At 69.2% G+C, this 57,671-nt stretch carries 50 protein-coding genes and 1 other RNA gene (2 of these 51 cut by a window edge); 40 read left to right on the top strand and 11 right to left on the bottom strand.

Going from position 1 to position 57,671, the window contains the following annotated elements:
• Positions 1–3,739, top strand: partial view of a DEAD/DEAH box helicase gene (locus LVB77_RS12875; RefSeq protein WP_232906506.1) — the 3' portion only. The gene continues 677 nt to the left of window position 1, outside the view; the window shows 3,739 of its 4,416 coding nt (coding positions 678–4,416); its start codon lies beyond the left edge, outside the window; it ends in the stop codon at positions 3,737–3,739.
• A 687-nt stretch (positions 3,740–4,426) separates the two neighbouring features.
• Here the strand turns inward: LVB77_RS12875 and LVB77_RS12870 are convergent.
• Complete coding sequence (locus LVB77_RS12870; protein ID WP_232906505.1) at positions 4,427–5,467, bottom strand: nitronate monooxygenase; 1,041 nt, start codon at positions 5,465–5,467, stop codon at positions 4,427–4,429.
• A 189-nt stretch (positions 5,468–5,656) separates the two neighbouring features.
• Here LVB77_RS12870 and ssrA point away from each other — a divergent pair.
• The 4 genes from ssrA to LVB77_RS12850 all read left to right on the top strand — a co-directional run bounded on the left by ssrA (position 5,657) and on the right by LVB77_RS12850 (position 7,528).
• Positions 5,657–6,010: a transfer-messenger RNA gene (gene ssrA / locus LVB77_RS12865) on the top strand.
• A 169-nt stretch (positions 6,011–6,179) separates the two neighbouring features.
• A complete protein-coding gene (locus tag LVB77_RS12860; protein ID WP_232906504.1) occupies positions 6,180–6,371 on the top strand; it encodes a hypothetical protein in 192 nt (63 codons plus the stop codon).
• A 305-nt stretch (positions 6,372–6,676) separates the two neighbouring features.
• On the top strand, positions 6,677–7,162 hold the full coding sequence (locus tag LVB77_RS12855; protein ID WP_232906503.1) for a pyridoxamine 5'-phosphate oxidase family protein: 486 nt from the start codon (positions 6,677–6,679) through the stop codon (positions 7,160–7,162).
• 54 nt (positions 7,163–7,216) lie between these two features.
• On the top strand, positions 7,217–7,528 hold the full coding sequence (locus LVB77_RS12850; RefSeq protein ID WP_232906502.1) for a hypothetical protein: 312 nt from the start codon (positions 7,217–7,219) through the stop codon (positions 7,526–7,528).
• A gap of 146 nt (positions 7,529–7,674) precedes the next feature.
• Here LVB77_RS12850 and LVB77_RS12845 read toward each other — a convergent pair whose 3' ends face one another.
• Complete coding sequence (locus LVB77_RS12845; protein WP_232906501.1) at positions 7,675–8,466, bottom strand: enhanced serine sensitivity protein SseB C-terminal domain-containing protein; 792 nt, start codon at positions 8,464–8,466, stop codon at positions 7,675–7,677.
• 306 nt (positions 8,467–8,772) lie between these two features.
• Positions 8,773–9,144 (bottom strand): helix-turn-helix domain-containing protein, encoded by a 372-nt coding sequence (locus tag LVB77_RS12840; protein WP_232906500.1) that lies wholly within the window; start codon positions 9,142–9,144, stop codon positions 8,773–8,775.
• A gap of 184 nt (positions 9,145–9,328) precedes the next feature.
• Here LVB77_RS12840 and LVB77_RS12835 point away from each other — a divergent pair, with 184 nt between their 5' ends.
• The 3 genes from LVB77_RS12835 to LVB77_RS12825 are packed head-to-tail and all read left to right on the top strand — an operon-like array spanning position 9,329 to position 12,277.
• Entirely contained in the window at positions 9,329–9,595 is a 267-nt protein-coding gene (locus LVB77_RS12835) for a hypothetical protein (protein ID WP_232906499.1), read from the top strand.
• Positions 9,595–10,035: a hypothetical protein gene (locus tag LVB77_RS12830; RefSeq protein ID WP_232906498.1), complete on the top strand. Its 441-nt coding sequence runs from the start codon at positions 9,595–9,597 to the stop codon at positions 10,033–10,035. Before LVB77_RS12835 ends, LVB77_RS12830 begins: the two co-directional genes overlap by 1 nt.
• A gap of 52 nt (positions 10,036–10,087) precedes the next feature.
• Positions 10,088–12,277, top strand: coding sequence for a CHASE domain-containing protein (locus LVB77_RS12825; RefSeq protein ID WP_232906497.1), 2,190 nt, complete (start codon positions 10,088–10,090; stop codon positions 12,275–12,277).
• A 550-nt stretch (positions 12,278–12,827) separates the two neighbouring features.
• Here LVB77_RS12825 and smpB read toward each other — a convergent pair.
• A complete protein-coding gene (gene smpB, locus LVB77_RS12820; protein WP_232906496.1) occupies positions 12,828–13,340 on the bottom strand; it encodes an SsrA-binding protein SmpB in 513 nt (170 codons plus the stop codon).
• Positions 13,341–13,382: 42 nt separating this feature from the next.
• On the opposite strand from smpB, the gene LVB77_RS12815 reads away from it, so the two are divergent.
• Both LVB77_RS12815 and LVB77_RS12810 read left to right on the top strand, forming a co-directional pair.
• The gene (locus LVB77_RS12815; RefSeq protein WP_232906495.1) at positions 13,383–13,817 is read left to right on the top strand and encodes a type II toxin-antitoxin system RatA family toxin; all 435 of its coding nucleotides are present in this window, start codon (positions 13,383–13,385) and stop codon (positions 13,815–13,817) included.
• Positions 13,814–14,095 (top strand): RnfH family protein, encoded by a 282-nt coding sequence (locus LVB77_RS12810; RefSeq protein WP_232906494.1) that lies wholly within the window; start codon positions 13,814–13,816, stop codon positions 14,093–14,095. Before LVB77_RS12815 ends, LVB77_RS12810 begins: the two co-directional genes overlap by 4 nt.
• 57 nt (positions 14,096–14,152) lie before the next feature.
• Here the strand turns inward: LVB77_RS12810 and bamE are convergent, their stop codons facing one another.
• Positions 14,153–14,548 carry an outer membrane protein assembly factor BamE gene (bamE, locus tag LVB77_RS12805; protein ID WP_232906493.1) on the bottom strand — a complete coding sequence of 132 codons (396 nt, stop codon included), beginning with the start codon at positions 14,546–14,548 and terminating at the stop codon, positions 14,153–14,155.
• 189 nt (positions 14,549–14,737) lie between these two features.
• Here bamE and fur point away from each other — a divergent pair, with 189 nt between their 5' ends.
• On the top strand, positions 14,738–15,139 hold the full coding sequence (gene fur / locus LVB77_RS12800; RefSeq protein ID WP_056174976.1) for a ferric iron uptake transcriptional regulator: 402 nt from the start codon (positions 14,738–14,740) through the stop codon (positions 15,137–15,139).
• 7 nt (positions 15,140–15,146) lie between these two features.
• Positions 15,147–15,659: a DUF2199 domain-containing protein gene (locus LVB77_RS12795; protein WP_232906492.1), complete on the top strand. Its 513-nt coding sequence runs from the start codon at positions 15,147–15,149 to the stop codon at positions 15,657–15,659.
• 88 nt (positions 15,660–15,747) lie between these two features.
• On the opposite strand, the gene LVB77_RS12790 is transcribed toward LVB77_RS12795, so the two are convergent.
• Positions 15,748–16,131: a hypothetical protein gene (locus LVB77_RS12790; protein WP_232906491.1), complete on the bottom strand. Its 384-nt coding sequence runs from the start codon at positions 16,129–16,131 to the stop codon at positions 15,748–15,750.
• Positions 16,132–16,181: 50 nt separating this feature from the next.
• On the bottom strand, positions 16,182–17,849 hold the full coding sequence (gene recN / locus LVB77_RS12785; RefSeq protein WP_232906490.1) for a DNA repair protein RecN: 1,668 nt from the start codon (positions 17,847–17,849) through the stop codon (positions 16,182–16,184).
• A gap of 316 nt (positions 17,850–18,165) precedes the next feature.
• On the opposite strand from recN, the gene hrcA reads away from it, so the two are divergent.
• The 23 genes from hrcA (at position 18,166) to LVB77_RS12670 (ending at position 44,812) form a co-directional block, all read left to right on the top strand.
• Complete coding sequence (hrcA, locus tag LVB77_RS12780) at positions 18,166–19,215, top strand: heat-inducible transcriptional repressor HrcA (protein ID WP_232906489.1); 1,050 nt, start codon at positions 18,166–18,168, stop codon at positions 19,213–19,215.
• Between the two features lie 546 nt (positions 19,216–19,761).
• The gene (grpE, locus tag LVB77_RS12775) at positions 19,762–20,277 is read left to right on the top strand and encodes a nucleotide exchange factor GrpE (RefSeq protein WP_232906488.1); all 516 of its coding nucleotides are present in this window, start codon (positions 19,762–19,764) and stop codon (positions 20,275–20,277) included.
• 144 nt (positions 20,278–20,421) lie between these two features.
• Positions 20,422–22,335 (top strand): molecular chaperone DnaK, encoded by a 1,914-nt coding sequence (gene dnaK / locus LVB77_RS12770; protein ID WP_232906487.1) that lies wholly within the window; start codon positions 20,422–20,424, stop codon positions 22,333–22,335.
• A gap of 126 nt (positions 22,336–22,461) precedes the next feature.
• Entirely contained in the window at positions 22,462–23,586 is a 1,125-nt protein-coding gene (gene dnaJ / locus LVB77_RS12765) for a molecular chaperone DnaJ (protein WP_232906486.1), read from the top strand.
• A 172-nt stretch (positions 23,587–23,758) separates the two neighbouring features.
• Positions 23,759–24,079, top strand: a complete 321-nt coding sequence (locus LVB77_RS12760; RefSeq protein ID WP_232906485.1) for a hypothetical protein — start codon at positions 23,759–23,761, stop codon at positions 24,077–24,079.
• Positions 24,076–24,678, top strand: coding sequence for a hypothetical protein (locus LVB77_RS12755; RefSeq protein WP_232906484.1), 603 nt, complete (start codon positions 24,076–24,078; stop codon positions 24,676–24,678). The genes LVB77_RS12760 and LVB77_RS12755 overlap by 4 nt, the downstream gene beginning before the upstream one ends.
• A gap of 37 nt (positions 24,679–24,715) precedes the next feature.
• Complete coding sequence (locus LVB77_RS12750; RefSeq protein WP_232906483.1) at positions 24,716–25,528, top strand: ankyrin repeat domain-containing protein; 813 nt, start codon at positions 24,716–24,718, stop codon at positions 25,526–25,528.
• 13 nt (positions 25,529–25,541) lie between these two features.
• Entirely contained in the window at positions 25,542–26,039 is a 498-nt protein-coding gene (locus LVB77_RS12745) for a hypothetical protein (protein ID WP_232906482.1), read from the top strand.
• Positions 26,040–26,341: 302 nt separating this feature from the next.
• Complete coding sequence (gene dapB, locus LVB77_RS12740; RefSeq protein ID WP_232906481.1) at positions 26,342–27,067, top strand: 4-hydroxy-tetrahydrodipicolinate reductase; 726 nt, start codon at positions 26,342–26,344, stop codon at positions 27,065–27,067.
• Positions 27,068–27,181: 114 nt separating this feature from the next.
• Entirely contained in the window at positions 27,182–28,141 is a 960-nt protein-coding gene (locus LVB77_RS12735) for a zinc metalloprotease (RefSeq protein WP_232906480.1), read from the top strand.
• Between the two features lie 286 nt (positions 28,142–28,427).
• The gene (gene carA, locus LVB77_RS12730) at positions 28,428–29,555 is read left to right on the top strand and encodes a glutamine-hydrolyzing carbamoyl-phosphate synthase small subunit (RefSeq protein WP_232906479.1); all 1,128 of its coding nucleotides are present in this window, start codon (positions 28,428–28,430) and stop codon (positions 29,553–29,555) included.
• The gene (locus tag LVB77_RS12725) at positions 29,552–30,133 is read left to right on the top strand and encodes a hypothetical protein (protein WP_232906478.1); all 582 of its coding nucleotides are present in this window, start codon (positions 29,552–29,554) and stop codon (positions 30,131–30,133) included. The genes carA and LVB77_RS12725 overlap by 4 nt, the downstream gene beginning before the upstream one ends.
• A complete protein-coding gene (locus LVB77_RS12720; RefSeq protein ID WP_232906477.1) occupies positions 30,133–30,576 on the top strand; it encodes a hypothetical protein in 444 nt (147 codons plus the stop codon). The genes LVB77_RS12725 and LVB77_RS12720 overlap by 1 nt, the downstream gene beginning before the upstream one ends.
• Positions 30,577–30,625: 49 nt before the next feature.
• Positions 30,626–31,276 (top strand): hypothetical protein, encoded by a 651-nt coding sequence (locus LVB77_RS12715; RefSeq protein WP_232906476.1) that lies wholly within the window; start codon positions 30,626–30,628, stop codon positions 31,274–31,276.
• A 4-nt stretch (positions 31,277–31,280) separates the two neighbouring features.
• Entirely contained in the window at positions 31,281–34,529 is a 3,249-nt protein-coding gene (carB, locus tag LVB77_RS12710) for a carbamoyl-phosphate synthase large subunit (RefSeq protein WP_232906475.1), read from the top strand.
• 181 nt (positions 34,530–34,710) lie between these two features.
• Entirely contained in the window at positions 34,711–35,187 is a 477-nt protein-coding gene (greA, locus tag LVB77_RS12705; protein ID WP_232906474.1) for a transcription elongation factor GreA, read from the top strand.
• Positions 35,188–35,212: 25 nt separating this feature from the next.
• Positions 35,213–36,160, top strand: a complete 948-nt coding sequence (locus LVB77_RS12700) for a phosphoglycerate mutase (RefSeq protein ID WP_232906473.1) — start codon at positions 35,213–35,215, stop codon at positions 36,158–36,160.
• Between the two features lie 10 nt (positions 36,161–36,170).
• Positions 36,171–37,886: a single-stranded-DNA-specific exonuclease RecJ gene (gene recJ, locus LVB77_RS12695; RefSeq protein ID WP_232906472.1), complete on the top strand. Its 1,716-nt coding sequence runs from the start codon at positions 36,171–36,173 to the stop codon at positions 37,884–37,886.
• Between the two features lie 95 nt (positions 37,887–37,981).
• Positions 37,982–38,785, top strand: coding sequence for a TSUP family transporter (locus tag LVB77_RS12690; RefSeq protein ID WP_232906471.1), 804 nt, complete (start codon positions 37,982–37,984; stop codon positions 38,783–38,785).
• Between the two features lie 187 nt (positions 38,786–38,972).
• Entirely contained in the window at positions 38,973–39,359 is a 387-nt protein-coding gene (locus LVB77_RS12685) for a CopL family metal-binding regulatory protein (protein WP_232906470.1), read from the top strand.
• Between the two features lie 120 nt (positions 39,360–39,479).
• The gene (locus tag LVB77_RS12680) at positions 39,480–42,209 is read left to right on the top strand and encodes a TonB-dependent receptor (RefSeq protein ID WP_232906469.1); all 2,730 of its coding nucleotides are present in this window, start codon (positions 39,480–39,482) and stop codon (positions 42,207–42,209) included.
• 78 nt (positions 42,210–42,287) lie between these two features.
• Positions 42,288–42,980 (top strand): PepSY domain-containing protein, encoded by a 693-nt coding sequence (locus tag LVB77_RS12675; protein WP_232906468.1) that lies wholly within the window; start codon positions 42,288–42,290, stop codon positions 42,978–42,980.
• An 8-nt stretch (positions 42,981–42,988) separates the two neighbouring features.
• On the top strand, positions 42,989–44,812 hold the full coding sequence (locus tag LVB77_RS12670) for a 2Fe-2S iron-sulfur cluster-binding protein (RefSeq protein ID WP_232906467.1): 1,824 nt from the start codon (positions 42,989–42,991) through the stop codon (positions 44,810–44,812).
• Positions 44,813–44,872: 60 nt separating this feature from the next.
• On the opposite strand, the gene LVB77_RS12665 is transcribed toward LVB77_RS12670, so the two are convergent.
• Entirely contained in the window at positions 44,873–46,243 is a 1,371-nt protein-coding gene (locus LVB77_RS12665) for a serine protease (RefSeq protein ID WP_232906466.1), read from the bottom strand.
• 377 nt (positions 46,244–46,620) lie between these two features.
• Here LVB77_RS12665 and LVB77_RS12660 point away from each other — a divergent pair, with 377 nt between their 5' ends.
• Both LVB77_RS12660 and prfB read left to right on the top strand, forming a co-directional pair.
• Complete coding sequence (locus tag LVB77_RS12660; RefSeq protein WP_232906465.1) at positions 46,621–49,575, top strand: VIT domain-containing protein; 2,955 nt, start codon at positions 46,621–46,623, stop codon at positions 49,573–49,575.
• A gap of 147 nt (positions 49,576–49,722) precedes the next feature.
• Positions 49,723–50,851 (top strand): peptide chain release factor 2 gene (gene prfB, locus LVB77_RS12655; RefSeq protein WP_232906464.1). Its coding sequence is split into 2 segments (ribosomal slippage): positions 49,723–49,797 and positions 49,799–50,851, totalling 1,128 coding nucleotides; the frame shifts between segments, so codons are not numbered across the junction.
• Between the two features lie 54 nt (positions 50,852–50,905).
• Here prfB and LVB77_RS12650 read toward each other — a convergent pair.
• Positions 50,906–51,055 carry a hypothetical protein gene (locus LVB77_RS12650; protein ID WP_232906463.1) on the bottom strand — a complete coding sequence of 50 codons (150 nt, stop codon included), beginning with the start codon at positions 51,053–51,055 and terminating at the stop codon, positions 50,906–50,908.
• Between the two features lie 197 nt (positions 51,056–51,252).
• Between LVB77_RS12650 and lysS the strand changes: the two genes are divergently transcribed.
• The 3 genes from lysS to LVB77_RS12635 all read left to right on the top strand — a co-directional run bounded on the left by lysS (position 51,253) and on the right by LVB77_RS12635 (position 56,220).
• Entirely contained in the window at positions 51,253–52,767 is a 1,515-nt protein-coding gene (gene lysS, locus LVB77_RS12645) for a lysine--tRNA ligase (RefSeq protein ID WP_232906462.1), read from the top strand.
• Between the two features lie 267 nt (positions 52,768–53,034).
• Positions 53,035–54,051 (top strand): two-component system response regulator, encoded by a 1,017-nt coding sequence (locus tag LVB77_RS12640; protein WP_232910284.1) that lies wholly within the window; start codon positions 53,035–53,037, stop codon positions 54,049–54,051.
• A 3-nt stretch (positions 54,052–54,054) separates the two neighbouring features.
• Entirely contained in the window at positions 54,055–56,220 is a 2,166-nt protein-coding gene (locus LVB77_RS12635) for a response regulator (protein WP_232906461.1), read from the top strand.
• 69 nt (positions 56,221–56,289) lie between these two features.
• Here LVB77_RS12635 and LVB77_RS12630 read toward each other — a convergent pair whose 3' ends face one another.
• Positions 56,290–57,183: a crotonase/enoyl-CoA hydratase family protein gene (locus LVB77_RS12630; RefSeq protein ID WP_232906460.1), complete on the bottom strand. Its 894-nt coding sequence runs from the start codon at positions 57,181–57,183 to the stop codon at positions 56,290–56,292.
• Between the two features lie 287 nt (positions 57,184–57,470).
• On the bottom strand, positions 57,471–57,671 hold the 3' portion of the coding sequence (locus tag LVB77_RS12625) for a long-chain fatty acid--CoA ligase (protein ID WP_232906459.1). Its footprint extends 1,473 nt past the window's final position; only the last 201 of its 1,674 coding nucleotides appear in the window; its start codon lies beyond the right edge, outside the window; the stop codon is at positions 57,471–57,473.

Raw genomic sequence — 57,671 nt, 5'->3', positions numbered from 1 at the left:
AAACGCCGATTGCCAGATCGTCGACATCGGCTACGACAAGCGCCGCGATCTGGCCCTGGAATTGCCGCCGTCGCCGCTGAGCGCGGTGATGTCGCACGAGCAATGGGATCAGGTGTATGCGCGCCTGGCCGAACTGGTCGGCGAGCACCGCACCACCCTGGTGTTCGTCAACACCCGGCGCATGGCCGAACGCGCCGCGCGCCATCTCGGCGAACGCCTGGGCAAGGACGCCGTCGCCGCCCATCACGGCAGCCTGTCGCGCGAGTTGCGCCTGGACGCCGAACAGCGCCTCAAGCGCGGCGAACTGCGCGTACTGGTGGCGACCGCCTCGCTGGAACTGGGTATCGACATCGGCGATGTCGACCTGGTCTGCCAGCTCGGTTCGCCGCGCGCGATCGCCGCCTTCCTGCAGCGCGTCGGCCGTGCCGGCCACCATGTCGGCGGCGTGCCCAAGGGGCGCCTGTTTCCGCAGTCGCGCGACGATCTGGTCGAATGCGCGGCCTTGCTGGGCTGCGTGCGCCGCGGCGAGCTGGATGCGTTGGAGGTGCCGGTGGCGCCGCTGGACGTGTTGGCGCAGCAGATCGTCGCCGAGGTCGCCTCGCGCGAGTGGGAAGAAGACGCGCTGTACGCCTGCCTGACCCGGGCCTGGCCGTACGCGCGCCTGGCGCGAGCCGACTACGACGCGGTGGTGCGCATGCTCGCCGAGGGCTTCACCACCCGTCGCGGTCCGCGTGCGGGTTACCTGCACCGCGACGCCGTGCATCGGCGCCTGCGCGCGCGCCGCGGCGGCGCGCTGACCGCCGTGACCTCCGGCGGCACCATACCCGACACCGGCGACTACGCGGTGGTGCTGGAACCGCAGGCGACCACGATCGGCAACGTCAACGAGGATTTCGCGATCGAAAGCCTGGCCGGCGATGTGTTCCAGCTGGGCAACGCCAGCTACCGCATCCTGCGCGTCGAGGCCGGCCGCGTCCGCGTCGAGGACGCGCAAGGCCAGCCGCCGAACATCCCGTTCTGGCTGGGCGAGGCGCCCGGCCGCAGCGACGAGCTGTCGCTGGGCGTATCGCGCCTGCGCGGCGCGGTCGATGCGCAGCTGGCGGCCTTCGGCGAGCCCGATCCGGCCCGCGTGGCGCAGGTGCACGCGCAGGTCGCGGCCACGCTGGCGCGCGATCTGAACCTGGGCGAGGACGCCGCCGCGCAGCTGGTCGACTACCTGGCGCGTACGCGCTACGCCCTGGGCGCGGTGCCGACCCAGGACACGCTGGTGCTGGAGCGCTTCTTCGACGAATCCGGCGGCACCCAGCTGGTGATCCACACGCCCTACGGCAGCCGCGTCAACCGCGCCTGGGGGCTGGCGCTGCGCAAGCGCTTCTGCCGCAAGTTCAACTTCGAACTGCAGGCCGCGGCCACCGAGGACGCGATCGTGCTGTCGCTGTCGACCAGCCACAGCTTCCCGCTGATCGAGGTGTCGCGTTACCTGCACAGCGCCAGCGCGCTGGACGTGCTGATCCAGGCGCTGCTGGACGCGCCGCTGTTCGGCGTGCGCTGGCGCTGGAACGCGACCACCTCGCTGGCGCTGCCGCGCTACGTCGGCGGGCGCAAGGTGGCGCCGCAGCTGCAGCGTATGAAGAGCGAGGATCTGCTGGCGACCGTGTTCCCGGACCAGGTCGCCTGCGCCGAGAACCTGGTCGGCGAACGCGAGGTGCCCGACCATCCGCTGGTCGCGCAGACCTTGCACGATTGCCTGTACGAGGCCATGGACGCCGGCGGCTGGCTGCAGTTGCTGGGCCGGTTGGAGCGTGGCGAGGTGCAGGTGATCGCGCGCGACGTCACCGGTCCGTCGCCGATCGCCGCCGAAGCAATCAACGCGCGGCCATACGCCTTCCTCGACGACGCGCCGCTGGAAGAGCGTCGCACCCAGGCGGTGATGAGCCGGCGTTACGCCGACCCGGACAGCGCCGACGATCTCGGCCGGCTCGATCCCGATGCCATCGCCGCGGTGCGCGCCGAAGCCTGGCCGGAGGTGCGCAGCGCCGACGAAATGCACGAGGCGCTGATCGGCCTGGCCTATGTCGAGGCGCGTGAGGTGCGTACGCATGGCTGGCTGGATTGGCTGCAGTCGCTGGCCGACAGCGGGCGCGCGACGCGCCTGCTGCCCGTGGCCGGCCAGGACGAGGCGGGCGCGTTGTGGCTGGCCACCGAGACCTTGCCGCAGGCACGCGCCTTGTTCCCGGAGGCGACCTGGTCGCCCGAGGTGAGCGTTCCTGCCGAGTACCAAGAGGCCGCGTGGGACGCCGACGGCGTGCTGGCCGAATGGCTGCGTTCGCGTCTGACCGGCCTGGGCCCGGCGACCGTGGCCGAACTGGCGGCGTCGCTGCACCAGCCGGCCGTGGCGGTGGACATCGCGCTGGCGCGGCTGGAGGGCGAGGGCTATGTGATGCGCGGCCGCTTCAGCCGACAGAGCAGCCAGGGCGGCGCCGAGGAATGGTGCGAACGCCATCTGCTGGCGCGCATCCACCGCTACACCGTCGGTCGCCTGCGGCGCGAGATCGAGCCGGTGTCGCCGCGCGATTTCGTGCGTTTCCTGTTCGACTGGCAGCGGGTGTCCGCGGCCACGCGCATGAGCGGCCGCGATGCGGTCGAGGCGGTGCTGGCGCAGTTGCAAGGCTTCGAAGCGCCCGCGGCCGTGTGGGAAAGCGAACTGCTGAGCGCGCGCATCGCCGACTACGCACCGGTCTGGCTGGACGATCTGTGCGGCGCCGGGCGCGTGAGCTGGGCGCGCCTGCGGCCGACGCGGGTGGAGGCGGGCAGCGCCGCCGCGCCGTCGGTGCGGCAGACCCCGATCGTGTTGCTGCCGCGCCGCGACCTGGCGGTGTGGTCCTCGCTGACCGCCGCGCGCGCCGACGATGCGCCGCTGTCCTCGCGCGCCACGCGCGTGGTCGATTGCCTACGCGTGCGCGGCGCCTCGTTTTTCGACGAACTCGAACGCGGCGCGCACTTGCTCAAGACCGAGCTGGAGGAAGCCCTGGGCGAATTGGTGGCGCGCGGGCGTGTGACCTGCGACAGCTATGCCGGCCTGCGCGCGCTGCTGGTGCCGCCGTCCAAGCGCGACGGCGGCCGCGGCGGGCGTACCCGGCGCGCACCGCTGTTCGGCATCCAGGACGCCGGCCGTTGGTCGCTGACGCCGCGCCAAGCCGAGGATGCGCCCGCGGCCGCGATCGACAGCGACACCGTCGAGCACGCCGCGCGCAGTCTGCTGGACCGCTACGGCGTGGTGTTCTGGCGCCTGATCGAACGCGAGGCCCAGTGGCTGCCGCCCTGGCGCGAACTGCTGCGCGTGTATCGGCGGTGGGAAGCGCGTGGCGAGATCCGCGGCGGCCGTTTCGTCAGCGGCATGTCCGGCGAGCAGTTCGCGCTGCCCGACGCGATCGGCGCGCTACGCCGTGTACGCCAGCGCGCCGATAGCGGCGAGCTGGTCTGCGTCTGCGCGATGGATCCGTTGAACCTGGCAGGCACCGTGCTGGCCGGCGAACGCGTGGCGCGCCTGCCGGGCGCGCGCGTGCTGTTCCGCGACGGCGTGCCGATCGCCAGCCTGATCGCGGGAAAGGTCGAGCTGATCGAGGAGGGCATGGCGCCCGCTGACGCCGAGCGCGCACGCCAGGCCCTGGTTCGTCGCCGTGGCAACGCGCCTGAGCCCGCATCGGATATCTACGCGCGGCTAGCGCCGCAGAGCTAGCCGCCGCCTCGCAATAGACGCAGCGCTTCGTCAGCACCGTCGTGAAGCGCAGGCAACCCACGTAGCCAAAGCCACTCTCAATCCGTCATTCCCGCGAACGCGGGAATCCAGTGACTTCAGCGCTACCCCCACAATCCGTCATTCCCGCGAACGCGGGAATCCAGCGACTTCAGCGCCATCCCCCAATCCGTCATTCCCGCGAACGCGGGAATCCAGCGACTTCAGCGCCCCCCCCAATCCGTCATTCCCGCGAACGCGAGAATCCAGCGACTTCAGCGCCATCCCCCAATCCGTCATTCCCGCGAACGCGGGAATACAGTGACTTCAGCGCCACCCCCACAATCCGTCATTCCCGCGAACGCGGGAATCCAGCGACTTCAGCGCCATCCCCCAATCCGTCATTCCCGCGAACGCGGGAATCCAGCGACTTCAGCGCCATCCCCCAATCCGTCATTCCCGCGAACGCGGGAATCCAGCGACTTCAGCGTCACCCACAATCCGTCATTCCCGCGAACGCGGGAATCCAGTGACTTCAGCGTCACCCACAATCCGTCATTCCCGCGAACGCGGGAATCCAGTGACTTCAGCACCATCCCCAATCCGTCATTCCCGCGAACGCGGGCTCCGCTCTAATTCGGCAGAGCCGAACATCCAGCGACTTCAGCGCGTTCCATCAGCGCCTCAACCCTAACCCTCGAACCCCCGAGCCAGCTCCCGCGTCAACTCGCCCGCCGGAATTTCCCGACACCCCTGCGCATTCTGCCCAGCCCACAACGGCGAAAACTCGCCGCTGCCGCGCGCCTCAGCCGCCGCACGTACCAGCGTCAATGCGCCGCCCGCCAAGGGAAACGTCGGCGCCAACTCACTGATCGGCCCGCGCTCGCGCATGAACCGATTGACGATGCCGCGCGCCGGCCGCCCGCTGAACACATTGGTGAGCGCGGTGTGCCCGCGGTGCGCGCCCTTGAGCGCGGCGCGATGCACCGCGCTGGTCGTGGCCTCGGGGCACAGCAGATAAGCGGTGCCGATCTGCACCGCCGCCGCGCCCAACCGCATCGCCGCCGCCACACCGGCCGCATCGGCGATCCCGCCCGCGGCGATCACCGGCACCCGCACCGCCTGCGCGACCTGCCGCAGCAAGGCGAAGGTGCCGGATTGCCGGCTCAGGTCCGGGTCGAGGAAGTGCCCGCGATGCCCGCCCGCTTCCAGTCCCTGCGCGATCACCGCGTCGACACCGCGCGCCTCCAGCCAACGCGCCTCCTCGACGGTGGTGGCCGAGGCCAACACCTTCGCGCCCCAGGCCCGCACGCGTTCCAACAAGGCGGGCGAGGGCAGACCGAAGTGGAAACTGACCACGCGCGGCCGGAACGCGGCCACCAGTTCGGCAATCTGCGCATCGAACGGACGCCGTCCGGCGCCGGCGGCGATCGTCGCCGGATCGATGCCGAACTCGTCGTAGTAGGGCGCCAACGCCGCGCGCCACGCCGCCTCGACCTCAGCATCGGCTTCGGGCGGCGTATGGCAGAAGAAATTGACGTTGTAGGGGCGATCGGTCTGCGCCGCGATCGCCGCCAGTTCCTCGCCCAACTGCTGTGGGCTCAGCATTGCCGCCGGCAACGATCCCAGCCCGCCCGCCTGGCAGACCGCGACCGCCAGCGCGCTGCCTTGCGAGCCGGCCATGGGCGCCTGGATCAGCGGAAAGTCGGTACCGAGCAGGGCGTGCGGCATGGGCGTTCCATCGATGGCGACGGTGTGCGCGATTATCGCTCCATCGCGTCGGCGCCGGACCGCGCGTGGACGGACGAGCCAGCGCACGGCGGCACCGCTGTGCCGGCGCGACATGAACCGCCGTCGCCGCCCCCGCTTGTGAATGCGCCCGCCGCCCCTATACTGATCGGGTCAGCGTGAGCTGTCCCCGGGGGTGCACTGGCTTCGACGGGGGTTGCGAAATCGCCTGGCGCATGCCGAGGGGGTAGCTTTCCTCGTAAATCCAGCTGCAAACTTTTAGTTGCCAACGACGACAACTACGCTCTCGCCGCTTAAGGCGTAAGCCCCGAAACTGCTTGTGTCCGTGTTCGCAGCGTAGGGTCACTATCACGGAATCGCCAGGGGTGGCCGCCTGTCAGCCCCCGGTTAACCCAAAGCAGGCTGGTTCCCGGATGCGCTTTGCGCGCCGTGCTGTCCGGGGGCGAGATCTAACGGAGCGCTAAGCATGTAGTGCCGGGGATGGAGTGCCTTCGGACGGCGGTTCGATTCCGCCCACCTCCACCAATACGCCGTCTAGGACGGATCGAACAGGGTCGGCAAGCCGCGAGGCTGCCGGCCCTGTCCGTTTGGGGCGGGCCTGTTCGCGCGTACGCAGGCCGCTCGGGCGTCGTCACCTGCAGATCGGCTCCGCGCGCGCACACTGCGCCTGCTCACCAAGCCTGGGAGATGCGGGATGACGCCACTGGACAAGCCGCTGCGGCGCGAACTGAGCATCGGCGATCAGCGCTACACGCTCACCATCGATCCGGAACGGCTCAAGCTGGTCGAGAAGGGGCGGCGCAAAGGCTTGGAGCTGCGCTGGAGCGAGCTGGTCTCGGGCGATGCGGCCTTGGCGGTGGCGTTGCAGGCCTCGCTGGAGAACTGAGGCGCGTTGCGCGCACCGGCTCGCGCCGGCTGCGTTCCGGTGCCGGCGCGATGGCGCCAGGGCGCGGACACGAGGCGCGTCTTGCGCTGCAAGCGGCTTTGAAACGTGCGCTGCCAGGATCGTTGCTTCGGGGCGCGGCCAGAGCGTGCTTTTGCCGAAAGCTGTGGAGTGAGCTTCGCCGCTGGTCGCTTATTCACGCATCAAGATCGGGTGACGAGCGCGTACGCCGCGCTTCACGCATGGCGTACGCCGGCATAGGTAGCGTGCAGTGGCCACACGTCGCTGGCGAAATGACACGGTGGGTTATGCACGACGCCGCGGATCTCAAAGAAAAACTATGGAAGGCGCTGCGTTCGGATCGCACGTTGATGCTGGGCCTGGACGGCGTGGAGCGCGGTCACACGCGGCCCATGACCGCCATGACCGAGGACGATCGCAGTCCGATCTGGTTCTTCACCTCGACCGACAACGCGCTGGTGCCGCACTTGGCCACCGGCCGCGCGGCGATCGCGGCCTTCTCGTCGAAGGGGCACGATCTGTTCGCCAGCATCAGCGGCACGCTGGTGCGCGATCAGGACCGCGCGGCGATCGAGCGTTTGTGGAATCCCTTCATCGCGGCCTGGTTCGAGGGCGGCAAGGACGATCCCAAGTTGGCCCTGCTGCGTTTCGACGCGGCCGAGGCCGAGGTCTGGCTCAACGAGAACAGCCTGCTGGCGGGCGTCAAGATGCTGCTGGGCGTCGATCCGAAGAAGGATTACCAGGACAAGGTCGGCGAGGTGAAGCTGGGCTAGACGGGCAGGGCGCGGCCCACGCCGGGCTTGCGGATTGGCGCCTACAATGGGCGCATGGATCAGCAACTCGTCATCAAGTTCTGGCGCAAGTCGCTCACGGACGAGGCCTTCCTGGGTTCGTTGGAAAGCGAGCTCAAGCAGGCTCTGGGCGACAGCGTCGAGCTGGAGGGCTACGACGTCAGCCCGAAAGAGATCAATCTGTTCATGAACACCGCCGATCCGCGCCAGTCGTTCCGGCGCGCGCGCGAGGTGCTGGAACGATTGGGCGTGACCAACGGCGTGTCGGCCGCCTATCGCCTGATCGGCGGCGCGCGTTTCACCTCGGTCTGGCCCTTGCGTGCGATGCGGAAGTTCACGTTGCCGTGAGCGTGTAAAAGCGGGCGCGGCTAGCGGTGTCGCGCATCGGGATGGACGGTGGCGGAGTGGGGCGGTGTAACGCCTGCGTTGCCAATGTTCGGCGTGACGTTTCGTCTCCCGGGCGCGCTATCGAGCCATCCCCGCGGTCGCGTTCCTCAGCGTCGCTCGCCCGAAAACCAGCCGCGCAGCGTAGCGCCCAGCGAACGCCGGTAGAACGGTTCGACCTCGCGTAGCAAATAGTCGCTCAAGCCGTTGTCGCCTCGTTGGATCAGCACGACGTCGACGCCCGGTGCATGATCGGCGGTGTCGGCCGCCACCGCGCCGACGTCCTGCACCGTCCGCGTCAGATCGCCGTCGCCGTCCAGGCCGATCAGCAGCACCGGCGCGGGCGTGACGGCGGGATCGTGCATCTGCGCCAGGTAGGCGGCGCGGACTTGCCCGTGTTTCGACAACAGGCTGCGCAGGCTGGCCAGCATGCGCTGTGGCGTGTGCTGCGGCTGCCCCAGCAAGACTTCGCTGCTGCGCGCGACGACGCGCGGGCTGGCGGCGTGGACGGACCCGGTGTCCAGCAGGGCGGCGATTTCCCCGGGATCGAACTCCCTGCCGTACTGCGAGCTGGGGTTAAGCACTAGACGCGCGCCGCGCGTGATCTGGAAGAACTCCCGCGCGGTCACGCCGATCACCGCCACTTCGGCATCGATCTCGCGCTGCAGCGCCTGCAGGCTGGTGAAGAAGGGCAGATAGAGCGTGCCGTCGTCCTTCTGCCATTGCATCACCGCCAGCTTGTTACGGCCGGCGTTGGGGTCGTCGCTGGCCTCGGGCGTGCGAGTGTGGCCGATTACGTAGATCTGCGAATCCAGCAGCAGACGGTAGAACGCCGGCCGCGCGGCCGGGTCGGCGGCGGCTTGGGCCAGGGCGGTGTCCAGAGGGGTGGGTGTCGAATCCATGCGCGTTGCGAACGTGAGGGCGGCGGCATACGGGCCGCGCGATCGGCGGATGCTCGGTGCCGCCGGCTGCGGCGTCAATCGACGGCGCGCGTCACGGCCGGATCTTGCGTTGAACCGGTGCTGCGGGCCCGCCGTAGCGCCGGCTTGCGCAGGTGCACGCGGTGCGCAGCCTCGGCGAGTCGTGCGATGCCGCAGCCAGTCTCATCGCCTGCGACGTCCATCGCCTAACCTGATACCGGGCACAGGACGTGCCGGCGACAGGAGGTGCGATGGCAGCGGCGCGGCCCCTGTACGGGCGCGACGACCTCAGTGACCGTCGAGCAGCTCGATCAGGGCGCGTCGTTTCTTGCGCGACAGTTTGCGCATCAGGCCCATCAGGCGCAGCTCGTCGGGATCGCTGTACTTGGTGGTCTGGTCGCGCACCGACAGCGATTTGCCTTCGATGGTGCCGCGGCCCGTGGCCAGCCACTCGAAACTCACGTGCTGCTGCACGGCGATCGAGAGCATGCGTTCCAGCTCGGGCAGGGCCAGGCCGATCAGCCATTTGCGCGCGGTCTCGCGGCTCACCCCGTAATACGAGGCGAGCGCGCCGGTACGGGCGCGGCCCTTGGCGAAGCCCGAGAAATCCAGCGCCTGGTGCAGGCGGCGGGCGAATTCGTCGTGCGGCGTGCTGCTCATGCGGTACCGCCTGTGCATCCTGCCAGGCTCAATCGGTTATCCGTCACCGGGGTCCACTCGTTCTTGCGCGGGAGAGCGCAACTCATTCTTGCGCATCTTGTGGAAATGAATCACACTTTTTAGGTGTTGTATTTCGCTACTTGCAGTTGTATATTTTGTTTGCGTAGACGACGATAGGGATGTCGTGGCCGATACAGTTCGTGCCGCCGCGCTTGCGATGGCGAAAAGCGGAAACTCCCGCGAAAACCCGATCCAGCGTTATGTCGCGTGCTTCGCGACGGTCGGATCGGCGGCTCAGGCCGCCGGTGTGTCCACAGAAATGCTGCGTCAAATGCGCATCAAAGGCTTCGTTTCCACGCGCAACCGCGCTTTGCGCATGGCCGACGCCTGCGCCGGACGGGTCAGCGCGATCGAGCTGTTGGCCCTGCCACCGCGCACGGTGCGGCGTTGATGGCGGGGCGTGCCTGCGCCTTGCTCGCCGATGCCGCCGGTCGCGCATCGGGCGGCGTCGCCAGGCTCGCGAGCGGCGTCGCCGAGTCGGCCTTGTCGCCCTGGGCGGGCAGCGGCCTGTCGCCGGTGGCGGCCGGCTTCGCCGCGGCGCTGGCCCTGCTGGTCGCGGTCGCGGCCTGCGCGTTGGCCTTGTGGCTGTGGCGGCAGCATGCGCGACCCGACCTGGCCGCGCGCGAGAGCCGCAATGGCGACGCGCTGCTGCTGTTGGCGCGCGAGATCGATCTGCATGTCGCGCAATTGGAGCGCGCGGGCCGCAGCGCCAACGAGCAACGGCGCTGGGCGCGCCTGTGCCGCCGCATCGCCGGCGAGCACTTGGATTGCGTGAACCTGCTGATGCTGGAGGGTCTGCGCCGCGAGGCCCGGCGATCGCCGCGGCCTTAGCTGCGCAGTGCCGGAAAGGTGCCGGCATGCGTGCTCGCGGTATGCTGCCCGCATGAGCCCAGCCGACCTGGACGATTCCGCCGCCACCCAACTGTCCGGCCTGGTACCGCGCCGCAGCTATCTGCTCGCGCTGCTGGTGCTGATCGGCGCCCTGATCTTCGTGTTCACGGCCTGGACCGTGGCGCGCGATCGCGAGCTGCGCTCAGCCGAGTCCGAGTTCCGCGCCCAGAGCGAGAACGTCACCGATCTGGTGCGGCAGCGCCTGGTCTACTACGAACTGGTCGCCGGCGGCGGCGTGTCTTTGTTCGCCTCGGTCGCGCGGCCTACGCCGCAGCAGTGGCGGGCGTATGTCGACGGCATGGATCTGAACCGGCGGTTCTCGGCCATGCTGGGCCTGGGCTTTGGCGGCTACGTGCGCAGCTCACGCCTGCCGGACCTGCAGACCGAGTGGCGCGAGTCCGGCTACGGCATGCTCGAAGTGCGTCCGCGCGGCATACGCCGCGACTACGGCCCGATCCTGTACCTGGAACCCAAGACCGCGGCCAACGTGGCGGCGATCGGTTACGACATGTACTCCGAGCCGACCCGCGCCGAAGCGATGCTGGCGGCGCTGGAGTCGGGGCAGCCGCAGCTGACAGGGCCGGTGCACCTGATCCAGGACGGTGCCGAACAGCACGTCGGCCTGGTGCTGTACCTGCCGGTGTACCGCGGCGGCGACCGGCCGGCGAGCCTGGACGCGCGCCGCAGCTCGATGCAGGGCTGGGTGTACGTGCCGTTCCGCATGCAGCGCTTCGTCGAGAATTCCTTGAACAACTCGTTCAAGGACGTGCGTTTCCGCGTCTACGACATCGATAGCGGGCCGAACGCCTTGCTGTATTCCAGTCCTGGTGAGCGCGACAAGGCGGAACCGGCGTTCCGCCATTCGACCCTGTTGAACGTGTACGGCCGGCACTGGCGACTGGATTTCGAATCCGCGCCGCAGGCGCAGTCGGCGCCGCGCCTGGCCAGCCTGCAGAACATGCTGGCGCTGGGATTGTTCGCCTCGCTGCTGCTGTACGCGGTGGCGCTGACCCTGGCGCGCACCGAGGCGCGCGCGCGCAAGATCGCGCTGCGCATGACCGAGGACTATCGCCGCAGCGAAACGCGTTTCCGCAGCGCGATGCGCTACTCGGCGATCGGCAAGGCGCTGCTGGACAGCGACGGGCGCATCGTCGACGCCAATCCGGCGCTGGTGGCGATCGTCGGCAACAACGAGGCGGCCTTGCAGGGCATGCGCTTCGATGCGCTGTTCGAGAACGAAGATCAGGAGCTGATCGGCAAGGCCACCGGCCGCACCGACACCGACGGCGTGCACCGCGCCACCCGCCGCCTGCACCGCGAGGACGGGCTGGTGCGTCAGGTCCAGCTGACCTACGCGCCGGTGCCGGGCAATATCGGTCAGGACATCAGCGGCCTGGTCCAGGTCGAGGACGTGACCGAGCGCCTGCGCGCGGAAGCGCGCGTGCACGCGCTCAACCGCACGCTGGAGGCGCGCGTGGCGCTGCGCACGCGCGAGCTCAGCCAGGCCAATCAGGAGCTGGAAGCGTTCGCCTACAGCGTGTCCCACGATCTGCGCGCGCCCTTGCGCGCGATCGAGGGCTTCAGCCGCATCCTGATCGAGAAGCACACCGCCCAGCTCGACGATTCGGGCCGGGATTACCTCGGCCGCGTGCGCAAGGCGGCCGGACGCATGGGCGAGCTGATCGACGCCCTGCTGCAGATGTCGCGCCTGGCGCGCAGCGAACTCAAGCTGGACCGCATCGACCTGAGCAAGCTGGCCGGGGAGATCGTCGAGGAACTGCGCACCGCCGACCCGCAACGCAGCGTCCAGGTCGATATCCAGCCGGGCCTGCAGGTGGTCGGCGACGCCGCCTTGCTGCGCAACCTGCTGGCCAACCTGTTGGGTAATGCCTGGAAGTTCACCCGCCTGCAGTCGCAACCGCGGATCGCGTTCGGTGCCGACATCAACGCTCAGGGCCTGCCCGAGTTCTATGTGCGCGACAACGGCGCCGGCTTCGCCCAGGAGTACGTGGGCAAGCTGTTCCGCCCGTTCCAGCGCCTGCACACCGACAGCGACTTCCCCGGCCACGGCATCGGCCTGGCCTCGGTCAAACGCATCGTCGAACGCCACGGCGGCACGATCCGCGCCGACGGCGTCGAGGGACAGGGGGCGACGTTTACGTTTACGTTGCCTGGGGAGTAGGGGCGCTATCTGCAGCGTTGGGGGTTCGCTCCCTCATCGAGCCGTTGCTCCCTCCTTTGTAAAAGGAGGGTTGGGGAGGATTCGCTCTTGGCTGTGCCGACGCAGAAATGCGCGGCATGGTGCTGAAGTCACTGGATCCCCGCTTTCGCGCGGATGACGGATCGGGAGTTGCGAAGGGGTACCTGTTTCCTCCTCAGGCTGTTGCTCCCTCCTTTGTAAAAGGAGGGTTGGGGAGGATTCGCTCTTTGCTGTACCGACGCAGAAATGCGCGGCATGGTGCTGAAGTCACTGGATCCCCGCTTTCGCGGGGATGACGGATCGGGAGTTGCGAAGGGGGGGCTGTTCCCTCCTCAGGCTGTTGCTCCCTTCTTTGTAAGTTGCTCCCTCCTTTGTAAAAGGAGGGTTGGGGAGGATTCGCTCTTGGCTGTGCCGACGCAGAAATGCGTGGCATGGTGCTGAAGTCACTGGATCCCCGCCTTCGCGGGGATGACGGATCGGGAGTTGCGTTGGGGCCGGGGTTCGTCCAAACACCAAACGCCCAATCCCGACCTCAAGCGTCGCGGTTATGCCGCCGCATCACGCGCTGTTTCTCGCGCGCCCAGTCGCGTTCCTTGCTGGCCTCGCGCTTGTCGTGGCTCTGCTTGCCCTTGGCCAGGGCGACCTCGGCCTTGACCTTGTTGCCCTTCCAATACAGCGCGGTGAGCACCACGGTGTAGCCGTCGCGCTGGACGCGGCCGATCAGGTTGTCGATCTCGCGCCGGTGCAGCAGCAGTTTGCGGGTGCGGCGCTCCTCGGCCACGACGTGGGTCGAGGCGGAGATCAGCGGGTTGATCTGGGAGCCGTACAGGAACATCTCGCCCTCGCGGATGACCGCGTAGGCGTCGGTGATGTTGGCGCGTCCGGCGCGGATCGCCTTGAGCTCCCAGCCCTGCAGGGCCAGGCCGGCCTCGAAGCGTTCTTCCAGGTGGTAATCGTGGCGCGAGCGCTTGTTCAGGGCGATGGTGCCGCCGGCGGCGCCCTTTCCTTTATTCTTGCCAGCCTTGTTGTTTTCATTCTTAGCCATCGCGGCATTGTCCCCGATTGCGTGGCCGCTAGCGAATCCTCCATGCCGATCATCCGCCGTTCCGCCCTAGTCGAACACTCCGCCGCGCGCATGTACGCGCTGGTCAACGACGTGGCGGCCTATCCGCGCCGCTTCGACTGGTGCGACAACGCGCAGGTGCTGGAGAGCAGCGAGGACCACATGGTGGCGCGGTTGGACCTGGGGCTGGGGGCGCTGCGGACCTGGTTCACCACCCGCAACACCCTGTCGCCGCCGCACCACATCGAGCTCAAGCTGGTCGACGGCCCGTTCCGCCAGCTCGGCGGGCGCTGGGAGTTCCACGCCCTGGACGAGTGCGCCTGCAAGGTCACCCTGACCCTGGACTTCGAGCCGGCGGTGAAGCTGCTGGGCCCGGCGATGGCGATCGGCTTCCAGAGCCTGGCCGACCGCATGGTCGACGACTTCGTGCGGGTGGCCGACCGCGAGGACGAGGCGTGAAAATCGAGCTGGTCCGCGCCTGGCCGCGGCGGTTCGAGACGCTGACGCTGGACCTGCCCGACGGCGCGCGCCTGCGCGATGCGCTGGCCCTGGCCGGCTGGGACGACGACGCGGAGGCGGTGGCCTATGCCGTGTACGGCGTGCGCGCCGAGCCCGATGCGGCGCTGCGCGACGGCGACCGGATCGAGCTGTTGCGGCCCTTGCTGGCCGATCCCAAGGACGCGCGCCGGCGCCGCGCGCAGGCGCGCGGACCGCTCAAGGGCGGGGCGTCGAAGTAAGGGGGGCGGGCACCGCGACCGCGGTGCCGAAGACTCAGGCGGGCAGGAAACGCGGCCTCAGCGGCGGCGCTTCTTGTCCTTTTCCTTGGCCAGGTTGCGGCCGAACTGCTTGGGCGCGGCCTTGGCGATCTGCTCGTCCTGCTCGGGGAAGTAGTCGCCTTCCCAGCGGGCCAGCGCGTCGTTCTCGAAGTGCAGCACCAGGTTCTTCTTCTCGGTCCGCGCCAGGCGGCCGGTGCGCTGGGTGGCGGTGTAGTCCCAGCGGTCGTGGTGGAACGGGTCTTCGATCGAGGGGCTGCCCAGCAGCAACTGCACCTGCTGCTTGGTCATGCCGGTCTGCAGCTGATCGATCGCGGTCTTCTCGAGCAGGTTGCCCTGGTAGATCGGCTGCTTGTAGAGAATGCCGCAACCGGAGGTGATCAGGGCGATCGAAAGGACGAGCAGGAGCTTGCGCATCGTGTGCTGGGACCTATGTCTGCGACGGGCGGGGAACGTGCCGATGATACACTGAAGGCCGCATCCACAAGGGGCGGGCCGGGACGCGCCGCGGCGCGTTCATCCGCCGTTCCGGCCGCGCGGCCCATCCGGCCCCGGCGCGGAACCGCCGGCCCGGGCCGCCCGCCGAGCACAACGAGGGACGAACAGATGGAATCGCAGGACCTGCGCAACGCCGGACTCAAGGTCACCCATCCGCGCATGCGGATCCTGGAGCTGCTGGAGCAGTCCAAGCCGCGCCACATGACCGCCGAGGACATCTACCGGCTGCTGCTGGAAAAGGGCGAGGACATCGGCCTGGCCACGGTCTACCGCGTGCTGACCCAGTTCGAATCCGCCGGCCTGGTGCTGAAGCACAACTTCGAAGCCGGCCAGTCGGTGTACGAGCTGGACCGCGGCCACCACCACGACCACATGGTCGACATCGAGACCGGCAAGATCACTGAGTTCGAAAGCGCCGAGATCGAGGAACTGCAGCGCAAGATCGCGGCCAAGCACGGCTACGAGATCGAGGAACACTCGCTGGTGCTGTACGTGCGCAAGAAGCGCTGAGTCGCGCATGTCGGCCGGTCCGCTGGTGCGCTGCTCGTGCTGCGGCGAGATGGTCGCGCAGAGCGAGCTGGAGTTCGCCTTCAAGTACCCGGATGCCTACCACGCGCTGGAACCGGCTGAGCGTGCGGCCGTGGACACGTTCTGCGAGGCCAACTTCTGCGTGATCGGCGGCCGCCGGCTGTTCGTGCGAGGGCTGGTGCCGCTGCAGCTGCGCGAGCAGGACGACGACTACTGCATCGGCGCCTGGGCCGAGCTGACGCAGGCCGACTGGCTGCTGGCGCGGACGATGTGGGACGAGGAGGGCAATGACCGCGTGCCCGAGTTCGACGGCGTGCTGGCCAACCATCTGCCGCATACCTACGAGTTGAGCACCCTGGGCCTGAGCGTGCGCGTGCAACTGCACGACGAGAGCCGGCCGAGTTTCCGCCTGTGCGAGACCGGGCATCCGCTGGAAGCCGAGCAGCGCGATGGCATTTCCGCGCACCGGGCGCTGCATTTCACGGGGCTGCTGGGCGACTGAGCCCTCGCGGCGCGTCGCCATGGGCGCCGCGCATCCGTCGATCCAAGAGCATTCGCGCCAGCCGTCGGCGGCGCCGGTAGCGGCGGGCTCAGGAGAAGATCGAGCCGCGCGCGTAGCCCAGCGCGTTCAGATGGGCGTTGACGTACACGGCCAGCGCGACCCCTGCGGCCACCGCCAGCACCATCAGCGCCAGGTTGAGCTTGCTGGGCTTGTCCTCGCCGGGCGTATTGAGCACGTCGATGCCGCTGGGACCGCGGATCAGCACGTTGAGGCCGAGGAACACGAAGAACGGGGCGGCGATACTGATCTTGCCGTTGTAGAACAGCGGTGCGGTCTGGAGCGAAGTCGCCTGCAGCGCGTCGTAAGCCAGCCATATACCGATCGCGCCCATGCCGATGGCGAACAGGCCGAAGCCGTAGGACAGGCCGTCGCGCGGCGCGGGCTTGTAGCCTTTGCGGGCTGTTTCGCTCACCGATATTTCCTTGCGGTGACGTGGTCGACGCCGCCGCGCCCGGTTAGCGTTCAGATCACATCCGCCAGCAAGCGCTTCGCCGCCGCGCGCACTTCCTTGGTCAGTTCCACGCCGCCGAGCATGCGCGCCAGTTCTTCCTCGCGCTGCTTGGCGTCCAGGCGCTGGACCGCGCTCTGGGTGATGCCTTCGCTGGCGGATTTGCTGACCCGGTAATGGGCATGGCCTTGCGCGGCGACTTGCGGCAGGTGGGTCACGCACAGAACCTGGCGGCTGTTGCCCAGCGCGCGCAGTTTCTGGCCGACGATCTCGGCCACGGCGCCGCCGATGCCGGAATCGACCTCGTCGAAGACCATGCTGGGCACGGTGTCCAGGCCCAGCGCGGCGACCTCGATGGCCAGCGACACGCGCGAGAGTTCGCCGCCGGAGGCGACCTTGCGCAGCGCGCGCGCGGGCTGGCCGGGGTTGGCCGCGACCAGGAACTCGACGCGCTCGCCGCCCTGCGGATCGGGACGGTCCTCGCCCAGCGGTTCCAGGGCGATCTCGAAGCGGCCGCCGCCCATGCCCAGTTCGCCGATCAGGCCGGTGGTGGCGGCCGACAGGCGCGCGGCGGCGTCGGCGCGCGTAGCGCCCAGGGCGTCGGCGTGGCGGCGCCAGGCGGCGCGGGCGTTGCCGATCTCGCCGTCCAGCCGCGCCAGGCGCTCGCCGGCGCCGCGCAGCAGTTCCAGTTCGGCGGCCATGCCGTCGCGGTGCTCGGCCAGGTGCTCGGGCGCGACGCGGTGCTTGCGCGCGAGTTCGTGCAGCCGGCCCAGGCGCTGCTCCAGCGTGTCGAAGGCGGCGGGGTCCAGATCGAGGTCGTCGCGCACGCGGCCGAGCAGGGCCAGGGCCTCGTCGACCTGGATCGCGGCGGCGTCGAGCATGGCGTCGACCTCCAGCAGGCGCGCTTCGTGCTCGGCGACGCGCTGCAGTTCGCCGCGCACCTGCTGCAGGTTGCGCGACAGCGAGGGGCCGTCGTCGCCGCCGAGGCGGGCGAAGGCGTCGTCGCAGGCGGCGATCAGGCCTGCGGCGTGCGCGTGGCGCTTGTGGTCGGCGAGCAGGCGCGCGATGGCGTCGGGCTCCAGGGTTTCGCGCTCGAGTTCGGCGTACTGGTGTTCGAGCCAGCCGATGCGTTCGGACACGTCGCCCTTGGCGATCAGGGCGTCGCGCTCGCGCAGCAGCGCGCTCCAGTCGCGCGCGGCCGCCTCGACCGCGGCGCACGCGGCGGCGTTGCGCGCGTAGGCGTCGAGCAGGGCCAGCTGGCTGCTCTTGGACAGCAGCGCCTGGTGTTCGTGCTGGCCGTGAATCTCGACCAGGCGCGAGGCCAGATCGGCGAGCTGTCCCAGGGTGGCGGGGCGGCCGTTGATCCAGGCCCGCGAGCCGCCGTCGGCGCGGATCACGCGCCGGACCTGGCAGCTGTCGTCTTCGTCCAGTTCGTTTTCGCGCAGCCAGGCGGCGGCCGGGGCTGCGTCGTCCAGCGAGAAGTCGGCGACCAGCTCGGCGCGGTCGGCGCCGTGGCGGACCACGCCGCTGTCGGCGCGCAGGCCGCTGATCAGGCCCAGGGCGTCGACCAGCAGCGACTTGCCGGCGCCGGTCTCGCCGGAGATCACGGTCAGGCCGGGGCCGAACGCGAGTTCGGCGGCGCTGACCACGACGAAATGCTTGAGGGAAAGATGAGTGAGCATGCGTTGGGGGTGTGCTGGAGCCGCGATTGTGCCGGGTCGGGCATGACCGGGCTAGCAGGGAATGCCGCCAATCTGTGTCGGAATAGTCTCCAAGGCTGAGATTGGACCGAGACCGGCGTGGGCCTCCGGTAACCGCGCCCCGCCTTTTTGTGGGAGCGGCGTCCCACGGGGATTTACTTCGGTCATAGGCCGCGATGCCGTAGCGACGATCTGCAGGGAAGGCATCGCCCGCCGCAGCCGTCCCGTAACGCGCCTGGCCCCCGAAACCGCGCCGCGCCGCTTGCGCCCGCCGCCGTGCGCGCTTATATCCACTGCCATGAATCGCCGCACTTCCGACCCCAGCCTGGACCCGCGTGCGCGCCAGTTGCTGCGCACGCTGATCGGGCGCTACATCCACAGCGGCGAACCGGTGGGCTCGCAGACGCTGGCGCGGCACGCGGGCCTGGACGTGAGCGCGGCCACGATCCGCAACATCCTGTCCGACCTGGAGGATGCCGGCCTGCTCAGCGCGCCGCACACCTCGGCCGGGCGCATCCCGACCGCGCAGGGCTATCGCCTGTTCGTGGATTCGTTGCTGCAGGTGCGGCCGCTGCCGGACGGCGACCTGGCGCGCCTGCGCAACGAGCTGCCGACCGGATCGGGCACCCAGGCCCTGCTGGGCAGCGCCTCGGAGCTGTTGTCGGCGATGACCCATTTCGTCGGCGTGGTCAGCGTGCCCAAGCGCGAGCAGTTCGCGTTCCGGCGCATCGACTTCGTGCCGCTGGACGCGCAGCGCGTGCTGGCGATCCTGGTGTTCGCCGATCACGACGTGCAGAACCGCATCATCCAGACCCGGCGCCCGTTCGACGCCAGCGAGCTGGAGCGGGTCGCCAATTACCTCAACAGCCATTTCGCCGGCCGCCCGGTCGCCGACATCCGCGCGACCCTGCTGCGCGAGCTGCGCAGCGCGCAGTCGGAGATGGCGGCGCTGCTGGCGCAGTCGGTGGAACTGGCCGAACAGGCGCTGGCGCCGGACCGCGACGACGACATGGTGCTGGCCGGCCAGACCCGGCTGATGGGCGTGCAGGAGCTGTCCGACGTGGAGCGCCTGCGCGAGCTGTTCGAGGCCTTCGCGCGCAAGCGCGAGATCCTGCAATTGCTGGAGCGGACCATCCATGCGCCGGGCGTGCGCATCTTCATCGGCGAGGAAACCGGGCTGGCGCCGCTGGAAGGCGTGTCGCTGGTGACCGCGCCGTACACCGCCGGCGGGCAGGTGCTGGGCGTGCTGGGCGTGATCGGCCCGACCCGCATGGCCTACGACCGGGTGATCCCGGTGGTGCAGGCGGCGGCCGATGCGCTGGGGGATGCGTTCAAGCCTGAGGTTTGAGCGGCCAGCTTTCTGTGGGAGCGGCGTAAGCCGCGATCGCGAAAGCCGGCGCCCGGCGTCAGCCCGCTGCGGACGTAACCCGGCCGCCCACGCCCATCGCTCCGGCATCGCGGCTTACGCCGCTCCCACAGAAAGCGGATGCGGATTCGAGCCTGGGCGCCTGCTTTTGTGTAGGAGCGGCGTGAGCCGCGATGCCGGAGCGGTGGGGCGTCGTGTGTGGGGTTGTGCCCGAAGTCGGCTGGCGCCGGGCGCCGGTTTTCGCGGTCGCGGCTTACGCCGCTCCTGCAGGGAGCAACGGCGGATATGCAGGCTGGACGTGCCGCTCCGCAGGGCGTTGATGGCGCGGACATCGGTGCGGGGATCGGGCTATTCGGCCGGTGTGGGTGCCCATCGTCCCAAAATTGGCGTCGAACGGCGGCGCTCGCGGCGGTTGGCGCACGATCGCCGTAGATCGCGGCACTTCGGCCGGGCCGGCGCACTTGAACGGTCCCGGCACGGCCCCAATAGCTGGCCCTGTCGCGGACGTACCGCCAGGACCCACCCAGCATGAACCAGCACGACCCGAATTCCGAACTCCCCCTCGACGCGCAGGACCCGGCCGCGGCCGCCGCGCCGAACGAGGCCGAGACCCTGCGCGCCGAACTGGCCCAGGTCCGCGAAGACGCGCTGCGCGAGCGCGCCGAACTGGACAACCAGCGCAAGCGTCTGGCGCGCGACATCGACCTGGCGCGCAAGTTCGCCAACGAGCGCCTGCTCGGCGAGCTGCTGCCGGTGATCGACAGCCTGGAAGCCGGCCTGGCCGCGGCCGGCGCCGACGCCAACGCGCTGCGCGAAGGCATGGAACTGACCCTGCGCCAGCTGCTGAAGGTGGCCGCCGACAACGGCCTGGTCGCGGTCGACCCGACCGGCCAGCCATTCAATCCCGAACACCACCAGGCCATGAGCATGGTGCCGGCCGCGGGCGTCGCCCCGAATCACGTGGTCCAGGTCTACCAGAAGGGCTGGCTGCTCAACGAACGCCTGCTGCGCCCGGCCCTGGTCGTGGTGGCCCAGGACGCCTGAACGCCGCCGCCGGCGCCGCCGCGCCGGGACTGAAGGGCGAGGGCAGGGGCGCTTGAACCGCCCGCGACCGGACCCCAAATAACGCACATCGGCGCCGATACGGCAGCCGCAACGTCTACCAAGCATTAGAGAGGGAGCAACACCATGGGCAAGATCATCGGTATCGACCTGGGCACGACGAATTCGTGCGTGGCGATCATGGAAGGCGGCAACGTCAAGGTCATCGAGAACGCGGAAGGCGATCGCACCACGCCGTCCATCGTCGCCTTCACCAAGGACGGCGAAGTCCTGGTCGGCGCCTCGGCCAAGCGTCAGGCGGTCACCAATCCCAAGAACACCTTCTACGCGGTGAAGCGCCTGATCGGCCGCAAGTTCACCGACGCCGAAGTGCAGAAGGATCTGGACCTGGTGCCCTACGGCATCGCCGCGCACGACAACGGCGACGCCTGGGTGTCGACCGCCGACGGCAAGAAGATGGCGCCGCAGCAGATCTCGGCCGAAGTGCTGAGCAAGATGAAGAAGACCGCCGAGGCCTACCTGGGCGAGACCGTCACCGAGGCGGTCATCACCGTGCCGGCCTACTTCAACGACAGCCAGCGCCAGGCCACCAAGGACGCGGGCAAGATCGCCGGCCTGGAAGTCAAGCGCATCATCAACGAGCCGACCGCGGCCGCGCTGGCCTACGGCATGGACAAGAAGGGCGGCGACCGCAAGGTCGCGGTCTACGACCTGGGCGGCGGCACCTTCGACGTGTCGATCATCGAGATCGCCTCGGTCGACGGCGAAATGCAGGTCGAGGTGCTGGCCACCAACGGCGACACCTTCCTGGGCGGCGAAGACTTCGACAAGCGCGTGATCGACTACTTGGTCGAGGAATTCCTCAAGGACCAGGGCATCGACCTGCGCAAGGATCCGTTGGCTCTGCAGCGCCTGAAGGACGCCGCCGAGCGCGCCAAGATCGAGCTGTCCAGCGCCCAGCAGACCGAAGTGAATCTGCCGTACGTGACCGCCGACGCTTCGGGTCCGAAGCACCTCAACATCAAGCTGACCCGCGCCAAGCTGGAATCGCTGGTCGAGGACCTGGTCAAGAAGACCATCGAGCCCTGCCGCATCGCGCTCAACGACGCCGGCCTGCGCGCGGGCGACATCTCCGAGGTGATCCTGGTCGGCGGTCAGACCCGCATGCCCAAGGTCGGCCAGGCCGTGGCCGAGTTCTTCGGCAAGGAGCCGCGCAAGGACGTCAACCCGGACGAGGCCGTGGCCATCGGCGCGGCGATCCAGGGCGGCGTGCTGGCCGGCGACGTCAAGGACGTGCTGCTGCTTGACGTGACCCCGCTGAGCCTGGGCATCGAGACCCTGGGCGGCGTGTTCACCAAGATCATCGAGAAGAACACCACCATCCCGACCAAGGCCTCGCAGACCTTCTCCACCGCCGAGGACAACCAGTCGGCCGTGACCGTGCACGTGCTGCAGGGCGAGCGCGAGCAGGCCCGTTTCAACAAGTCGCTGGCGCGCTTCGACCTGTCGGGCATCGAGCCTTCGCCGCGCGGCATGCCGCAGGTCGAGGTTTCGTTCGACATCGACGCCAACGGCATCCTGCACGTGTCGGCCAAGGACAAGAAGACCGGCAAGGAACAGAAGGTCGAGATCAAGGCCGGTTCGGGCCTGTCCGAGGACGAGATCGCCAAGATGGTCGCCGACGCCGAGGCCAACCGCGAGGAGGACCAGAAGTTCCACGACCTGGTCCAGGCCCGCAACCAGGCTGACGGCCTGATCCACATGGCGCGCAGCACGATCAAGGAACACGGTGAAAAGCTGCCGGGCGACGCGATCGGCCGTACCGAAAGCGCGATCGCCGAGCTCGAAACCGCGATGAAGGGCGACGACAAGGGTCAGATCGAGGCCAAGTCCAAGGCGCTGGAAGAGGCCGCGCAGGCGCTGTTCGCCGCGGTCCAGGCCCAGCAGCCGGGCGCGGACGCGGGCGGCAACGCCGGCGCCAAGTCCGACGACGTGGTCGATGCCGAGTTCACCGAGGTCAAGGACGATCAGAAGCCGTGATCCGGCGCTAGGGACGCAGATTGAAAGGAGCGGGTTGTCCCGCTCCTTTCGCTATCCTCTCTGCGGTTCAGTCCCTGGTTGTTGGCTGCGACGTATCCCGAATCACGAGTTCCGAATCCCGGCCCCATGAGCAAACGCGATTACTACGAAGTGCTGGGCGTGGCCCGCAACGCCAGCGACGAGGACCTGAAAAAGGCCTATCGGCGCTGCGCGATGAAGCACCACCCCGACCGCAACCCCGGCGACAAGGCCGCCGAGGACGCGTTCAAGGAGTGCAAGGAGGCCTACGAGGTGCTGTCCGACGCCAACCGTCGGCGCGCCTACGACCAGCACGGCCACGCCGCGTTCGAGCACGGCATGGGCGGCGGCGCCGGCGGCCCCGGTTACGCCGACATGGGCGACATTTTCGGCGACATTTTCGGCAACATCTTCGGCGGCGGCGCCCAGCGCGGTCCGCGCCGCGGCGCCGACATCGGCTACGTGATGGAGCTGTCGCTGGAGGAAGCGGTCGGCGGGCTGGACAAGCAGATCGAAATTCCGACCCTGGACGAATGCGAGACCTGCAACGGCTCGGGTTCGGCCGACGGCAAGCTGGAAACCTGCACCACCTGCAGTGGCCGCGGCCAGGTGCGTTTCCAGCGCGGCATCTTCTCGATGCAGCAGGCCTGTCCGCATTGCGGCGGGCGCGGCCAGACCATCGCCGACCCCTGCAAGGACTGCCACGGCCAGGGCCGGGTGGAGCGCACCAAGACCCTGCAGGTCAAGATTCCGGCCGGCGTCGACAACGGCGACCGCATCCGCCTGACCGGCGAAGGCGAGGCCGGCCCGGCCGGTTCGCCGCCGGGCGACCTGTACGTGGAAGTGCGCGTGCGCGAGCACGACATCTTCCAGCGCGACGGCGACGACCTGCACTGCGAAGTGCCGATCCGCATCTCCCAGGCCGCGCTGGGCGACACCATCCGCGTCCCCACGCTGGGCGGCGAAGTCGAGCTGCGCATCCCGTTCGAAACCCAGAGCGGCAAGCTGTTCCGCCTGCGCGACAAGGGCGTGAAGTCGGTGCGCAGCCGCAAGCCCGGCGATCTCTACTGTCGGGTGGTGGTGGAAACGCCGGTCAATCTGACGGTCGAGCAGCGCGAACTGCTGGAGAAGTTCGAAGCCACCTTCGTCGGCGAGGGCGCGCGCAAGCACTCGCCGCGTTCCTCGACGTTCCTCGATGGGGTCAAGGGCTTCTGGGACCGCATGACGTCCTGAGGGGCCTGCGCTACGAAGCAACGAAACAGGGGCCGGTCGGCCCCTGTTTTTTTTACGCCTGCATTCGGCCAAACCCGCCAGGTAGGAAGCGGAGAGCGCCAGCGAACCGCCTCGTCACCCCAGCTACGGTTTGCGCGATGATGCGGCGGTCACCCGCACCGTACCTCCGCCGATGCCCGAACTGAGCTTCGCCCTGGGCCGCCACGCCTGCAGCCTGCAGTCCGGCGCCAGCCGCATTTACGCCGCGCTGGGCGTCGCCCGCTACCGTTTCCAGGAGCGGCACGGGCCCAACCAGTCCTACGACTTCTATTGGGAGGGCGGCCGCGACGGCGTGCGCTGCCGGGTGCGCGGCAGCGACTGGGATCCGGAACTGCCGCAGTCGCGCCTGCATGTGGAACTGTCCGGCGCGGCGGCGGCCGCCGAATGGATGCAGACGCTGCGGCGCTATGCCGCCGCGCAAGGCTGGAGCGTGGCCGAGATCGCCGACGCATGAGCCGCAGCTACGCTTCGATCCGCTCCTTGCTGGCGCCCTGGGGCGAACTGCGCGCGCAACCGGCTTCGGACTGGCAGGGCGAATTCCCGCTGCCGCAGGCCCTGCAGGATTTCTATAACGAAGTCGGGCCCTGGGGCGGCGTGCATCACCTCACGGTCGGTCCGGTCGGCCTGGACCTGCCGTGCGGCGGCAATCCGGTGTCGATCCCTCCGCTGCGACATCTATGGTCGCGCCAGGCCGGCTACCGCTGGCATGGCCTCAGCGGCGAGCGCCTGCCGGGCTGGAAGGACGCATGGCTGGTGGTGGCGATGGAGGGCAGCCATCCCTTCATCTACGAGCTGGACAGTGGCCGGGTTCTGTTCGACCTGGCCGGCGGCGCCTGGGATCCGCGGCCGATCGCCGACGACCTGGCCACCGCCTTCGGCGCGCTGGCGACGGTCGCGCAGGCCTACGCCTCGCTGGGCGAGCAGGCTTTGGACGAGGACTGCGCGTTGCGCCCGCAGGCGCGCGCCAGCGTGCGCGACGCGCTGGCGGAGTTCCTGGGCGACGGCCGCGCGGCCGCCGACGCCTTGCTGCAGGCCTGGCGATGGTATGAATGACCACGCGCGGCTGCCCCGGGCCGCTGGAACCGCACGCATGCGCCGACTGTTACGCCTGCTGGCCCTGTGCGCCTCGTTGCTGGGCGTCAACGCCGCGTTCGCGCGCGTGCCCGCGGCCGAACGCGTCTTCGCCGGCGAGCAGTTGGTGCTGGCGCAGGCGATCGCGCGCGGCCGCGTCGAGGACGTGCGCCGCCTGGCCGCGACGATGGGCGCGGACGCGCTCAATCGGCCCGGCGCGCAGGACATGACCCTGCTGTTCTTCGCCTTGCAGCACGCCTTCGGCGAAAAGGCCGACGGCTTGCGCATCCTCGGCGCGCTGGTCGAAGCCGGCGCGGATCCGTTGCAGGAAGTCGAGGGCCTGGGCAGCGTGGCCGGCGTGGCGATGCGCGCCAAAAGTCCGCGCTACATCGACGCCCTGTTGCTGGCCGGGCTGGACCCCGACGCCGCCGAAGGCGGCACGCCGCTGTTGTTCGATGCGGTCGAGGCGCCGAGCCTGGAAGCCGTGCGCCTGATGCTGGAGCGAGGCGCGGCCATCGACCGCCACGACACGTTGGGCAATACCGCGCTGATGAAGGCGCTGATGTCGATGCGCCTGGATACCGTGGATTTTTTGCTGGATCGCGGCGCCGATCCGCAGGTCGTCAATATCAACGGCGTGTCCTTCGCCGGCCAGCTGCAGTTCCAGATCGGCCGGCAAAGCGAGGGCTCGCCCGCGCAGCGCAAGATGCATGCGATCCGCGACCGCCTGATCGCGCGCGGCCAAGTCTGGCCGCCGCTGTCGCGCGAGGCCGAGCGCGAGCGCATGCGCCAGCGCGGGCAGACGCCGGATGCGTTGTTGCCGGTGCGCTGAGGAGTACGAATGCATGAAATCGGTCGTTAGCCGCCTCGCTATCCGGTCCGCGCTCGCCACGTTGCTGTGCGCGTCGACATTGCCGGCATCCGCGGCCTGCCTGGGCGCGACGCCGCTGCAGGCCGCGCACGCCTGGTTCGAACGTCACTACACGTTCTGGAACGATCCGCCCGCAGTTCTGCGCGACAACTTCGCGCCGCCCTTGCTGGCGCTGCTGCTGCGCGAACGGACGTGCAGCGAGCAGGGCGTGTGCGCGATCGGCGCCGATCCCTGGCTGGATGCGCAGGACGGCGAGGCGCGCGATCCGCAGTTCCAAGTTGAGGCGGAGGGCGAGGGCGTGTCCACGGTGCGCCTGCGCTACCGCTTCGTGCTGGACGACGGCGCGCCCGCGCCCCTGCAGGAAGCGCGCCTGCGCTTCAGCGGCGAAGCGCGCTGCTGGCGTGCAAGCGATTTGGTCGGCCCGGATGGACGCTCGCTGGTGCAGAGCTTGCGCGAGTATCACGGCGAGTAGGCGGCCGGGGCTACTAAGGTCTGTGGGTTCCGGCTTTCGCCGGAATGACGGGCTGGGGAGCATTCGATTTTGTCGGGCAGGATGACGCGAGCCCGGAGCCTACAAATCCGTCATTCCGGCGAAAGCCGGAACCCCGTTTGATTTGGATTCCGCTGAACCGCGCGACGACCCAGCCACCGCAGCCTCTAGCCGGTTGCGGCTTCCGCCCGAATGCGGTGTTGAGGCGGTGGCAATACCGCGCGTTACAGCGTTGCCCAGCGCAACGCTTGTCGAACCCGCGCCGTAGCCGTTAGCCTGCCGGCATGAACGCGATCCCCCGACTCCTGATCCACGGCGCCTCCGGGCGCATGGGGCTGGCGCTGCTGCGCCTGGCCGCCGCACGCGACGATCTGAACGTGGTGGCCGCGGTGTCGCGCAAATCGCCGGCGCAGCGCGTCGTCGACGGCGTGCCGCAGTTCGCCGCCAGCGAGCTGTCGGGGGTGCCCGAGTTCGACGTCGCCATCGATTTCAGCCTGCCCGAAGGCTTCGACCCGGTGCTGGCGCTGTGCGCGCAGCGCGGCAGCGCCCTGGTCTCGGGCACCACCGGCCTGTCGTCGGAGCAGAACCGCGCCATCGAGGCCGCCTCGCAGCGCATCGCCGTGGTCTGGGCGGCCAACTACAGCCTGGGCGTGGCGGTGCTGGCCGAACTGGTGCGCCGCGCCGCGGCGGCGTTGCCGGCCTGGGACTGCGACATCGTCGAGGCCCATCACACCCGCAAGCTCGACGCGCCCTCCGGCACGGCGCTGCACCTGGGCCAGGCGGTGGCGATCGGCAGCGGCCGCGACCCGCATTACGCCAGCCTGCGCGCGGGCGACATCGTCGGCGAGCACACGGTGCAGTTCGCCAGCGCCGGCGAGCGTTTGGAACTGATCCACCGCGCGACCAACCGCGACATCTTCGCCCGCGGCGCGCTGGAAGCCGCGCTCAAGGTGGTGCGCCAGGCGCCCGGCCGCTACGGCCTGGCCGAGCTGATGTTCCCGAATCTGTGACCCCCTGAGCGATTCCCTGGCGGTTCCGCGCCTGCGGGCCGTCATGTGCGGCTTGCGCATCCTCCACATTGGCCCCGCCGCGCTGTAGCGGCGCATCCATAGGAGGGAGACACCATGCGTAGGAACGGAAAAATCGCCACCGCCGCGGCGTTGTCGCTGCTGGCCCTGCCGTTCGTCTGGCAGCAGGCCACGGCCCAGGACGAACCGGTCGCCGAGACCGTGGTCGCCACGGCCAACGGTTACAGCAAGCAACCGGTCATCACGATTCGCGACGAGCGCGGCACCGAGCGCCAGGGCCTGCGCTGCGGCACGCCGGTCAGCAGCCCGGCCAAGCGGCTGGAAGTGCAGCAGCGTCTGCAGCAGTTGCGCGCGCGCCAGAACGAGATGGTCGCCTTCGGCGTGAGCCCCACGGCCGTGACCAAGAACGTGCCGGTCTGGTTCCACGTGGTCACCCGCACCGACAACACCGGCAACGTCACCGACAGCCGCATCCAGCAGCAGATGCAGGTGCTCAACGCCGCCTACGCCGGGCGCGGTTTCACCTTCACCCTGGCCGGCACCACGCGCACCAAGAACAACAGCTGGTTCAACAACTGCCTGAGCAACGAGATGGCGATGAAGAACGCGCTGGCGGTCAACCCGGCCAAGAACCTCAACATCTACACCTGCACGCCGGGCGGCTATCTGGGCTATGCCTACACACCGGAGCAGTATCCCGAATCGTCCAAGCGCCACGGCACGGTCATCCTGCATTCCTCGTTGCCCGGCGGTTCGGCGACCAACTACAACCTTGGCGACACGGTCACCCACGAGGTCGGCCATCACCTGGGGCTGGAGCACACCTTCGAAGGCGGCTGCAGCGCACCCGGCGATTACGTCGCCGATACGCCGCCGCAGGCCAGCCCCACCTCCGGTTGCCCGGTCGGGCGCGACAGCTGTCCGGGCGGCGGGCTGGACCCGATCCGCAACTTCATGGACTACAGCTACGACAGCTGCATGAACACCTTCAGCACCGACCAGAGCATCCGCATGCAGGACCTGGTGGCGACCTACAAGCCTTCGCTGGGCAGCTGAGGCCGGCCGCCGCGCCCCGCACGGGGCGTGGCACCCGGTTTGCCGATCCCGGCGCGAGCCGCCGGGATCGGACGGGTTCAAGGTGAACGGCCGATTTCCGCGCGCGGGAATGCGCGCGGAAACCGCGTTTGCGGCTGGCGTTCGGCGCCCGCCGCCGGTACAATTCCCGCTCGCCTGAACCCCGCCCGCCGGACCGGTCCCGCACCGCGTCCGTGTTTTGCTGCAAGCCGGTTTTGCCGGTGCGCGCTGGACGGGGTCAGTATCCCCGGCAGCCAAGGCGACCCCCGTGACCCAACCCGCAATCCTCGCTCTCGAAGACGGCACCGTATTCGAGGGCGTTTCCGTAGGCGCGCCCGGCCTCAGCGTCGGCGAAGTCGTCTTCAATACCGCCATTACCGGCTACCAGGAAATCCTCACCGACCCGTCCTACGCGCGCCAGCTGGTCACGCTGACCTACCCGCACGTGGGCAACACCGGTTGTACCGACCAGGACGACGAGGCCGGCCAGGTCTGGGCTTCGGGCCTGATCGTGCGCGACGTGCCGCGCCGCCCCAGCAACTGGCGCAGCCAGGTCGCGCTGCCGCAGTGGCTGGCCGAGCGCGGTGTGGTCGCGATCGCCGACATCGACACCCGCAAGCTCACGCGCCTGCTGCGCGACCGCGGCGCCCAGAACGGCGCGCTGATGGCGGGCGAGGGCATCGACGCGGCCAAGGCCATCGAGGCCGCGCGCAAGTTCCCCGGCCTCAAGGGCATGGACCTGGCCAAGGAAGTCAGCACGCGTCAGCGCTACGAATGGCGCGACGGCCAGCTCGACCTGGACGCCAACGCCTTCGTCCGGGCCGAGCCGCGGTTCCACGTCGTCGCCTACGACTTCGGCGTCAAGCACAACATCCTGCGCATGCTCGCCGAGCGCGGCTGCAAGGTCACCGTGGTACCGGCGCAGACGCCGGCCGCCGACGTGCTGGCGCTGAACCCCGACGGCGTGTTCCTGTCCAACGGCCCCGGCGATCCGGAGCCCTGCGACTACGCGATCGCCGCGATCCGCGAGTTCCTGGCGCGCAAGCTGCCCACCTTCGGCATCTGCCTGGGCCACCAGCTGCTGGGCCTGGCCGCGGGCGCCAAGACGCTGAAGATGAAGTTCGGCCACCACGGCGCCAACCACCCGGTCCAGGACCTGGACTCGGGCCGGGTCATGATCACCTCGCAGAACCACGGCTTCGCGGTCGACGAGGCCAGCCTGCCGGGCAACGTGCGCGTCATCCACCGCTCGCTGTTCGACGGCAGCAACCAGGGCATCGAGCTCAGCGACGCGCCGGCTTTCAGCTTCCAGGGCCACCCGGAAGCCAGCCCCGGCCCGCACGATGTCGCGCCGCTGTTCGACCGGTTCGTCGCCAGCATGGAGGCGGCACGATGAAGGCCTTCGCCGCCGCCGTCGCTGTCGCCGCGGGCCTGGCCTGGTCGGCGCCTGCCGCCGCCGCCGTGCCCACCGATGCCGAGGTCGTGCAGATCCAGAAGCTGCTGGGTTTCGACGTCGCGATCGAACGCGTGATCGTCGGCAAGATCGACAAGGCCGACGAGTTCAAGGCGTTCAACGACACCCAGCGCGGCTGCATCAAGAGCGAGCTGCTGCCGGAGTTCCGCAACGTCATGCGCCAATCCTTCCGCGACCTGTTCGGCGACGGCGACACCATCGCCGCCTGGACCGCGTTCGGTCAGACCAAGGGCGGCGCCAAGTTCGTCGCCGGCATGCGCAGCCAGATCCTGGCCAGCATCGACAGCGCCGTGGAAGGCACGGCCAAGCAGCCCGAGGCGCCCGAGTTCTTCAAGGGCATGGACGCCGAGGAGCTGATGCAGGTGATGGAGTTCATGCAGAGCCCGGCCGGCAAGGTGCTGGAGCGCGACTTCCCCGACACCGACATCACCCCGGCGCAGGTCGAGAAGGTCGGCCAGCGCGTGTCCGAGCGCTGCGGCATCGAGATGCCCAAAGTCTGATGGACGCCGCGTCCGCACCGCGCAAGCCGGGGCGCCGATGGCGCCGCTGGCTGCTTGCCGGCGCGCTGTTCGCGGCCTATCCGGCGTTCGTGCTGATCGCGACCTATACGCAGTTCTTCGCCGCCGGCCTGCCGGGCGGACGCAACGGCCCCGCCGACGCCTACCGGCATTCGCTGGCCAGCGCCGTGGTCGCCTACACCACCTCGCCGCGGCTGGTGGACTGGGTGACGCGGGTGATGGAACGCGACGGGCAGGGCACGCGCAGCCGCGCCATGGACGCGCACAACAACCGCATCGGCGCACGCATCGGCAGCGGCGCCGACAGCTGGAGCGCGATGCAGTCGGCGGTGCGCGAGGCCGTGCGCGCCGGCGCCGTCGACGCGCGCGGCGCCGATCAGATCACCTGGCTGCCGCCGGGCGACTGGCAGGACCGCCTGTACTGATGCCGCACACCCACCTCTCATCGCGACGCGCACCCAACGGAGACAAGGAATGACCCTGCAAGCCCGCTGCCTCACCGTCGCCGCCGCCGCCGTGCTGGCGCTGCTGCCGCTCGCCGCCACCGCCCAGAACGCCCAGGTGCAGGCCGACAAGCTCACCGAAGTGATGCTGCAGATGCTGCCGTTCGGCAAGATTCTCGACGATGCCGCCGCCGCCGATCCGAGCTGGCCGGTGCAGGGCAAGGCCGACAAGGTCACGCCGGCGCAGCTGAGCTGCCTGCGCGGCGAGCTGTCCTCGCGCGGCTACGCGCGCAGCAAGCGCGCCGAGGCCCTGACCTACGTCAAGGCCAACCCCGATCGCGTCGACGCCGACCTGGCCCTGCTCAACGGCGGCGCCGCCAGCGTGTTCGCCGATTTCGTCAACGCCGGCGTCAACGAAGCCCAGGGCGGCCAGAAGGTCGAACCCACCGACGTGATGAAGAAGATGAAGGCCGACCAGATGCTGTCCTTCGTCGATTTCATCACCGAGACCAAGCACGCGCCGCTGCGCGAGCTGGTCGGCATCGGCGAAGCCTTCGACCCCGCCAAGAGCTCGCAGCAGAACAGCGACGCCGGCAAGAGCGTCGGCACCCGACTGGTGCTGAAGCTGATGCTGGGCGCCATGAAAACCTGCGACGTACCGCCTTCCACGATTCTCGAGTAAGACTATGCCCAAGCGCACCGACATCAAAACCGTCCTGATCATCGGCGCCGGGCCGATCGTGATCGGTCAGGCCTGCGAATTCGATTACTCCGGCGCGCAGGCCTGCAAGGCCCTGCGCGACGAAGGCTATCGCGTGGTGCTGGTGAATTCCAATCCCGCCACCATCATGACCGACCCGAACATGGCCGACGCCGTGTACATCGAGCCGATCAACTGGCAGACGGTCGAGAAGATCATCGCCAAGGAAAAGCCCGACGCGCTGCTGCCGACCATGGGCGGCCAGACCGCGCTCAATTGCGCGCTCGATCTGGCCGACAACGGCGTGCTGGAGAAGTACAACGTCGAGCTGATCGGCGCCAAGCGCGAGGCCATCCGCATGGCCGAGGACCGCGAGCTGTTCCGCGTGGCGATGAAGGAAATCGGCCTGGAATGCCCGAAGGCCGAAGTCGCGCGCACGCTGGAAGAGGCGATCGACATCCAGACCCGCGTCGGCTACCCGACCATCATCCGCCCCAGTTTCACCCTGGGCGGCAGCGGCGGCGGCATCGCCTACAACCGCGAGGAACTGGTCGAGATCGTCACCCGCGGCCTGGAGCTTTCGCCGACCACCGAAGTGCTGGTCGAGGAGTCGGTGCTGGGTTGGAAGGAGTTCGAGATGGAGGTGGTCCGCGACACCTCGGACAACTGCATCATCGTGTGCTCGATCGAGAACTTCGACGCCATGGGCGTGCACACCGGCGATTCGATCACCGTCGCGCCGGCGCAGACCCTGACCGACAAGGAATACCAGCGCCTGCGCGACGCCTCGATCGCGGTGCTGCGCAAGATCGGCGTCGACACCGGCGGCTCCAACGTGCAGTTCGGCATCAACGCGCAGAACGGCCGCGTGGTGGTGATCGAGATGAATCCGCGCGTGTCGCGCTCCTCGGCGCTGGCCTCCAAGGCCACCGGCTTCCCGATCGCCAAGATCGCCGCCAAGCTGGCGGTGGGCTACACCCTGGACGAATTGCGCAACGAGATCACCGGCGGCGCCACTCCGGCCTCGTTCGAGCCGACCATCGACTACGTGGTCACCAAGATTCCGCGCTTCGCGTTCGAGAAGTTCCCGCAGGCCGACGCGCGCCTGACCACGCAGATGAAGTCGGTGGGCGAAGTGATGGCCATGGGCCGTACCTTCCAGGAGTCGCTGCACAAGGCCCTGCGCGGGCTGGAGACCGGCAAGGTCGGCCTGGACCCGACCGGCCTGGACCTGTCCAGCGAGGTCGATCTGGTCAAGCTGCGCCGCGAGCTCAAGGAGCCGGGCCCGGAGCGCATGTTCCATATCGGCGACGCCTTCCGCGCCGGCATGAGCGTGGAGGACGTGCACGCGCTGTCCTTCGTCGATCCCTGGTTCCTGGACCAGATCGAGGAACTGATCGCCGCCGAGCGCACGCTGGCCGACGCCGGCCTGGCCTCGCTGGATCGGGACCGCATGCGCGCGCTCAAGCGCATGGGTTTCTCCGACGCGCGCATCGCCCAGCTCACCGGCACCGACGAGACCGCCGTGCGCACGCTGCGCCGCGCCCTGGGCGTGCGCCCGGTGTACAAGCGCGTGGACTCCTGCGCGGCCGAGTTCGCCACCACCACCGCCTACATGTACTCGACCTACGAGGACGAGTGCGAGGCGCAGCCGACCAACCGCGACAAGATCATCGTGCTCGGCGGCGGCCCCAACCGCATCGGCCAGGGCATCGAGTTCGACTACTGCTGCGTGCATGCCGCGCTGGCCCTGCGCGAGGACGGCTACGAAACCATCATGGTCAACTGCAACCCGGAGACCGTGTCGACCGACTACGACACCTCCGACCGCCTGTACTTCGAGCCGCTGACGCTGGAAGACGTGCTGGAAATCGCCGACCTCGAAAAACCCAAGGGCGTGATCGTCCAGTACGGCGGCCAGACCCCGCTGAAGCTGGCGCGCGCGCTGGAGGCCAATGGCGTGCCGATCATCGGCACCTCGCCGGACAGCATCGACCTGGCCGAGGACCGCGAGCGCTTCCAGCAGCTGGTGCAGGAACTGGGGCTGGCGCAGCCGATCAACCGCACCGCGCGCAATCCCGACGAAGCCCTGCTGCTGGCCGGCCAGATCGGTTACCCGATGGTGGTGCGTCCCAGCTACGTGCTGGGCGGCCGCGCGATGGAAATCGTCTATTCCGACGCCGACCTCACGCGCTACATCCGCGACGCGGTCAAGGTGTCCAACGATTCGCCGGTGCTGCTGGACCGCTTCCTCGACAACGCCGTCGAGGTCGACGTCGACATCATCGCCGACCGCGAGGGCCACGTGCTGATCGGCGGCGTGATGGAGCACATCGAGGAGGCCGGTGTGCATTCCGGCGATTCCTCGTGCTCGCTGCCGCCGTACTCGCTGTCGCAGGCGACCCAGGACGAGCTGCGCAAGCAGGTCGTGGCGCTGGCCAAGTCGCTCAAGGTCGTGGGCCTGATGAACACCCAGTTCGCGATCCAGACCGACGCCGAAGGCCGCGACACCGTGTTCCTGATCGAAGTGAATCCGCGCGCCTCGCGCACGGTGCCGTTCGTGTCCAAGGCCACCGGCATGGCGCTGGCCAAGATCGCCGCGCGTTGCATGGTCGGCCAGACCCTGGCTTCGCAGGGCGCGCTGGAAGAGATCGTGCCGGACTACTACTCGGTCAAGGAAGCGATCTTCCCGTTCGCCAAGTTCCAGGGCGTGGACCCGATCCTGGGGCCGGAGATGCGCTCCACCGGCGAGGTGATGGGCGTGGGCAAGAACTTCGGCGCGGCCATGGCGCGCGCGCAGGAAGCCGGCGGCATCAAGGCGCCGCCGGTGGGCAAGGTGTTCGTGTCGGTGCGCGATCCGGACAAGCAGCGCGTGCTGCCGGTGGCGCAGGAACTGGTGCGCCGTGGCTACAGCCTGGTCGCCACCAGCGGCACCCAGGCCTTCTTCGCCGGCCACGGCGTGGCCTGCGACGTGGTCAACAAGGTCACCGAAGGCCGCCCGCACGTGGTCGACCTGATCAAGAACGGCGAGATCGTCTACATCATCAACACCACCGAAGGCCGTCAGGCCATCTCGGACTCGTTCTCGATCCGCCGCGAGGCGCTGCAGGCGCGCGTCACGTACTCGACCACGGTGTCGGGCGCGCGCGCGCTGGTGAACTCGCTGGACTACCGCGGCCAGGGCCCGGTGTGGTCGCTGCAGGAACTGCACGCGCAGATCCAGGGCGCGGCCTGAGCCCGACGGGACGCGGACCGGTTCCGCGTCCCGATCGTCCGCGGGCACGCTGCGGGCGAGGCTTGTTTTTCAAGGATTTTTGCGACGGCGCCCCACGGGGTGCCAAGCGGCCGCGTTCGCGGCACAATCGAACTTTGCAAACGGATGCGACCGGCCGCCGGCCGGCACGAGGAACGACGAGATGAGAGCACCGATCACGGTGAAGGGCGCGCAGCGCCTGCGCGCGGAACTGGAAGAGCTGAAGTCGGTCAAGCGGCCGGCCGTGATCAATGCGATCGCCGAAGCGCGCGCGCACGGCGACCTCAAGGAGAACGCCGAGTACCACGCCGCGCGCGAGCAGCAGAGCTTCATCGAGGGCCGCATCAAGCAGCTCGAGTCCGAGCTCTCGCACGCCCAGCTGATCGACGTGGCCACGCTCAACGCCGGTTCCAAGATCGTGTTCGGCGCCACCGTCGAGCTGGCCGACGTGGAGACCGACGAGGAACGCACCTACCAGATCGTCGGCGACCTGGAAGCGGACATCAAACAGGGCCTGATCGCGATTTCCTCGCCGGTCGCGCGCGCCCTGATCGGCAAGCACGAGGGCGACAGCGTCGTCATCGAGGCGCCCGGCGGTACCCACGAGTACGAGATCGTGGGCGTCAGTTACGCCGGCTGATCCGGCTGCGAGCGTCAGGCCGCGCATGACCGCCGCCACCGCGACCCTGTTGCTGCCGCAGCGCGAGCGCTACGGCGGCCAGCGCCTGTCCGAGGACCTGGGCCGCCGGCTCGCGCGCGCCGATCGCGTCGCGCGCGAGGGCGATCCGCTGACGCGCGTGCTCGACATCCTGCCGCGCGGCTGGCCGGTGGCCGCGGCCACGCGCCAGCGCGACGCCGGCGACGCCGCGCACGCGGCCTGGCTGCGCGCCGATCCGGCCTACGTGCGGCCCGACATCAACGGCGCGCGCCTGCTCGCCTACGGCGAAGCGCTGGGCCTGGACGAGGCCGAGGCGGGCGAATTCCTGCGCAGCCTCAAACCGGCGTTCGGCGATGCCGGTTTCCCGATCGATGCGCCGCACCCCGCGCGCTGGTACCTGCGCCTGCCGCAGGGCGCCAAGCTGCCGCAGTTCGCCAGTCCGGAGACCGCGCTGGGCGCGGACCTGTTCGAACACCTGCCGGACGCGGCCGACAACAGCCCCGAAGGCCGGCGCTGGCGCTCGCTGCTGAGCGAGGCGCAGGTGATCCTGCACAACCATCCGCGCAACGCCCAGCGCGTCGCCGCCGGCCGCGCGCCGGTGAACTCGCTGTGGTTCTGGGGCGCGGGCGTGCTGCCCGATCACGTGCGCAGTACCTATGCGCGCATCTGCAGCGACGACGAGGCCCTGACCGCGCTGGGCGCGCTGGCCGGCGCGCGCGTGTCGGCGCTGCCGCCGCGCTGGAGCGCGGGCGAGGGCGATCTCGCCGTCGATCTGCGCCGCAGCCGCGACCTGACGGCGCTGGAACGCGACTGGCTGACGCCGCTGGCCGCCGAACTCGACGCCGGCCGCTTGAGTCGGATCGTGCTGGAGTTCGGCGACGGCGAGGCCTACCAGCTCGCGCGCGGCCAGCGTTGGCGTTTCTGGCGCCGTCCGCTGCGTTCGCTGCAGCCGTGAGCGCGCGCGCATGAACGAAGCCGCCCGCCTGCGCCGGCGCGAGATCGCCGATCCCGGCGCCTGGCCCGACAGCGTGCCGCCGCTGCTGCAGCGCGTGTACGCCGCGCGCGGCGCGATCGCGATCGAGCAGGCGCAACCGCGCCTGGCGCAGCTGTTGCCGCCCGACGGCCTGAGCGGGCTGGAGGCCGCCACCGCCTTGCTCGCCGACGCCATCGCACAGGACCGTCACATCGTCGTGGTCGGCGATTTCGACTGCGACGGCGCCACTGCCTGCGCGGTCGGCGTGCGCGGGCTGCGCATGCTCGGCGCGCGCCGGGTCTCGCACGCGGTGCCCAACCGCATCGTGCACGGCTACGGCCTGTCGCCGGCGCTGGTCGAGGAACTGGCCGCGCTGCAACCCGATCTGCTGGTCACCGTCGATCACGGCATCGCCTGCCACGCCGGCATCGCCGCGGCCAAGGCGCGCGGCTGGCAGGTGCTGGTCACCGATCACCATCTGCCCGGCGAGCAGCTGCCGCCCGCCGACGCCATCGTCGATCCCAACCTGCCCGGCGATGCCTTCCCCAGCAAGGCGCTGGCCGGCGTCGGGGTGATGTTCTACGTGCTGCTGGCGCTGCGGCGTGCGTTGCGCGAGCAGGGCCGCTGCGAGGGCAACGGCCCCGACCTGCAAGTGCTGCTGGACCTGGTCGCGGTCGGCACCGTCGCCGACCTGGTGCCGCTGGACGCCAACAACCGCGCCCTGGTCGCCGCCGGCCTGCGCCGGCTGCGCGCGGGGCAGGGCGGCGCCGGCCTGCGCGCGCTGATCGAAGTCTCGCAGCGCGACGCGCGCCGCCTCACCGCCAGCGACATCGGCTACGCGCTGGCGCCGCGCCTCAACGCCGCCGGCCGGCTCGAGGACATGGCGTTGGGCATCGAATGCCTGCTGACCGAGAACGAAGCGCAGGCGCGCGAGATCGCCTACAGCCTCAACGAGATCAATGCCGAACGGCGCGCGGTGCAGCAGCAGATGACCGACGAGGCCGCGGCCGCGTTCGCCAAGGTCGCGCTGGATGCGCTGCGCGCGCCGCTGGCGGTGTGCCTGTTCGACGAGGACTGGCATCCGGGCGTGGTCGGCCTGGTCGCATCCAAGATGAAGGAGCGCCTGCACCGCCCGGTGATCGCGTTCGCGCCGGCCGAGCCCGGCAGCGACGCGTTGCGCGGTTCGGCGCGTTCGATTCCCGGCTTCCATATCCGCGACGCCCTGGCCGATGTCGCCGCGCGCCATCCCGAGCTGATCGAGCGCTTCGGCGGGCACGCCATGGCCGCCGGTTTGTCGCTGCGCCGCGAATCGCTGGACGCGTTCCGCGCCGCCTTCGAGCGTTGCGCCGGCGCGCTGCTGACGCCGGAGCTGCTGCAGGCCGACGTGCTCAGCGACGGCGAACTGGGCGCGGGCGAGTTCGACCGCGTCAGCGCCGAGGTGCTGCGCGACGGCGGCCCGTGGGGCCAAGGCTTTCCGGAGCCGCAGTTCGACGGCGAGTTCCCGGTGCTGGGCTGGCGCGTGGTCGGCGAACGCCACCTCAAGCTCGAGCTCGGTCACCAGGGCCGGCGCTTGAACGCGATCGAGTTCGGCGGTTGGCACGGCGATCCGCCGCCGGCGCGGGTGCGCATCGCCTATCGCCTGGAGCCGGACGACTACCGCGGCGGCGATGCCGTGCAATTGGTGGTCACGCATCGCGAACCGGCGTAGCGCGCCTGCCCGCAGGCCGCGACGGCGGGCGCCCGCGTTCCAATTGCGCGCACTGGCGCCGACAATGAGCGCTCTCCCACACAGGCCGACCGTTGATGGAGTTCTCGTTCGAGGTCATCGCCTTCCTGATGGCCGTGGCCTTCGTCGCCGGCGCCATCGATGCGCTCGCCGGCGGCGGCGGTTTGCTGACGATTCCGGCGCTGATGGCGGTGGGCATCCCGCCGGTGGCGGCCATCGCCACCAACAAGCTGCAAAGCGCGGTCGGCACGTCCAGCGCGGTGCTCGCGTTCGCGCGCAAGGGTCATATCGATTTCCGTCGCTACGCCTTGCCGGCGCTGGGCGCGTTCCTGGGCTCGGCCGGCGGCGCCTGGCTGCTGCAGCGCCTGGACCCGTCCTTCCTCAGCGGCGTGATTCCGTTGCTGCTGATCGCGATGGCGGTGTATTTCCTGCTGGCGCCGCGCATGAGCGATCAAGACAGCCACCAGCGCATCGGCCCCTACGCGCTGGCGGCGCTGATCGCGCTGATCGGCGCCTACGACGGCTTCTTCGGCCCCGGCACCGGCTCGTTCATGGCCACCGTGCTGGTCGCGCTGGGCGGCTTGGGCGTGGTGCGCGCGACCGCGCAGACCAAGTTCTTCAACCTCGCCAGCAATCTGGCCGCGTTGGCGGTGATGATCGCCGGCGGCCACGTGCTGTGGCTGCTCGGGCTGTGCATGGCCGTGGCCAGCGTCGCCGGCGGCCAGCTCGGCGCGCACGCGGCGATGCGCTTCGGCGCGCGCGCGGTGCGTCCGGTGCTGGTGGTGATCTGCCTGGCGTTGACGGTGAAGTTGCTGTCGGACCCGGCCAATCCCTTGCGCGCGGCGATCGCGGCCGGCATCGCGGGGCCGGGCGCGGGCTAGGGCGGCAACAGCCGTTGTCGCGGCCGCGGCGCATCGGTGTTGTCGAGTCCGCGGATTCAGCTGCGCCATGCGTGCTAACGCACTATCACGGACGCGAGGGCAAGAGCGGCGTGCGGTTTCGTGCACGGTTGACATGCGCTTTTTGGCCGTGTTATCTCATCGTAGCGCTCTTGCCACGGCAAGTTTTATGTTCACCTACGGCACATTGCTGCGTTGCCTGTTGATCGTGGCGTTCTGCCTCGAGGGGACGCTGTCGCTGTGGAGCTCCAGCGCCATGGCCGCGCAGGACGCCGTTGCCGCCGCAACCCGCCTTGTCGCTGCCGACGGCGCGCTCGTCGCCGATGCGGATTGCGAGGAAGACCGTCCGCACGACGAGCAAGGCCGCGCGCCGCACCGCGATTGCGACTGCGGCACCGGCTCGGGTTGCTGCGCCTGTGCGTTCCCGGTCGTGGCCGCCGCGCATGGCGTGCCGTTCGCCGCGCAGCATCGGCTAGCCGTGCAGCCGCGGGCCTTGGCGTCGGCGCGCTTCGTTCCCGCCGTCGCCACCGGCGTATTCCGACCTCCGATCGTCTGATCCGGTCCGACCACCTGCGTGGTGGTCCCCGTCGTCCCTGACTTCGTTCCGCGTGCGCTTGCGTGCGTGGCCGAACTGCGGGCGCTCGAAACCAGATCACAAACCGTTCGGGGAGTTTTCATGTACCGCAAGCGCAACTATCTCGCCTCGGCGATCGGCCTGGTGCTGATCGCCGGCGCCAGCCATGCCGCCCACGCACAAGCCGCCGCGTCGGACACCGCGGTGGACGCCGCCGCGCAAGACGCGACCACCATCGACACGGTGACCGTCACCGGCAGCCACATCAAACGCGCGCAGATTTCCGGCGTCGGCCCGGTCACCGTGATCGACCGCGAAGCGATCCAGCGCTCCGGCGCGATTTCGGTGGACACGCTGTTGCAACGCCTGCCCGCCGCCGCGGGATTCGCCGGCAACCAGACCAACGCCTACTGGGCCGACAACGGCTACGGCACCACCCAGGTCAACCTGCGCGGTCTGGGCATCAACCGCACGCTGGTGCTGTTGAACGGCCGCCGCATCGTCAATGGCGGTACCGGCGCCAACAGCTCGGTCGACCTCAACGTGATTCCGATCGCGTTGATCGAGCGGGTCGAGGTGCTCAAGGACGGCGCATCGGCGATCTACGGCGCCGACGCGGTCGCCGGCGTGGTCAACATCATCACCAAGAAGAAGTTCGACGGCGTCGAGGCGTCCGTGCGCTACGGCCAGACCTTCCAGGGCGACGGCGACGAAACCGCGGTCGATCTGGCCTGGGGCATGAGCGGCGAGCGCGGTTCGATCATGGCCGCGATCAACTACGCCGAAGGCGGCACGGTCAACATGGCCGACCGCGCGCCCTGCGGCTTGGGCGAGTCCGACGGCCGGCTGGTGTGCGAGGGCAGCTCGACCACCATCGGCGGCCGCGCCGTGCTCGCCGACGGGCGCCGAGTCAACTTCAACCAGGACCCGAACGGCGACGGCGATTTCTACGAGACCTATTCGGCCAAGCACAACTACAACGGCAACCCGTATCTCAACGCGGTCAACCCGATCAAGCGCCTGAGTTTCAGCAGCTTCGGCAACTTGAACCTCAACGACGACCTGCGCTTGTTCACCGAGCTGATGTACACCAACCGTCAGTCCAATCAGCTGGCCACGCCGGGCGCGATCGGCCAGTACCGGCCGATCAACATCGCCGCCAACCATCCCACCAACCCGACCGGGCAGAACCTGCTGCTGCAGCGTCGCCGTCTGCAGGAAGCCGGCGCGCGCGAGTTCTATCAGGAAACCGATACCTTCCGCGTGGTGCTCGGCCTGGACGGCAAGTTCGGCGTCGGCTGGGACTGGTCGGCGGCGCTGAACTGGGGCCGCAACACCGGCATCGACGGGTCCGACAAGGTCGCCAACCTGGACCGCGTCGATCAGACCTTGAACACCGCCGTGTGCAGCAACGCGCCCGGCGCGGCGATTCCCTGCGCCGACTACCTGGGCTACGGCGACGTCACCCAGCAGGTGCTGGACTACATCATGTTCACCACCCGCGACAGCGGCGGCAACGAGCAGAAGAGCTTCACCGCCAACGTCAGCGGCCAGCTGTTCGAGCTGCCGGCCGGCTGGGTCGGCCTGGCGACCGGCGTGGAGGTGCGCAAGGAACGCGGCTGGCGCGATCCCGATCCGCTGACCGTGCTGGGCATCGCCAACACCAACCAGCAGCAGCGCATCGCCGGCGAGTACACCGCCAAGGAAGTGTTCGCCGAAATCGCCGTGCCGCTGCTGCAGGGTAAGGCCTTGGCCGATGCGTTGACGCTCAACGCCGCGGTGCGCTACTCCGACTACGACCTGTTCGGCGCAGACACCAACTACAAAGTCGGTCTGGACTGGCAGGTGGTGCCTTCCTTAAAGCTGCGCGCCAACTACGCGACCGCGTTCCGCATCCCCAACGTGCCCGAACTTTTCGGCGGCGTGTCCGAAGGCAACCTGACCACCACCGATCCCTGCGGCGGCTGGAGCAGCAAGCCGGCTTCGTCGGTGATCTATCAGAACTGCCAGGCCGCGGGCGTGCCGGTGGGCTACACCCAACTGGGCAATTCGGTCCTGACCACGGTCGGCGGCAACGCCGAGCTACAGCCGGAGGACGCCGAAACCCTGACCGTCGGCGCCGTCTGGACGCCGAGCTTCGCGCCCGACCTGACCCTGACCCTGGACTACTACAACATCAAGATCGACCATGCGATCCAGCGCATCGACGGGTCGACCAAGCTCGCGGTCTGCTACAACACGCCGGGCCTGAGCCATCCGTTCTGCAGCAGCGCCAACTTCACCCGCAACCCGCTGACCGGCGAGATCGATTTCCTTTCGGCCCAGCCGGTCAATGCCGCCAGCGAGCGCGTCTCGGGCCTGGACCTGGGCCTGCTGTATCAGTTCGAACTGGCCGGTTGGGACGCAAGCTTGAACTGGGACTTGTCGTATCTGAAGAACTACGACGTGCGTCCGTTCCTCGGCGCCGACGAGATCCGTTACGCCGGCAAGATCACCGGCGGCCGCGGCAGCTACACGCAGTGGCGCTGGTTCGGTTCGCTGACCCTGGCGCGCGGTCCGTGGTCAGGCTCGTACAGCGTGCAATACATCGGTTCGGCCGACGACATCAACGCCGCGCGCGGCGACATCGGCGACCGCGCGCCCAGCGTGAGCTACCACAACGTCCAGGCCAAGTACGCGTTCAGCGAGGCCTTCGATCTGTCGGTGGGCATCGACAACCTGTTCGACAAGTCGCCGCCCTTCATCCAAAGCTGGACCGACGCCAACACCGACACCATGACCTACGACCTGCTGGGCCGGCGTTGGAACCTCAAAGCCACCTACCGCTGGTGATGCGCAGCGGGCCCGCCGGTGGTCGCCGGCGGGACCGCGGCATCGCCGATATGCGCACGAATCGAGAGTGGTGAAGCTATGAAACCTGCCTTCTGGGCGCGCCGCGCCCACAAATGGATCGCCCTGGTGATCGGCGTCCAGGCCTTGCTGTGGATGATCAGTGGCCTGTACATGACGTCCATTTCGATCGACATCATCCACGGCGATCATCTGGCGCATACCCGCGCCAAACCGCTGTCCGCATCGGCCGCGTTCGTCGCGCCCGATACCTTGCGCGAACGCTATCCCGGACTGACCGCCTTCCGGCTCAAGCGTTTCATGGACCGCGAGGTCTATGAACTGCGCCAAGGCGGAAACGTAAGCCTGGTCGATGCGCGCAGCGGCGATCCGCTCAGCCCCTTGAACGAGGCGAGCGCGCGCGCGCTGGCGATGTCGCTCTATCAGGACGAGGCACCGATCGCGTCGGTGCAACTGCTGCGTGAGGCGCCGGGCGAAGTCAAAACCCGGCCGGTGCCGATGTGGCGCGTCGCGTTCGCCGACGACAACGAGACCGCGCTGTACCTGTCGCCGCAGACCGGCGAGCTGCTGGCCAAGCGCCACGACCTGTGGCGCTGGTTCGACTTCCTGTGGATGTTCCACATCATGGATTACGAGGAGCGCAGCGACGTCAACAACACCCTGCTGCGCGTCGCGTCCGGGCTGGGCCTGGTGTTCGCGCTCAGCGGTGTCTGGCTGCTGGTGTACAGCTTCAGCAAGAGGCGCCCCGCATGACGCCCTGGATGAGAACGCTGCACAAATGGGTGGGCCTGATCGTCGCGTTGCAGTTCGTGCTGTGGACCGCGAGCGGCCTGGTGATGAGCGTGCTCGATCACGAAACCGTCCAGGGGCATCGTCATCGCGCGCACGCCGCGCAGACCGTGCGCGCCTGGCCGCAGGGCACCCTGACGCCCGCGCAACTGCTGGCCCGCGCCGGCAAGCCGGTGCAGGCCGTGGAGGCGGCCTGGTTGCAGGAACGCCCGGTCTATCGCCTCAGCCACAAGGACAGCGTCTGGCTGCTCGACGCGCGCGACGGACGAGCGCTGAAGATCGACGCCGTCTTGGCCGGCGCCCTGGCCGCGGCGGACTACGTGGGCGATGGACGTCCCGCGACGCCGCAGTGGATGCAGGACGCCACGCTCGAAGTGCGCGGGCACGCGGGCCCGTTCTGGCGCGTGGATTTCGACGACGGCGACGGCACCACGTTGTACCTGTCGGCGCAGGACGGCCGCATCCTGGAGCGCCGCAACGACCGCTGGCGTCTGTTCGACATCTTCTGGATGTTGCACATCATGGATTACACCGGACGCCAGGACTTCAACAATCCGCTGGTGATCATGGCCGCGGCCGGCGGACTGTGGATCGCGCTGTCCGGGGTGTGGCTGCTGATCGCGAGCTTCCGCCTGGACGAGTTCGTGCCTGCGCGCTGGCGGCCGTCGCGCGCCTTGACGGTGTTCGACAACGCCGGCGACAAGCTGCGCTCCCTGGAATCGCACCGAGGCGACACGGTGTATCTGGCGATGGCGCGCAACGGCCTGCAACTGCCGTCGAACTGCGGCGGCGGACAGAGCTGCGGCCTGTGCGAGGTGCGGGTGCGCGGCGCGGCACCGGCGCCGACCAGCGCCGACCGCGCCCATCTCGACGAAAGCCGTCTGCGCAGCGGCCATCGCCTGGCCTGCAACCTGGCGCTGGACGGCGACCTGCAGGTCGAAGTGGCGGGCGGCGCGGGCCTGTGGACGCAGCGTGAGGCCACGGTCGAGTCGGTCACGGCGGTGGCCCCGTTCCTGCGCGAGATCGTATTGCGGCCCGAGCAGCCGCCGGGGCCGGAGTTCCAGCCCGGCGCCTACCTGCAGGTGCATGTGCCGGACTACCGCCTGCAGCGGGACGATGTCGTCTACCCCGACCACCACCGCGACGACTGGGCCGCGCTCGAGCTGCCGCAGGCCTTGCACAACAAGGACGCGGTGCGCCGTTCGTACTCGCTGGCGTTGCCGGTCGACAAGGCCGATGGGCGCCTGACCTTGCTGGCGCGCTTCAGTCCGGGCGCGCACCACAAGAAACGCGCGAGCTTCGGCAAGGGCTCGACCTACCTGTACTCGCTCAAAGCCGGCGACACGGTCCGTTACAGCGGTGCGTTCGGCGATTTCGCGGTCAAGCCGGGCGAGCGCGAAAAGGTGTTCATCGGCGGCGGGGCGGGCATGGCGCCGCTGCGGGCGATGATCCACGCGCGGCTCGACCGCGGCGCGCGCGAGCGCATCCACTACTGGTACGGCGCACGCACGCTGCGCGACGCGCCCTATGCGGCGGAGATGGCCGGGCTGGCGCGGACGCACGAAAACTTCAGCTGGCACCTGGTGTTGTCGGAGGAGGCCGGGCAGGGCGACGGCCTGGCTCAGGGCCTGGTGCACGAGGCCGCGCACGCGCATCTGCTCAGCCGGCATGCGGATGTGGCGGCGTGCGAGTTCTACGTCTGTGGCCCGCCGGCCATGCTGGCGGCGACGCGGCAACTGTTGCGCAAACTGGGCGTGCCCGACCAGCAGGTCGCGTTCGACGATTTCAAGATCTGAACGGAGACAGCCCCTCCCGCATGACAGCGGGAGGGGCTGCGGGGTGGCGCAGGCCGCGGATCAGGGACCGAAGTAGGACGAGATGCTGGACCACACGCCGCTGAGCTGCGAGTAGCCGTCCGGATCGCTGGGCGCCGAGCAGAACGAGGTTCCGCCGTAGAGGCCGCCGCGCAGCTGGTAGTCGCCCGAGCCGGCGATGGTGAACAGCGCCGAGCCCGAGGAGCCGCCCTCGGTGACGCCGGTGTTCCAAACCACGCGGGTCAGCGGCGACTTGCCGTCCAGCGTGTAGGACAGGCTGGTCACCGAACCCAGCGAGTACTTCTTCAGATCGCCCGCGGGGTGGTGAATGCCCTCGATCGCGGTGCCGTTGGTGGCGATGGCGCTGCTGTTCCAGGCCGCGTAGTGCGCACCGGTCGGCGGCGCGGTCTTGAGTTCCAGCAGCGAGGTGTCGCGCGTGGTGTTGGCGTGGCGCAGGTAGGCGCCGCCGGTCAGGGTGACCGCGCCGGGGTTGGCGGTGTCGTTGTTGCAGGCGGTGGCGTCGAAGAACCAGTAGGTCTGCAAGGTGTCCGCGACCTTCTGGGTGCTGATGCAGTGCGCGGCGGTCCAGAACAGCTGGCGCTTGGGCGAGTTGTTGTTGTTGAGCAGGGTGCCGGTGCACAGGTAGGACTTGCCCTTGGCCGTGTAGACCATGCGCGCCACGGCCTTGCTCGCGGCCAGGAAGCCGGCGGTGGGATTGACGCGACAGACGATGTCCTTCTCGCAGGCGCCGCTGGCGCCGATGCCGCTGGCCTTGGACAGGTCGCGGGTGTTCGAAGCCGGGTCCACGTCCAGGTGCGAGAGCTGCGGCACGCTCAGGTTGAAGGCGTCCGGGCGCTGGCCGGGGGCGAGCACGATTTCCACGGTCAGGGTGTCGCCGGCCACGGTCGGCGACCAGCCGGCCTCGTCGCCGCTGTAGCTGCGGCCGCTGTCGGTGAACACGCGGCCGTCGTTGCCGGCGAAGCGCAGGGTCACCGCCGACGGATCGCCGCCGGACTTGCGCGCCGAACGCAGGAGCAAGCCGGCGCGCAGGGCGACGGCGTGGGTCGAGGACAAGGTGAAGCGGGCGCCGTGCGAACCGTCGGGCAGGGCCTCCCAGTCCAGCGAGGTCAGGTCGACCTTGCTGCGCGCCACGTTGCGGGCGAAGCCGATTTCCAGCGGCTGGCCGTGCTTGTATTGGTCGGCGCGGCGCGTGCGCACGGCGGCCAGGCTGGCCGCATCGGGCAGACCCAGGTCGACCGCGCGTTGCGCGCGGACCTTGCCGCCGGTGGCGAAATCGGCGCCGCCCAGGGCGCTGGCCATAGGCCGGGCGGTCACCGGCGCGGACGACATTTCCGCCGCGCAAACCGCGCCCGCGGCGCAGGAAATACCGACCAACAGCGTGTAGCGAAGCATCCCTTTGCGTGTCATTGCGTCTGGCTCCCAGTGAACTGATGAAGGTCCCGTTGTGCGCTCGCCTCAGGCGGGGCAGATCGGATCATGGGCGCCGCGACCCAGGCCCGGACCGGGTGTCGGCAGGGGTTTTCACTCAGGTAGCGTGCTGTGAGTCTCATTTTTCGAAGCGGAAAAGTCGCCGCTTGGGAAAACCGGTCCGGATCGGGCGCCGCTGCGCCTGCGCTCGCGCTGCCGGCGCGTCCAGGCTTTATGGTGATCGCGGGGACGGTGCGAGTTCGGGATTCGGATGCGTCTGGTTGGCGTCCAACCCCTTTCAGCCCGCGCATGCGTTGGCTACCGATAGCTGCGACCGACAACGAATCCACAAGGGGTGACCGGTGCGTTCCATATTTTTGTCCATGGGCTTGCTGCTGGGGCTGAGCGGGGCGGTCGCCGCCCAGGTGATCGGCCCGGCCGACGATCGCGCGCTGACCGCGCCGCCGCTGATGCGCGCCGCGGGCGCCGAGCGGCCGATCGCGCTGGAGTCGGCGCAGGTCGAGGTCGAGGTCAACGGCGGTCTGGCCCAGACCACGGTCGAGCTGGTGTTCCGCAATCCCAATGCGCGGCCGCTGGAAGGCCAGTTGCAGTTCCCCTTGCGCGACGGCCAGCAGATCAGCGCCTTCGCCCTGGACATCGACGGCCGCATGCGCGACGCGGTGCCCGTGCCCAAGGCCAAGGCGCAGGCGGTGTTCGAAGCGATCGAGCGCCGTCGCGTGGATCCGGCGCTGCTGGAGAAGACCGAAGGCAACCATTTCCGCCTGCGCGTGTACCCGATCCCGGCCCAGGGCACGCGCCGCGTGCGCCTGAGCTATGTCGAAACCCTGAGCCCCGACGGCGACGGCCGCCGCATGCGCCTGCCGCTGGCGTATGCGCGCGAAGTCGAGCAAGTCGCGCTGCGCGTGATCGCGCGCCAGGCGCCGACGGTCGAGCGCGGTTTCGGCGAGCTGGCATTCCGGCGCGACCGCGACGGCGCCTATGTCGCCCAGGTGCCGCGTGCGCGGATGCTGCAAGGGCAGGGGCTCGGCCTGCGTTTCGACGGCACGCGCGCGGCGCAGGCCTACGTGCAAAGCGTCGACGACCGCCAGTACTTCGTCGCCGAGGTGCCGGTGCCGTCGCAGCCCGCGCAGCGCGCGCTGCCCAAGGTGGTGGGTCTGTTGTGGGACAGCTCGGCCTCCGGCCGCAAGCGCGACCAGGCCGGCGAACTGGCCGTGCTGGAGCGCTACTTCGCCGCGCTGGGCGACGCGCAGGTGCGTCTGATCCGCCTGCGCGACCGCGCCGAGGGCCCGGTCGCGTACCCGGTGCGCGGCGGCGACTGGCGCGAGCTGCGCGCCGCGCTCAAGGCCACCGTCTACGACGGCGCCACCGACCCCGGCGGCTGGACGCCGCAGGCGGACGTGGAGGAATACCTGCTGGTCAGCGACGGCCTGTTCAACTACGGCCAGCGCCGCTTTCCCGAACTGCAACGCGCGCAGCGCCTGTACGCGATCAACTCCGCCGGCGATGCCGCCGACAGCGCACGCCTGAGCGCGCTGGCCGAAACCCACGGCGGCCGTTTGATCGCCTGGCATACCGCCGCCGAGGTCGCGTCTGCGGCCGATGCGCTGCTGGCCGCTCCGCTGCGCCTGGACGAACTCGACGCGGTCGGCGCCACCGATCTGGTCGCCGAGTCGCCTTACCCGCGCGACGGCGTGCTGCGCATCGCCGGCCGCCTGAGTTCGCCGCAGGCCGAGCTGAGCCTGCGTCTGTCCGGTCAGGCGCCGATCCGCCTGCGCGTGGACGGCGACGGCCCGCGCAGCGCCTACGCCGCGCGCCTGTGGGCGGGGTATTCGGTGCGTGCGCTGGGCGCGGAACCGGAACTGCACCGCGCGCGCATCGCGCGCCTGAGCCGCGACTTCGGCCTGGTCACGCCGGAAAGCTCGCTGCTGGTGCTGGAGGCGGTGGCCGACTACGTGCAGCACGACATCGCGCCGCCGGCCGAGTACCGCGCCGAGTTCGCGCGCCTGAAGGCCGAGCAGGGCCAACAGCGCGAGCGCGACCGCCGCAACCATCTGGATGCGGTCGCCACGCAGTTCGACGAGCAGGTGCAGTGGTGGAGCAAGGCCTGGCCCAAGGGCCGGCCGCCGCAGCCCGAACGCATCGCCAAGGGGCTGGTGCAGGCCGCGCCCGCAGCCGACGGCTACGCCTACATGCCGCCGATGCCGCCTGCGCCGGCGCCCGCGCCGGCGGATGCCGCGCCGGAGATCGGCGAGCCGCTGGCACTGGCCGAGGAGTCGGCCGCGCTGGACCGGATAGCCGTCATCGGCGCGCGCCTGCGCGAGGCGGCGCCCGCAGCCGGCGGCGTGCCGCAGCCGATGGCGGCGGAGGCCGATCGCGGCGAAGGCCGCGGCGTCAGCATCGCCCTGCAGGCCTGGAAGCCCGATTCGCCCTATGCCGCGCGCCTGCGCAAGGCCGCGCCGGATCAGGCCTACGCGATCTACCTGGACGAACGCGACGGCTACGCCGCCAGCACCGCGTTCTACCTCGACGTCGCCGACGTACTGCTGGAAAAACAGCAACGCGCGCTGGCGCTGCGGGTGCTGTCCAACCTGGCCGAACTCGACCTGGAGAACCGCCACATCCTGCGCGTGCTCGGTTACCGCCTGTTGCAGGCCGACGAGCCGGCGCTGGCGCTGCCGCTGTTCGAACGCGTCGCGCGGCTGGCCGAGGAAGAACCGCAGAGCTACCGCGACCTGGGCCTGGCGCACGCCGCGCTGCGCGAGTATCAGCCGGCGATCGATCAGCTCTACGAGGTGGTCAGCCGGCCCTGGGACGCCCGCTTCGAGGGCGTGACCCTGATCGCGCTGCACGAGCTCAACGCCATCGTCGCCCAGGCCGGCGGCACGCTGGACACCTCGCGCATCGACCCGCGCCTGCTGCGCAACCTGCCGCTGGACCTGCGCGCGGTGCTGAGCTGGGACAGCGACAACTCCGACATGGACCTGTGGGTGACCGATCCCAACGGCGAGCGCTGCTTCTATCAGCATCCGCTGACGTACCAGGGCGGGCGCCTGTCCAACGACTTCACCGGCGGCTACGGGCCGGAGGAGTTCATGCTGCGCGACGCCAAGCCCGGCAAGTACAAGGTCGAGGCCAACTTCTACGGCGACCGCCAGCAACTGGTCACCGGCGCCACCACCTTGCAGCTGTGGCTGAGCACCGGCTTCGGCACCGCGCGCCAGCGCGACCAGCGCGTGACCCTGCGCCTGAAGCAGCAGTCGGAGACGGTGCTGGTGGGCGAGTTCGAGGTGAAGTGAGCGCGGCAGGACCGGGCACGGACGGGCCGCGGGCGTGCCCGCATCCCGCGCCCCGGCGATTCCCGGCCTGGCGGTTTCCGCCCCAGCCAGTCGGGCCCCCCGGCCTGCTAGAATTGACGGTTCATCCGCACACCTAAACCACCGGACATGATCGAACTCAATCCCGTCCGCCAGCGCATCGCCGACCTCACCGGACGGCTGGATTCGCTCAGGGGGTATCTTTGACTACGACAGCAAGGTCGAACGCCTCGAAGAAGTAAACCGCGAGCTGGAACACCCGGACGTCTGGAACAACGCCGAACGCGCCCAGGGCCTGGGCCGCGAGCGCTCCGCGCTGGAGAAGGTGGTCAACGGCATCCGCGACCTCACCGAGGGTCTGGTCGGCGCCGGCGAACTGCTGGAGCTGGCGGAAATGGAGAACGACGAATCGACCGCGCTGGCCGTGGTCGACGACGTCGAGCGCTACGCCAAGGACGTCGAGCAGCTCGAGTTCCGGCGCATGTTCTCCGGCCAGATGGACGGCGCCAACGCCTTCGTCGACATCCAGGCCGGCGCCGGCGGCACCGAGGCGCAGGACTGGGCCGAAATCCTGCTGCGCATGTACCTGCGCTGGTGCGAGTCGCGCGGCTGGAAGACCGAGCTGATGGAAGTCAGCGGCGGCGACGTCGCCGGCATCAAGTCCGCCACGCTGCGGGTCGAGGGCGATTTCGCCTACGGCTGGCTCAAGACCGAGACCGGCGTGCACCGGCTGGTGCGCAAGTCGCCGTTCGACTCCGACAACCGCCGCCACACCAGCTTCACCTCGGTGTTCGTGTCGCCGGAAGTGGACGACAACATCGAGATCGACATCAATCCGGCCGACCTCAAGACCGACGTCTACCGCTCCTCCGGCGCCGGCGGTCAGCACGTCAACAAGACCGAGTCGGCGGTGCGCATCACCCACGTCCCCAGCGGGATCGTGGTCGCCTGCCAGACCGGCCGCAGCCAGCACCAGAACCGCGACAACGCGATGAAGATGCTGGCCGCCAAGCTCTACGAGCTGGAAATCCAGAAGCGCAACGCCGAGCGCGACGCGGTCGAGGCGACCAAGTCCGACATCGGCTGGGGCAGCCAGATCCGCAACTACGTGCTCGATCAGAGCCGGATCAAGGACCTGCGCACCGGCATCGAACGCAGCGATACCCAGAAGGTGCTCGACGGCGACCTGGACGAATTCGTCGAGGCCAGCCTGAAATCGGGCCTGGAAGCCGGCTCCAAACGCAGCGACGCGGTCTGAGTCGCGGCCGCGGCGGACGCGACCACGGGTCGCCGTCCGCCGCCATGGCCGGACTCAGGGCGCGGGCGGCGTCGCGGCGGCCTGCGCTTGGGCCTGCTGAGCCTGGTCGCGCTGCGCCATGTGCTGGCCGAACTCGTAGCCGGCGCGGGCGAGGGCGCAGACCACCATCACCATCGCCAGGCCGATCAGAACCTTCTTGAACATGCGGCATCCACCTCGTGGGCGCGCCTTCGACTGAGGCGCAGCACCGAATCTAGACCCGGCGCCGGCGACGCGGATGTGCGCAAGGTCACCCGGTCTTCCGGGCCGCCCGCCGCCCGCGGCGGCGAGCAAACCGCGCCCGCTGCCAGTACTCTGCTTTCCTGACCCCGTCCCATCGCAACCCCAACCCTACGAAGACCATGACCGACCAGACGCCCGAGACCACGCCGCACGACGAGAACCACCTGATCGCCGAGCGTCGCGCCAAACTCACGGCGCTGCGCGGGCAGGGCATCGCCTTCCCCAACGACTTCCGCCGCGGCGACTTCGTCGGCGACCTGCAGTCGCAATACGCCGATGCCGAACAGTGGGGCGCCGAGGCGCTGGAAGGCCAGCACCACCGCGTGGCCGTGGCCGGCCGCGTGCTGCTCAAGCGCGACATGGGCAAGGCCGGCTTCGCCCAGATCCAGGACGAGTCCGGCCGCCTGCAGCTGTGGCTGAAGAAGGACGTGCTGGGCGACGCGTACGAGGTGTTCAAGGACTTGGACCTGGGCGACATCGTTTCGGCCGAGGGCGAGCTGACCCGCACCCGCACCGGCGAGCTGTCGCTGAAGGCCGAGAGTCTGCGTCTGCTGACCAAGGCGCTGCGCCCGCTGCCGGACAAGTTCCACGGCATGGCCGACGTCGAACAGCGCTACCGCCAGCGCTACGTCGACCTGATCGTGTCGCCCGACGCGCGCGAGGTGTTCGTCAAGCGCTCGCTGATCATCCGCGCGATCCGCGCCTGGCTGGACGCGCGCCGTTTCCTGGAAGTGGAAACGCCGATGATGCATTACATCCCCGGCGGCGCCGCGGCCAAGCCGTTCGTGACCCACCACAACGCGCTGGACCTGCAGCTGTACCTGCGCGTGGCGCCGGAGCTGTACCTCAAGCGCCTGACCGTGGGCGGCCTGGAGCGGGTCTACGAGATCAACCGCAACTTCCGCAACGAGGGCGTGTCGACCCGGCACAACCCCGAATTCACCATGCTCGAGCTGTACGAGGCCTACGCCACCTACAACGAGATCATGGACCTGACCGAGGCGGTGATCCGCCACTGCGCGCAGCAGGTCGATTCGGTGGTCTCGGAGTGGGACGGCCATAGCATCGACCTGGGCCCGGCGTTCCGGCGCTGGTCGATGATCGACGCGGTGCTGGAACACAACCCCGAGATCCAGCGCGAGCAGCTGCGCGACCTGGACGCGATGCGCGCCCACTGCGCCCGCCTCAAGATCGCGATCAAGCCGTCCTACGGTTGGGGCAAGCTGCTGCTGGAGATCTTCGAGGCCACGGTCGAACACACCCTGATCCAGCCGACCTTCATCACCGACCACCCGGTCGAGGTCAGCCCGCTGGCGCGCGCCAACGACCTGGACCCGGAGCTCACCGACCGCTTCGAGCTGTTCATCGGCGGCAAGGAACTGGCGAACGGCTTTTCCGAGCTCAACGATCCCGAGGACCAGGCCGCGCGCTTCCGCGCCCAGGTCGACCAGAAGGCCGGCGGCGACGACGAGGCCATGCACTTCGACGCCGACTACATCCGCGCACTGGAAGTCGGCCTGCCGCCCACCGGCGGCCTGGGCGTGGGCATCGACCGGCTGGTGATGCTGCTGACCGGTTCGTCCTCGATCCGCGACGTGCTGCTGTTCCCGTACATGCGCCCCGAAGCGGGTTGAGCGCGCGGCGCGACCGGTCTGCCTGCGCCGACCGGTCGCGGCAACGGTCGGCGGGGCCGGCCGTGAACGTCGCCGGGCACGCCGATAACGTCCGGTTTTGCTGTCTTTCGCCGTTGTCGTTGTGCGTCGCACCGCAAAGTGAACGGGGCGGCTGTCAACTGCCGCTGGGCGGGGTATCCTCGTCCAGTCGGCCACCACAGGGGGTGGCCCCTCACGGATGCCGGTGTGAACGTCGTTATCGTCGATGACCAAACGTCCGCGCGCACCATGCTGCGCCACATCATCGAGGACATTGCGTCCGAGCTGGCCGTGCACGACTTCGGCGAGCCCGAGGCCGCGCTGGCCTGGTGCGAGTCCAGCCAGCCGGACCTGCTGTTGCTGGACTACCGCATGCCCGGCATCGACGGCCTGGAGTTCGCGCGCCGTTTCCGCCGCCTGCCGCTGCACCGCGACATTCCGATCATCCTGGTCACCGTGGTCGGCGACGAGCCGGTGCGGCAGGCCGCGCTGGAAGCGGGCGTGATCGATTTCCTGGTCAAGCCGGTGCGTCCGCGCGAGCTGCGCGCGCGTTGCCGTAACCTGCTGCAGTTGCGCCAGCAGTCCGAGAACGTCAAGCAGCGCGCGCTGTCGCTGGAACAGCGCCTGCTGTCGAGCATGCACGAGGTCGAGGAACGCGAGCGCGAGACGCTGTCGCGGCTGGCGCGCGCGATCGAGTACCGCGACGCCGGCACCAGCGCCTACCTGGAGCGCATGGCCCACATCGCCGGGCTGATCGCCGAGGCGCTGGGCATGTTCGAGGACGAGGTGCGGGTGATCGAGATGGCCGCGCCGCTGCACGACGTGGGCAAGATCGCGATCCCCGACGCGGTGCTGATGAAGCCCGGCCCGTTGACCGAGGAGGAGACGGCGGTGATGCGCCGCCATCCCAAGATCGGCTACGAGCTGCTCAGCGGCAGCCAGAACCGTTTCATCCAGGCCGGCGCGATGATCGCGCTGCGCCATCACGAACGTTACGACGGCAGCGGCTATCCCGACGGCCTGGTGGGCGAGGAGATCCCGCTGGAAGCGCGGATCGTCGCGGTCGCCGACGTCTTCGACGCCCTGATTTCGCCGCGTCCCTACAAGAAGGCCTGGGACGTGGACGCCGCTTTGGGGTATTTGTACGCCCAGCGCGGCCGCCTGTTCGACCCGCGCTGCGTGGACGCCCTGATCCGCAGCCGCGCCCGTCTTGAAGAGATCTGCAGCCGCTATTCGACGAGTGTCCCCCGACCCGGCATGGAGTAGCCGATGGCTTCCGTCCTGCGCTTGCTGAAGGAGCGCCTTTCGAATCGCCCGGACAGCGAGCACGGGCAGGCATTGGTTCGACTGGTCATCGCCTGCCTGATCGTGGCCTACCTGCTGAGCCTGCACGCGTTCGAGCGCGACAGCCACGCCACCATGACCATGCTGTGGGTCATGCTGGGCGAATCGGTGATCGGCCTGGGCCTGATGGCGGCGATCGTGATCTCGCCTGGCGTGTCGCACATCCGGCGCTGGATCGGCATGATCGCCGACTACTCGACGCTGGCGATGCTGATGTCGCTGGACGCGCCCTCGCTGGCGCCGTTGTACGTGATCGTGCTGTGGGTGACCATCGGCAACGGCCTGCGCTACGGCACCACCTATCTATACTCGGCCGCGATCCTGGCGGCCGCCTCGTTCATGGCGGTGGTGATCGGCAATCCGTATTGGCGCGTGCAGCCGTACCTGGCCGCGGGCCTGTGGATGGGGCTGGTGGCGATCCCCGCCTATCTGTCCTCGCTGCTGCGCAGCCTGCAGAAGGCGACCGAGGACGCGCGCCGCGCCAACGAGGCCAAGACCCGTTTCCTGGCCAATATGAGCCATGAGCTGCGCACGCCGCTCAACGGCATCATCGGCATGGCCGAGCTGATGCACGGCACCCGCCTGGCGCCGGAGCAGCGCGAGTACGCCGAGGTCATCCACACCTCCGCGCAGTCGCTGTTGCTGCTGGTCAACGACGTGCTCGACATCTCGGCGATCGAGGCCGGCAAGCTGCAGCGCCGCGACGTCGACTTCAACCTGCAGGAAGTCCTCAAGCGCCTGCAGAAGATGCTGCAGCCGCTGGCCTCGGCCAAGGGCCTGACCTTCAAGGTCGACATCGAGGACGACGTACCGGTGCGCCTCAACGGCGACAGCGCGTTGTTGACCCAGGTGCTGCTGAACCTGATGCACAACGCGGTCAAGTTCACCGAGAAGGGCGGGGTGTCGCTGGTCGCGCGGCTGGCCGGCGGGCGCGAGACCGCGACCGATCCCGAGCGCCGCGTCTGGCTGCGCTTTTCGGTGCGCGATACCGGCATCGGCGTGTCCAGCCAGGACGCCGAACGCATCTTCCAGGCCTTCGAGCAGGTCGACAACGGCCCGACCCGGCGTTTCGGCGGTACCGGCCTGGGCACCACGATCGCGCGCACCCTGACCCAGTTGCTGGGCGGCGAGATCGGCCTGGAGCAGAACACCGGCGGCGGCAGCCACTTCTGGATCGAGCTGCCGATGCTGCTGGAGGAGACCCAGCCGACCCAACAGCACGAGACCGTGCACAGCGACGGCGGCAAGGTGATCTCGTTCGAAGATCCCTTCATCCGCCACAAGACGCGGGTGCGCAACCTGCGCGTGCTGATCGCCGACGACCAGCAGGCCAACCGCACCGTGCTCACGCGCATCCTGGAGCGCGCCGGCCATCGCGTGACCGCGGTTAACGACGGCGAGCAGGCGCTGGACCAGTTGGAGGTCGCGCAGTTCGAGCTGGCGGTGCTGGACATGCACATGCCCGGCCTGAGCGGCCTGGACGTGATCCGCCAGCTGCGTTTCATGCAGGCCGGCACCGGCCGCAACACGCCCACCATCATCCTCAGCGCCGACGCCACCCTGCAGGCGTCGGAGGCGGCCAACGAGGCCGGCGCGATGGCCTTCCTGACCAAGCCGATCGTGGTCGGGCGGCTGCTGGAGACCATCGCCGACGTGGTCGATTCGCAGAAGCTGCCGGCGGTGCGCGCGATCAGCGACGTGAGCCGGCCGCTGACCAATCCGGCCGTGCTGGCGGAACTGGCGGAAATGGGCCTGGGCGAGCAGTTCCTGCGCGACTTCGTCGAGCAGTGCCTCAAGGACGCCGGCGGCTGCCAGCAGGAGCTGGCCAAGGTCGGCGCGGCGCGCAACTGGGAGGAATTCCGCGAGGTCGCGCACGCCTACAAGGGCGTGGCCGAAAACCTGGGCGCGCACTCGATCGCCGAGCGCTGTTCGCAGATCATGCGCGCGAGCGACGAAGTCCTGGCGCGCGAGCAATCCAAGCTGGTGACGGATCTGGCCGCGCAGCTAACCGCGGTGACCGACGCCAGCCGTCACGAAGTCGCTCGCCTCAGCCGCAGCGGGCGCGGCAAAGACGTCCCCGACGTGTCCTGATCCTGCCGCCGTTCCGGTCCCGCTCGTCCTGCCACGCAAGACGCGTGGCAGGCTCCCCCTGAGAAGTCCTCATGCGAATGCAAGCGCCGGAGCGTTCGATTCCGCGCGGCGCTGCTGCGCGCGCACCAGGCGTTCCATGGTCTTCAGCCCGCGGTCGTTCAGGCGCATCGCCGCGTCGACCCACTCGGTGGTGACCGACAGCAGTTCGTCCAGGGTGACCGGATTGCAGGCCTGGCGGACGGTGTTCATCGCGCGCAGCGAGTTGCCGATGCGCTGGTTGCGCTTGACCATGTCGGCGGCCGCACGCAGGCCTTCGCCACGCGGAACCACCATGTCGACCACGCCCATGCGCAGCAGTTCTTCCACCGGATAGACGCGCGCGTCCAGCATCATGCGCTCGGCCTGCACCGGGGTGACGCGGCGGGTGAGGAAGGTGTAGGCGCCCATGCCGGGGAACAGATCGAACAGCACTTCCGGGAAGCCCATGCCGGTGCCTTCCTCGGCGATGATGGTGTGGCAGCACAGCGCAGCCTCGAAACCGCCGCCCAGCGCGTCGCCCTGGATCACGGCGATGGAGTGCACGCGGTCTTCGTACAGCTGGTACAGATTGAACGCGACCTCGATGCACAGCTTGGCGTACTCGAGCAGGCGGCCGCGGTTGCCGTTGCGGATCAGCTGCGAGAACAGCGCCAGATCGCCGCCGAGGTTGAAGGCGAGCTTGTCGTCGGAGGCGAGCACCAGGTGATGGATGCCGGCTTTGCGATCGTCGGCGGCGGCAAGTTCGCGACGAATGCATTCCTGGGTGCGCTTCATGTCCCAGAGCAGGCGCTCGGAGAAGCAGGGGTGATAGACCTGCGAAGGGTTGGCGTGCATGTAGCACCAGTCGGCGGTGCCGGCGGCATCGGTGACGCGGCGGAACAGCGAAGAATCTTCGAGGTGCAAACGTGCGGGGACAGCAGACATGGCGAGGCTCCTGGTCGTAGGTGGGAATGGCGGGCGTCGGCCCGACAAATTCATGCTACACCTGCCGTTCAGACTCGAAGCTCCAGAAATTGGCCGACCCCGCGGCTGGAACGGGCGTGTGGCCGGTTCAGGATGCCTCAGCGTGTGTGACCCGCTTGGCAAACCGATACCCGGCAGGGCCGATTCTAGGCGCCCAAAACAAAGCGCCCGCAAGGCGCAGGGCCTTGCGGGCGCGTTTGAGCGGCTTATCGGACGGACGGCGCGTCGGGCGGTCGGATCGGCGCCGTTCAGGCCGCCGGCGCGTCTCGCAGTTCGCGGCGCAGGATCTTGCCGACGTTGGTCTTGGGCAGCTCGGTGCGGAACTCGACGTACTTGGGATGCTTGTAGCCGGTGAGGTTCTCGCGCGCGTGCGCCTTGACCTGTTCGGCGGTCAGCGCCTGATCCTTCTTGACGATCACGACCTTGACCGCTTCGCCGGACTTCTCGTC

It is taken from the genome of Lysobacter sp. 5GHs7-4 (assembly GCF_021284765.1).
Classification (GTDB): domain Bacteria; phylum Pseudomonadota; class Gammaproteobacteria; order Xanthomonadales; family Xanthomonadaceae; genus Lysobacter.
Note: the sequence above shows the minus strand (reverse complement) of the source record. Positions and strands in the feature narration are given on the sequence as shown.

Coding starts and splice junctions, on each gene's coding strand:
- LVB77_RS12685 (WP_232906470.1), top strand. CDS start 38,973: ATGTTCACCTACGGCACATTGCTGCGTTGCCTGTTGATCGTGGCGTTC.
- LVB77_RS12690 (WP_232906471.1), top strand. CDS start 37,982: ATGGAGTTCTCGTTCGAGGTCATCGCCTTCCTGATGGCCGTGGCCTTC.
- dnaK (WP_232906487.1), top strand. CDS start 20,422: ATGGGCAAGATCATCGGTATCGACCTGGGCACGACGAATTCGTGCGTG.
- hrcA (WP_232906489.1), top strand. CDS start 18,166: ATGAATCGCCGCACTTCCGACCCCAGCCTGGACCCGCGTGCGCGCCAG.
- LVB77_RS12665 (WP_232906466.1), bottom strand. CDS start 46,243: ATGCTTCGCTACACGCTGTTGGTCGGTATTTCCTGCGCCGCGGGCGCG.
- LVB77_RS12870 (WP_232906505.1), bottom strand. CDS start 5,467: ATGCCGCACGCCCTGCTCGGTACCGACTTTCCGCTGATCCAGGCGCCC.
- dapB (WP_232906481.1), top strand. CDS start 26,342: ATGAACGCGATCCCCCGACTCCTGATCCACGGCGCCTCCGGGCGCATG.
- LVB77_RS12635 (WP_232906461.1), top strand. CDS start 54,055: ATGGCTTCCGTCCTGCGCTTGCTGAAGGAGCGCCTTTCGAATCGCCCG.
- LVB77_RS12670 (WP_232906467.1), top strand. CDS start 42,989: ATGAGAACGCTGCACAAATGGGTGGGCCTGATCGTCGCGTTGCAGTTC.
- LVB77_RS12630 (WP_232906460.1), bottom strand. CDS start 57,183: ATGTCTGCTGTCCCCGCACGTTTGCACCTCGAAGATTCTTCGCTGTTC.
- lysS (WP_232906462.1), top strand. CDS start 51,253: ATGACCGACCAGACGCCCGAGACCACGCCGCACGACGAGAACCACCTG.
- LVB77_RS12840 (WP_232906500.1), bottom strand. CDS start 9,144: ATGAGCAGCACGCCGCACGACGAATTCGCCCGCCGCCTGCACCAGGCG.
- LVB77_RS12750 (WP_232906483.1), top strand. CDS start 24,716: ATGCGCCGACTGTTACGCCTGCTGGCCCTGTGCGCCTCGTTGCTGGGC.
- LVB77_RS12825 (WP_232906497.1), top strand. CDS start 10,088: ATGAGCCCAGCCGACCTGGACGATTCCGCCGCCACCCAACTGTCCGGC.
- fur (WP_056174976.1), top strand. CDS start 14,738: ATGGAATCGCAGGACCTGCGCAACGCCGGACTCAAGGTCACCCATCCG.
- LVB77_RS12735 (WP_232906480.1), top strand. CDS start 27,182: ATGCGTAGGAACGGAAAAATCGCCACCGCCGCGGCGTTGTCGCTGCTG.
- LVB77_RS12815 (WP_232906495.1), top strand. CDS start 13,383: ATGCCGATCATCCGCCGTTCCGCCCTAGTCGAACACTCCGCCGCGCGC.
- LVB77_RS12700 (WP_232906473.1), top strand. CDS start 35,213: ATGACCGCCGCCACCGCGACCCTGTTGCTGCCGCAGCGCGAGCGCTAC.
- LVB77_RS12830 (WP_232906498.1), top strand. CDS start 9,595: ATGGCGGGGCGTGCCTGCGCCTTGCTCGCCGATGCCGCCGGTCGCGCA.
- LVB77_RS12855 (WP_232906503.1), top strand. CDS start 6,677: ATGCACGACGCCGCGGATCTCAAAGAAAAACTATGGAAGGCGCTGCGT.
- LVB77_RS12725 (WP_232906478.1), top strand. CDS start 29,552: ATGAAGGCCTTCGCCGCCGCCGTCGCTGTCGCCGCGGGCCTGGCCTGG.
- LVB77_RS12755 (WP_232906484.1), top strand. CDS start 24,076: ATGAGCCGCAGCTACGCTTCGATCCGCTCCTTGCTGGCGCCCTGGGGC.
- greA (WP_232906474.1), top strand. CDS start 34,711: ATGAGAGCACCGATCACGGTGAAGGGCGCGCAGCGCCTGCGCGCGGAA.
- carB (WP_232906475.1), top strand. CDS start 31,281: ATGCCCAAGCGCACCGACATCAAAACCGTCCTGATCATCGGCGCCGGG.
- LVB77_RS12860 (WP_232906504.1), top strand. CDS start 6,180: ATGACGCCACTGGACAAGCCGCTGCGGCGCGAACTGAGCATCGGCGAT.
- recJ (WP_232906472.1), top strand. CDS start 36,171: ATGAACGAAGCCGCCCGCCTGCGCCGGCGCGAGATCGCCGATCCCGGC.
- grpE (WP_232906488.1), top strand. CDS start 19,762: ATGAACCAGCACGACCCGAATTCCGAACTCCCCCTCGACGCGCAGGAC.
- dnaJ (WP_232906486.1), top strand. CDS start 22,462: ATGAGCAAACGCGATTACTACGAAGTGCTGGGCGTGGCCCGCAACGCC.
- LVB77_RS12845 (WP_232906501.1), bottom strand. CDS start 8,466: ATGGATTCGACACCCACCCCTCTGGACACCGCCCTGGCCCAAGCCGCC.
- LVB77_RS12760 (WP_232906485.1), top strand. CDS start 23,759: ATGCCCGAACTGAGCTTCGCCCTGGGCCGCCACGCCTGCAGCCTGCAG.
- LVB77_RS12850 (WP_232906502.1), top strand. CDS start 7,217: ATGGATCAGCAACTCGTCATCAAGTTCTGGCGCAAGTCGCTCACGGAC.
- LVB77_RS12795 (WP_232906492.1), top strand. CDS start 15,147: ATGTCGGCCGGTCCGCTGGTGCGCTGCTCGTGCTGCGGCGAGATGGTC.
- LVB77_RS12650 (WP_232906463.1), bottom strand. CDS start 51,055: ATGTTCAAGAAGGTTCTGATCGGCCTGGCGATGGTGATGGTGGTCTGC.
- LVB77_RS12720 (WP_232906477.1), top strand. CDS start 30,133: ATGGACGCCGCGTCCGCACCGCGCAAGCCGGGGCGCCGATGGCGCCGC.
- smpB (WP_232906496.1), bottom strand. CDS start 13,340: ATGGCTAAGAATGAAAACAACAAGGCTGGCAAGAATAAAGGAAAGGGC.
- LVB77_RS12745 (WP_232906482.1), top strand. CDS start 25,542: ATGAAATCGGTCGTTAGCCGCCTCGCTATCCGGTCCGCGCTCGCCACG.
- LVB77_RS12680 (WP_232906469.1), top strand. CDS start 39,480: ATGTACCGCAAGCGCAACTATCTCGCCTCGGCGATCGGCCTGGTGCTG.
- LVB77_RS12715 (WP_232906476.1), top strand. CDS start 30,626: ATGACCCTGCAAGCCCGCTGCCTCACCGTCGCCGCCGCCGCCGTGCTG.
- bamE (WP_232906493.1), bottom strand. CDS start 14,548: ATGCGCAAGCTCCTGCTCGTCCTTTCGATCGCCCTGATCACCTCCGGT.
- recN (WP_232906490.1), bottom strand. CDS start 17,849: ATGCTCACTCATCTTTCCCTCAAGCATTTCGTCGTGGTCAGCGCCGCC.
- LVB77_RS12675 (WP_232906468.1), top strand. CDS start 42,288: ATGAAACCTGCCTTCTGGGCGCGCCGCGCCCACAAATGGATCGCCCTG.
- LVB77_RS12640 (WP_232910284.1), top strand. CDS start 53,035: ATGCTGCGCCACATCATCGAGGACATTGCGTCCGAGCTGGCCGTGCAC.